Below are 45,176 nucleotides of genomic sequence, written 5' to 3'. Positions count from 1 at the left end.
GGGACATTGGAATCCGCCGGTGCTTGATGAGGTTTTTTCGAATCTAGCATCCGCTGCGCATTCCACAAGCGAGAGCGGGTCCCCGTAGGAATCTTTTCTCCTGGATTCCCCCCCTCACCACAACCTACAATCCGGGACTGAAGACTCATATACACCCTCCCACTCCCCCATCCGCCATCTCACAGAGGCGTCCCCGCATCTCAACTAATCCCCCTGCAGTTGAAAACATCTGGCCGTATGTGTTTCCCCTATTCTGGTATCCCCGGGCTTTTCCGTCCGGCAGCGTTCACAGCGTTTTGGACATCTGGGATAGAAGGAACAGCCCGTAAATCCTGCGGGAACGCCTTCCCCGATATCGGCTACGGCCTTTTCCTGTGTTTCCGGGTCGCCGTCCACGATAGACGCCAGGAGCAGTTCTGTGTACGGGTGGGCCGGAGTGCGGTAAACCTCACCGGCCAGGCCGGATTCGACTATCTCTCCTCTGTATAATACCACCACGCGGCGGCAGATCCTGCGCACAATATTAAGGTCGTGGGTGATAAACAGAATCGTCATCTTTTTTTCTTCATGGAGCCTTAAAATCAGCTTCAGAATCTGGGACTGGACCGTCACGTCCAGGGCCGAAACCGGTTCGTCCGCGATGATTAGTCTGGAATCCATCATAAGCGCCGTTCCGATGCTGATTCGCTGTCTCTGGCCTCCCGACAGCTCTCTGGGTCTCCTGTCGGCAAAGGAGGGATCAAGGCCCACGTCTACCAGCATGTCGGCCACCATCTGCCTGCGTTTATCACGGTCCGTAATTCCACGCAGCTTCAGCGGTTCCTCCAGGATCCAGCCAATTTTCCTGGCAGGGTTCAGGGAGCTGAAAGGATCCTGAAATACCATCTGCGGCCTTAAATTATCTTCCATCTGGACGGTTCCCGTATAATTATCATGGAGGCCGAGTATTGTCTTGCACAACGTGGACTTACCGCAGCCGCTCTCTCCCACGATGCCGAGTATCTCACCGTCATACGCCGCCATATTCACGTCGTGGATCACATGTTTCTTTCCTTTTTTCCGTAAAAATCCTTCTCCCCTGGTGTCGTAATATACGTTCAGGTTCTCAAGGCGGAGGATTTCCTTCTCATCCTCCTCCCATGAATGTCCTTCCGGTATCGATGATACCAGACGCTTTGTATACTCATGTTTTGGGTTTTTCAGAACCTCTTTTGTTATTCCTTCCTCCACAACCTTTCCCTGATAGACGACTACCACGCGGTCGCAGATTTCTTTTACTACATTTAAGTCATGTGAGATAAAGAGGATGGAGGTATGGTTCTCATTGTGTATCTTCTTGAGCAGCCTGAGAATCTGAGCCTGGACAATGACATCCAGGGCGGTCGTCGGCTCATCGGCAATAATGAGATCCGGGGAACAGACCGTGGCCTGTGCCAGCATGACTCTCTGACGCATTCCGCCCGAGAGTTCGTGGGGATATTTGCCGCAGAGATTTTCGGCGTCGGTGAGTCCCACCTCGCCAAGCGCTTCCACCACCTTCCGGTGTATCTCTTTATCCGAAAGGGAGGTATGCAGGCGCAGGCTCTCTCCCACCTGCTTTTCTATCTTCATAACAGGGTTTAAGGAGGTCATCGGTTCCTGAAACACCATGGCCATCCTGCTGCCCTGAAGTTTTCTCTTTTCTTCATCTTTCATGGTAAGCAGATCCGTGCCTTTAAAAAGGATCTGCCCTCCCGTCACTACGGCGTCTTTTGGGAGAAGTCCCATCAGAGCCAGGGCGCTCATGGATTTGCCGGAGCCAGACTCTCCCACCACACCCAGGATTTCCCCTTCCCGGATTTCAAAGCTGATGCCCTTTACCGCCGGTGAGGTGATTCCGCCCTCCGGAAAGCCGATGGCCAGATCTTTTATTTCCACGATTGGTTTCATGGCTGTCCTCCTATTCCTGCAGGGTTCTCAGGCCTTCGCTGACCATGCTGAATCCCAGAATAATTAAAATGATGGTGACGCCCGGAAAAATCGCGTACCAGGGTGCGTTAAAGATATAGGACTGCGCCTCCGACAGCATGCGCCCGAGACTTGGTTCCGGAGGCTGGATGCCGAGGCCGAGATAACTCATGCTGGCCTCCGCCAGCACCGCATTGTTGAATCCAATGGCGGCCGCGGTCAGGATGCTGACACCGGCATTGGGAAGGATATGCAGGAAAATAATACGGAAATTCCCCGCTCCCATAATACGCGCGCTCTTGACAAAGTCCAGCTCACGGCAGCGTATCACCTCGCTCCGCACGATGCGGGCAAAGCTGGGAATGAACAAAATGCCGAGGGCCAGGATGATGTTATATCTTCCGGGACCCATAAGGCTGATGACAATCAGGGCCAGCAGGATACTGGGAAATGAGAGGAGCATATCGTTGACACGCATGACGACGTCGTCAATCCATCCCCCGAAATAGCCTGTGACGGCTCCCACCAGCGTACCGAAAACTCCTCCGATCAGCACGGTGCAGACCGCTACAAAAAAGGTGCTGCCGCTTCCATTCATGACGCGGCTTAAAATGTCCCTTCCGAAATTGTCGGTTCCCATCGGATGTGAAAATGAGGGAGCCAGGTTCACGGAAAGGGAATCCATGGCCGTCGTACCATAGGGCGTCCAGAACTGGCCCGTCACGGCCAGTACCAGAAAGAATAAGGTAATGGCAGTCCCTATAATCAGATTGTAATTTCTTTTCTTCATAATCGTACCTTCCGCCTTCTTCTACGACGTTTTAACGCGCGGATCTAAGAACTGGTATAACGTGTCCACGATAAAGTTAATGATGACAACTACAGCCGTTATGTAAAGCACAATGGCCTGCACAACCGGATAATCCCTGTTTGATATGGAGGTGATCAGCAGTCTTCCGATTCCGGGTACGCTGAATACCTGCTCCACGATAATACTGCCCGCCAGAATTTCCGCAATCACCATTGCGAGAAATGTGATGACCGGAATCAGGGCATTTTTCAGGATATGGCCGTAGAGGACCCCTGTTTTTGTATTTCCCTTGCTGAACGCGGTCCTGACGTAGTCCTTATTCATCTCCGAGAGCACGGAATTGCGGAGGAATTTAACCACCATGGCGATTTTGGGGAGCGCAATGGCCAGGGCCGGGAAAAACAGATATTTGACCGACTCCGTAAAATCTTCCGACGGCAGCGTAAATTTACCCGGCTGGAAGAAATGGAGAATCAGTCCGAATACATAGGTGAGTATCATTCCCAGAAAAAACGGCGGAACCGCCATCATAACCTGGGTGAGCTGGTTGGTCAGGACATCGCTCCACTCTCCCGCATGGCGCGCGCCCGCAATCCCAAGCGGCACGGAAAATACGAGGATGATGATGAGTGAAATAACCGACAGAAGAACGGTCACCGGCAATCGATCCTTTAACAGGGAACTGACGCTGGTTCCTTCATAGCGGTAAGAATCACCGAAATCACCCGTGGCAATGCCGCCAATCCATCTGACATAGCGCTCGGGCAGGGGATCATTTAACCCCATCTCCTCCCGCAGCGCCTCCACTTGGGCCGGGGATGCGTCTTTTCCCAGCCTCGACAGCGCGGCATCTCCCGGAATGATCGAAAAAGCAGCAAACGTCAGAAAGGAGATTAACAACAATGTGATAATGAGAGTTATCAGTTTTTTAATAAAGAATTTCATAATTCCCTCCTGGCATTTACTGCTTTTGTATTTATTCTGTTTTATTTAACATTCTTTTATTCAGCTACCTGATACAGAAGGGACATGTCCTCCGCCGATGTCGGGTAGAAGGTATAGCCGCCGAATTTCTTGTTTACGGCTACCAGGTTTGCCGGATCTTCAATATAGACCGCCGCCGCGTCCTGGGCCAGAATCATCTGGGCTTCTTTGTATTTTGCAATCTTTTCGGCATCATTGACCGCCTCATATGCCTCTTTAAAGGCATGGTCAAATTCTGCGTTGGAATAGTGCATAAAGTTTTTGCCGTCGTCGGAAACGTATCTCTGCAGCATCTTGCCCGGAGCGAGGGTTCCGTCAAAGCCGATTACCGTGGCTTCAAATTCGCCGTTCTTATAAACTTCTTCCAGCCAGGTGCTCCACTCTACCTGCTTGATCGTAGCCTTGATTCCCGCCTGTGACAATTCATCTACAATAATCTGCGCCGTATCCACATGCTGGGAATAGGAACTGGGAACCGTGATTTCCAGTGCAAAACCGTCAGGATATCCGGCCTCGGCAAGCAGTTCTTTGGCCTTTTCCACATCGTAGGTGTAAACGGTCTCGGCCTGCGGCTCATAGTATTTTGTCATGTTCGGGATCATGTTGGAACCGATAATCCGGCTCTTTCCGCCAAACAGGAAATTGTTGATTGCGTTTCTGTCCACCGCATAGCAGAGTGCCTGACGCACTTTTGCATTCGAAAGCGGTTCATACGCACTGTTTAAGTACATTCCATGAACCAGGTTCATGCTGCCTTCCACAAGGTTGTAATCGCTGCCGAGCGACTGGGCCTGGGCTGTGGTCAGATATTTTAATATATCAATGGTGCCGGCCTGAAGCTCCATGAATGCGGTATCCACATCCGGTGTGAACTTAAATTCCACCTTGTCGAGGCTTGGTACTCCCTCTTTCCAGTATCCGTCGTATTTCTTTAGGATCAGGTTCTGTCCCGGCGTATAGGATACAAACTTAAAAGGTCCCGTGCCGATCGGGTTTCCTGCCGGATCCTCATTGGAGGCAGGAATCACTGCAAGTGTAAGTTCTGTTAAAAACTCGGAATCGCCCTCTTTCAGAACCACCTCAATTGTCTTATCATCCTTTATAACCACATCCGAAAGCATAGAAAAAGCGGAGGATTCGCCCTGAATCTCCGCATATCGATCAATGGAATATTTGACATCTTCAACCGTTACCGGTGTTCCGTCATGGAACGTGATACCGTCTCTCAATGTGAAAGTAAATGTCTTTGCATCATCTGAGATAGCATACTCACTGGCAACTGCCGGCACAATACTGCCGTCTGAAGCGGGCTTAACAAGCCCTTCGTACAAATTGAAAACCACGTCTCTAGTTCCTGCGTCCGTCTCTGGGTGGGGGTCAAGACTAGCCAGGTCCTGTGTCATGCCAAACACAACACTTCCGCCTGGTACTGGTGTTCCTTCTGAAAGAGTATTACTGGTTCCGTCTACGGAAGACTCCTGTTGCTTCGTCTCTCCCGCCGAGGTGCCTCCCGCATTCTTATCGCCTCCGCATGCGCTGAGTGCAACAGATACCAGAAGTGCCATTACGCCTGTAAGCAGGTGTTTCTTTTTCATCTCTCTTACCTCTTGAATTCGTAATATTCTCTCATTATTAAATTGTCCCTATCATTGTATCAGGTTTTATAAAAAATGCAACTTTTTTATGGGAATTTTGTGACTTTTTTAGTTGGGGTGCAGGGACGCCTCTATAAGATGGCGGATAGCGGCGGCCGTCCCGGTGGTATTTTTATTTTTTAACCTTCCAACCGACAGCAAAGAGTCCGGCTCACCGTACTCTCGCGCCAAGCGCGGCCGCATAGCGGCATATTACATCTTCGCGCGAGCGTGCATCCTGCCCGGAGAGCTTTTGATATCATAAGGGCGCTTTCCTATGAGATCAAAATGCGCCGCAAAACCCATGTTCTGCGGCGCCAGACGATAGACAAACTATATTCTCCTTGTATCGGCAGTTCTTCCTTCAATGACTGGAATTTATGGCGTATGCCATGAATTCTGCAGAGTGGCGGCTTTGTCGGCACTCCGGCTCTGTCCCTCCGGGGCAAAGCTGTCGAATATGAATACGTCAAAATATTTTCTGTGGTTCTCCAGTTCCTTCTGGCTCTTGATGGTCCAGGCGGCCATTTTGCACTTATAAAACTTTCGCAGCATGGCTACCGGAAATGTCTTTGTGAACCGGCAGTTATAGGCGATAAAATCCGGTTTGCAAAAACCATTCAGCAGACAGTTGGTGAGAATTCCCTCCACATACCAGGGCGTCTTAAGGCCTTCTCTTCTGTGGTTTGTCGCCAGCTGGCCTCTTACCACCTCGGGACGGTGATGTTTAAACCACCACAGAGCGAGCGGGCTGAATGATTCGATGCAGTATGTACCATGGTAATAATCAAGCTGGGAGGCGACTATCTCACACGTCTCCCTGTATTTTCGCTCCACTTTGAGTTCGATGATGAGCGGAACTCTTCCCGCCACCATGCGGAGCACATCCTTAAAGGCCGGAACCGTCTCACCGGACCCAAACAGCGGATACGACTTCAGCTCCTCAAAGGTGCAGTCCTCGACCTTTCTGTCGATTCCGGCCGCCCTCTTTAAATCATAATCGTGAATCACCACGGGAACCTTGTCCTTTGTCAGTTGTACATCCAGTTCAATCCCATAACCGTTCTCAACCGCCTTCTCAAAGGCAGGCATCGTGTTTTCCGGATGGCCGGATGCATTGTCATGATATCCCCTGTGGGCAATATACTGCTTTTCAAACGCTTTCATCCTGTCTTTTCTGCCGACTTCCGGCATCATGCAGCAGTAGAACAGGGAGAGAAACGATACGGTTAATACTCCGGGTATTACTAAAACCAATTCTATCACCTTTCATTCTTTTCTTATGTTTCGTTGAGATGCGGAAAACACCTCGCGGGATACTACCTTCTGAACAGTGCTATCTTTTTTACTATAGCACAAAAGAAAACGTGATTCCAGATGTCCGGCTGCTTTTTCTGAATTTATTTTGGCGGATGGAATGTGCTTCCCGTAAAGGCGGCGTGGGAATCGCTATGAATCGGCCCGCTGCTCCTTGCCAAACTTACAGACTTTTAATTCTGACCTGGATTTCCGTCAGGAATTCTTCCTCAAGAATCGTGTCACGGTTGTCTATCTCATACATCTCAAAGGGGGCGCCCGCCATGGTCAGCCCCTTGCGGGACAAATAGGACAGGATCTCCTGCATACGCTCCGCGTTCTGCATGTAGCCTCCACGGTAAAAACAGGAAAGATACTCTCCGCCCGGCAGGGTAAAGTCGTATTCCTCTGCGTCATCTTCCAGTATAAAAAATACGGAATGGTATACGTTTGAAATTCCTTTCTTTAAATCCTCCAGGGATAAGAATGCGCCGATACTCTGGCCGCCGAAGTCGGATATTTTATCTTCATGTTTTCTGTGCAGCTTTTTGATAATAAAATCCATCTCCTCATCTCTGGTAACGGGTTCACTCAGTTCGACGCAGCGCCGCTCCGGCAGCGTCCGGATCTTCATTTGGCCCGTCTTTACGCTCTGCGCGGCGGTCAGAACGGAAATCCGTTCCTGTATGATCACGGTTCTGTTCTGCAGTTCCCTTATCTGGCTGTTCAGCAGTTCCTGTTCTTTTTTGAGAAGCTCAAGTGTATTGGACACACTTTGGTGATCCAGGTATTCCCTGATTTTTTCCATTGGAAAATTGAGCCTGCGCAGATCGCGTATCACGTTCAGTTTGTAGATATCCTTCAGGCTATAGAGCCTGTAACCGTTGGTATCCCTGCGGGGTTTAAGAATTCCCAGCTTTTCGTAATATCTGAGGGAATCAGGACCGATCCCGTACAGCTTTGAAATTTCATTGATCTTGTAATAGTTTTTCATGGTTTTTGGCATAACCTCCCTTATCCTGTATTGTCTGCCGTTGTCACTTTTTTATGTTGAGGTTTGGAAAAACTGCGATAATTTCATGTTTATTTTGTGTAAATAATTCAATTCTTGCTTGACCTTGGTATTATACCAGGGTTTAAGATGATTTTGAAGAGAGGAGGTCTGTATTGTTATGAAAACACTGCAGAATACAATTCGCAATTTTACCCGAGGCTTTTCCGCCAGGAAAATAACTTTAATCCTAATCGGAGCCGCAATCAGTTCTTTTGGTATTTACAATATCCACCAGCAGACAAATATCACGGAGGGCGGCGTGCTCGGCATGATGCTTCTTGCCAGTCATTGGCTGGACATCTCCCCTGCCATTATAACGCCGGTTCTCGATATCGCGTGCTACATTCTGGCTTTCCGGTATTTAGGAGGGGGATTTATAAAAATATCCGTTATCTCCACCCTCAGTGTGTCGTGCTTCTTTAAACTGTGGGAACTGGCTCCCCCCATGCTGCCCGATCTGTCCGCTTATCCGCTTTTTGCCGCCGTCTGCGGCGGAGTTTTCGTAGGACTTGGCGTCGGCCTCGTTGTGCGGCAGGGCGGTTCCAGCGGTGGGGATGACGCGCTGGCGCTCTCCATCTCACGCGGCACAAAATGGAGGATTTCACGCGCTTATCTTCTTACCGATATCACGGTATTAATTATGTCACTGTCCTACATTTCCGCCGGACGCATCATTTTTTCACTGGTGACCGTGACCGTGTCATCGTTCCTGATTGATTTTGTAAATAATTTAAGGCCGAGGCCCGCAGTCTGACCGGTAGATTCACTTCGGTTCGCGCCATATGGTATTGTCATTTTGCACAATTTATATATCATGATATATGCATACAATTGACGTTTTTTTCTGTAAATACGTTTTTCTTCTTACGAAATCTTTTTGAAAGTGATACAATTTCATTAGTGACAGTTCAGGATTGTGAAAAAAGACTTTAAAAAGAGGACCATGAAAGAGAGGTATTTAAAATGAAAAGAATTAAAGCGGCATGTATCACGCAGACTCTGCATTTTATGCTGAAAGAAGATCTGGGGCATGACTATGCGGTGAAAATGGTTAGGGCCGATGTCGATAAGTATAAGGCCCACCTCGACAAAAGCGGCGTAAAATACAAAATTCTGTCTGAGACGGCAGAGGAAGACGGCTCCGTTCTGATGGAAGTTAAAAAACAGTATAATACTTCTCCGGTCGGCAGTTACCTGGACTGATCCGGTCTTTGGGGCGGCTTTGAAAAAATCAAAGCCGCCCTATCCTTACTACTGCTCTCCCCTATTTTCCCTCTTGTTTCATGCTTTCCTCCGCCGTCCGGCACCCCGACATCTCTTTCTTAATCTTGTCAAACGGAACCGGCCGGTAGTTGGTGCGTTCCACGCAGGCGCAGAAGCTGTGGCCGGACTTGTCCCGGTACATCGGATTGCCGTGGACATGGCCGAAAATATTGGCGTAGGGGCTGTATGAATTGACATACATCGGCTCATGGGACAGCATGAAAAAGCCTTCGAGCACCACCGGCAGGGGATATACCTCTTCAAAGCCGATCTCCATCCACTCCCTGACCGAATAACTCATATCGTGGTTACCCTGAATCAGTATTTTCCTGCCGTTCAGTTTTCCCACAAGGGTTTTCAGTTCCTCTTTTTCCATATTCCAGGCTACGTCACCGAGGTGATAGACGGTATCCGCGCCGCCCACCGTCTCATTCCAGTTGCTAATCAGGGTCTCGTCCATCTCCCGGCCGCTTTTAAAGGGTCTTCCCTCATATCTCATGATGGCTCCCTTATCTCCAAAATGGGTATCTGATACCATGAATATTTCTGCCACTTTTCTCTTCCTCTCTTATTCTGATTCTCCGGCCTGTCTAATTATCCAACTCCCAGCGGACAAAACTGCCCTTTTCATTCTTCTTCACCAGCAGCTTCCTGTCAATTTGTTCTTTCAGCTCCGTCACATGGGAAATGATTCCGACCAGCCTCCGGTCCCCGGCCAGTTCCTTCAGAATCCGGATCGCCTTTGTCCTCGATGCCTCATCCAGGGAACCGAATCCCTCATCCACAAACATCGCATCAATGCTGACCCTGCCCTCCGTATTCTGGATTACATCCGCCATTCCCAGAGCCATGGCGAGAGCCGCCATAAAGGATTCTCCGCCCGACAGTGTCTTTACGTCGCGCGTCCGGTCCGTACTCATGCTGTAGACGTCCAGATCAAGGCCTACCTCGCCTTTCATTCCCAGCGTCTCCATGTCACGGCACTGCAGAAGAAGCTGGTTGTCCGTCATGACGCAGAGCCTCTTGTTGGCAGCATAAATCATCTGTTTAAAATACTGTCTCTGGATGTAAGTCTGAAAATCGATCTTTGCGGCTCCCGTCACTTTTCCGTCCGCCGTCGTATAGAGCGTCTCCATCTGCTGCTTTTCCACCTTCAGTCTGCGGCGCGCCTCCATCAGTTTTTTAAGACTTGCGTATGCTGCCTCATTGCGGGTCCGTCTGGACGATAAAAGGCCTGCCTCCCCGGACGCTTCGTTCTTCTCAGCCGTCAGACGTTCGAGGTCTTCCAGGATGTTTGTCTCCTCCGCCCTCTCCTGTCCCTTTGTGTCCTCCCGGCGCTGCTGGTAAATCGTGCCTGCCCGAAGAAGTTCGTTGTTAAAATGCTCAAGCTCTGCGGCCAGTCTTTCCCTCTCCTCCTCCGGCAGGAAGGCATCCCTGTACTCTTCTTCCGATTGGAATCCGGCTGTCTTAAGGGCTGTTTCCCACCGTTTCCTGCCCGCGTCCACTTTCACTTTCAGATTTCCACGCCGCTCCTGCCCGGAGGACAGGTATGCCTCTTTCTGTGTGAATCTGCTTCTCAAATCCGCGGCATTCTTCTCCGCCTTTTCCGCCGCCTGCTCCAGTTCTGCTTTTCCCGCATTCAGCCGGGCCAGTTCCTGCTCCGCTTCCTCGCGGCTGCTCCACAGAAGTTTTTTCTTCAGTTGTTCCGCTTCCAGATGGATTTGCCTTAGATGGATTTCAGCCTCCTGAAGATCCGGCCGCAGTTCGCGGAGCCTGTTTTCCAGCTTCTCCTTACGGTTTCCCAGTTCGGCCAGACGGCTCCTGTTTTCTTCCAGTGCTCTTACATCCTGCTCAAGCTTCTTTCCGGCCGTTGTAAGCTCCCGCGCCCCTGCAAGGCACGTCTCTGTTTCCAGGCGGACTCTCTCCGCCCTTTCCTCCGGTGCATAAGGTCCCGAACCGGCAGACCGGTCTTCTTCAAACAGCTTTTTTTCCTGCTCTCTTACCTGCTGCTCTTTTTCTTCCATCCGAATCAGGCACTTCTGGCTCTCCTCCGCCGCTCTGCGCAGGGAACGGTCCGCTTCTTCCCTCTTCCGCCTCGATTCTTCCACCTGCCGTTCCGTCACATCCTCCGCCGTCAGCACGGCTTTTTGCGGATGGTGCAGGGAACCGCATACCGGACATGGGGCGCCCTCTAAAAGCTCCGATGCCATGATGCCTGCCTGTACGGAGATAAACAGGCGGTTTCTCCTGCCGTACTCCGCCTCCGCCCCGTCAAATGCACGCTGGGCCGATATTACCAGCTCCTTATTATGGATAGAATCATTTCCAAGTTCTTCCAACTGTAAGAGTCCGGACCGAAGCCGTCTTAATTCTTCAAGGCGCAGTTCCAGCGCCTCCTCCTGCTTGCGTACCTCTACAAGGGAGAGCGGGGCTTTCTCCAGCTCTTTTGCCTCTGTTTCCAGTTCTTTTACCGTGTTCGCATTCTGCGAAAGGTGTTCCTCCGCCTCCTGCAGTTCCCGTAGAAGCCGGCCCGTCTCGTTCCGTGCCTTTCTCTCCTCGTCCAGTTTTTCGTCCAGCAGGCCATAGGACGGCATCGCTTCCTGCAAACGTCCGATGGCCAACTCCAGGGCAGGGCGCTTATCGGCCAGTTCCCGCCTCATCTCCAGACAGAGCTTTTCCGACTGTTCAAGCGGCTCCCTGAGAGCCTGCAGCTCCTGTTGCAGTTTCTCCGTCTTCTCATCGGCCAGGGCCAGCTCCGCTTCATCGGCTTCACAATTCTGCAGAAGCGGCCGGAGCGGCTCTGCGCGGCCGGCATTCTTAAGTTTTACAGCCATGCGGTCGTGTTCCGGCATTCTCTCCTTAAGCGATTGCAGCGTTCTTCCTGCCGCCTCGCATTCATCCAGACGGCGGTTCTGTTCCTTGACAAGTTCAAGCTGCTGTGCGAGGACCGCCGTCTTTTCAATCAGCGCTTCGCTTTTTTCCACCGATATGCGCTCCTGCCGTCTGCTCTCCTGCGTGATTTCATTTAAGAGACCAAGGATATCATCGCCCTTTGTCTCCAGCTTTCCCGATATCTCCCGCCACTGCTGTGCCTGTCCGTTTCCGTCTTCGGGAACCGCTACCTGGGACAGTTCGTGGAGACAGAGGGTTTCGTTATCCTTCAGCCTGATATAAAGTTCATTGTTCCTGTCTTTTAATTTCTGCTGGATTTTCCAGTAAATGCCCGTATTGAATATGCGGGAAAAAATCTCCTTCCTCTCTTTTGAAGAGGCATGGAGCAGCTTCATGTATTCTCCCTGGGCGATCATGGCTATCTGGGCAAACTGGTTCCGGTCCACTCCCACGATCTCCCTGATCTTTTCATTAATGTCGCTGAGTCTGCCCGGATACTCACTCCCGTCAGGCAGATAAAAGGAGGCCTTTGCCGACACCGTCGTAATGGTGCGCTCGCCGTCCTTATTCCTGCGCTTGCTGATTCTTTGATAGGCGGGACTTCTCCTTACACGGTATACTTCCCCCCGGTCGGAAAAGATAAGTTCCACCCAGGTTTCCTCCCCTTCTCCCGCATATTGGCTCCGCATCATCGTGCCGTCGCGGCTGTCGCTGCTTGTTTCACCGTAGAGGGCAAATGAAACCGCGTCGAAAATCGTCGTCTTTCCCGCCCCCGTGTCACCGGTTATCAGAAAAAGGCCGTGACCGACCTTCTCAAAATCGATCTCCGTCACACCGGCATAGGAACTGAACGCAGACATTGTTATTTTTAAGGGTTTCATCGTCTCACTCCTCTCATTCGGCCAAGCGGCAGCCTCATTCTATCTCCTCCAGCACGCCGCGCAGAATCGTTTCCTGCTCCCCGGTCATGGGGCAGTGCCGGATTGCCTCATAAAACCTGCAAAATGCTTCAAAGGGGTCCGGAATTTTTATTTCTTCCCCGTCCTCCATCAGCTTTTTCCTGGTTCTCTCGTTATCAATCCTTATTTCCAGAATCCGGTCATATGCCTCCTGAAGCTGATCCTTCATATCGTATGCTTCCGTCTCGTCGGTCAGGGTAATGCTGACAAAGTCACCCCTTCCCTCCCCGTCGGACGCGGCCAGGACATCCTCTAGGGGCCCCCTGATCCTGCGGACATCGGGACGGCATATCAGGGGCAGGCTCTCCGTCTTCAGCGTGCCCTTCTCCTCCAGCGTGACCATCATGACCGCCTTGTGATGATGCTCCTCGCTGACCGAATATTTGTAAGGAGTGCCGCTGTAGCGGAACCTCTCTTCCCCCACCTTCTGAGGCCCGTGCAGATGTCCCAGGGCCGCATAGTCGAATGCGGACAGTGCGGATACATCGATCTGATCAAGGCCGCCCGACGTCAATATGACGGACTCAGAATCGCACACCGACGGTTCACCGGTCCCCGATACAAAAAACTGGTGCGCCAGAAGCACATTTCTTTCCTCTTCCCTGATCTCCTCGCGCTCCAGCACGGCCCGGAATGCGCTGTCATAGCCCGTCACCTTTCCCTCTTCAAACAAATGGCGCACATAGCCCGGTTTGATAAAGGGAAACAGGTAAAAGTTTACCTTTCCCCACTCGTCCTCCAGCGTAATCTTTTTAAGCCTGTCCTCCGGCGAAGACGGCGGCAGGGCAGAGATATGGATCTGATGACGCCCTAAAAAAGAAGAGGCGTAGGAAAGCCTCTCCGGTGAATCATGATTGCCGGCTATAATCAGAACCGGCATAGACGGCCGGACGGCGGACAGACGGTTTAAAAATGAATCAAATACCGTGTACGCCTCGGCCGAAGGAACCGATTTATCGTAAATATCCCCGCAGATGAGGACGGCATCCGGCTTTTGGTCTGACGCGTATTCAATAATCTGCGCCAGGGCGCTCTCCTGGCTGTCCTTTAAACCGTATCCGTTCATCTGCCTGCCGATATGCAAATCCGATATGTGAAAAAATTTCAAACTTATGCCTCCTTAGCCGTTCAGCCGCTGTTTTCTGTTAACATCAGTCCGGTTTTCTCCGTTTCGTTTTGCCGTCCATCCTCCCGTCCCGATGTTAATTGTTTTCCTCTGTTGTCGTTTCTTCTGTCACCGCTTCCCCTGTCCCACTGCTCAGGGAATCCCCGCTCATACTGCCGGACGTCTCCGGTATCTGTCTGCCGGAGGGCAGAACCTCAAGCTGAATTACGCAGTCCGTCTCATTATCTCCGTAAAAGACCGGGATCCTGTATATTCCCGGCGTATTGAAATCGCACTCACTTAAATCATAGCTGAATTTAGCCGGATTCAGTTTGCCGTCGGGAAAAAACTTGGCGGCATTCAGAGCCGGTACATCTCCGGCCGTCGTCTTGGCATAGAGTGTAATCTCCGAATTCTTGTCATAAAGCGCAGCCTCCGCCCCCGTTCTCGTTTTAAAAATCATAATCAGCATGCCAGCCAGCACGATACCTCCGAACATACTGATCCGGAACCATCTTCTTCCCCCTTTTAAGCTCCCTTTCGTGCCTCCTAACTTCTTTTTCATACCTGTCCCTTCTTCCAAATTCTGTCCTAATTCCTTTGCTTTCAATTAAGCGGCATTTTTATCTTCGCATGAGTGCGCATCCTGCCCGGAGGGCTTTAACTATCACAGGAGCATTTTCCCATGATATTTAAAACAGGCCGCTGTACGTTACTGTGCAGCGGCCCGTCCGGCAGAAAGCTCCTATTCCCCGCTTTCCGATATCAATCGTAAATAATCAACGCCATGAATACGAGATCCGTATTCCCCTTATTCGCCATGCCGTGGCTGTATCCGTTGGGGGTAAAAGTCCGATCTCCGGGTACCACTGTGCGGATCGTACCATTGTCATTGTACTCTCCCTCACCCCTTATAATGTAATAGGTCTCACTGTTGCCAACATGCTCGTGATATCCAAGGGAACATCCGGGTGCAATCGTCACTTCCGAAAACATCTTGCCCTTGCCGTTCATCTCTTCTTCGTTCAGAATATATTTTACCGAGATTTCTCCGTCCCCGCCGTTGGCATTCTTTTTGATTACCGTTTCCATCACTGTCTGCCTCCTCTTATAACTTTCCTTCTTATACTGTTTATTATACTTGTTCTTTCCAATCTTTTCAATCACAAACGCCGTCTTGTTTACTCGTTTGTCAGGTTAAGTTTGTCCAGCACATGGAAAATCAGGCTCAGAATCATTCCGACCACACAGGCCAGGACCATTCCCGTCATCTGGATATTTCCGATGCTTAATTTGATACCCGAAAGACCGGTTACAAAGATGACCGACGTGAGGGCCAGGTTCCTTGAATTGCCGTAATCAACCCTTGAATCCACCAGAATGCGGAGTCCCGACGTACCGATCATACCGTAGAGCAGGAAAGAAATTCCTCCGATAACCGGTCCCGGAATCGTGCTGATTAACATGGATAATTTACCAATAAAGGAACAAACAATGGAAAGCACGGCCGCACCGGCAATAACGCGGACACTGTAGACCCTCGTCACGGCCATGACTCCGATATTCTCTCCGTATGTGGTCGTCGGTACAGAGCCGATAAAACCGGACAGCATCGTGGAAAAATTATCACCGAATAGGGAGCGGTGAAGTCCCGGGTCCTTTAAAAGGTCTCGTCCCACAATCTTGCTGGTCACGACCTGATGGCCGATATGCTCCGACGTGATAACAAGGATGACCGGCAGAATAATCATAATCGCCTCCGGGTTAAATTTCGGGGAGGAGAAATTGGGGATTGCAAAAATGGGAGCATTAACCACCGGGGCAAAATCCACCAGACCGCAGGCAATGGCAGCCACGTATCCCAGAATTACCGCAATCAGGATTGGGATGACGGACAAAAATCCTCTGAACAGGATGGAACCGAATACGGCAACTCCCAGTGTTACGAGGAAAACAATCATCTTTTTCGGGTCTATCACTTCATCCAGAAGTCCCGCGTTGCTTGCCGCCGTTCCGGACAGTTCCAGGCCAATCAGAGCCACAACCGGACCCATGGCCGCAGGAGGCAGCACGATGTCAATCCACTCCGAACCAAATTTGTAAATAATAAATGCAAGAATACAGCCGCAGAATCCGACCGCAACAAAACCGCCCAGCGCATAGGCATAGCCAAATTTTTCAATGACAATGCCGGCAGGAGCCAGGAATGCGAAGCTGGACCCCAGATAAGCGGGCGCTTTTCCCTTTGTCACAAAGATAAAAAGCAGTGTTCCCACACCATTCATGAATAAAACGATAGCCGGATTGATACCGAACAGAAACGGAACCAGCACCGATGCGCCGAACATGGCAAACATATGCTGGATGCTGAGGGGCACCAGCAGGTTAAACGGCACCTTCTCCTCAACCTGAATAATACGATGACTTTCCATTTTTACCTCCCATACTCTTTTGTAAGATTTAGTGCAGGAAAATAGCGCAGGAAGAAACCTGTAGCACGATACTTCGGCCACTGCATCCTCCTGCGCTTATTCTGCAAGTTTCTTCTACATATTATGCCATAGACGGTCATATTCGTAAAGATTTTTTTAGAAATGAACTTCGTATTATTTACGGCCGGTCAGTGACCTGATATACCGGTATCCTTCTTCCGCCGCATTCCTCGGAGGTTCGGGACGGTACTCAAACGCCAGGTACCGCTCATAGCCAATCTCCTCCAGCGCCTGAATCAGCAGGGGATAATCGAATTTTGCTCCATCCGGGCAGCTTCGCTCTTCCCCGGACACATCGACCTGGTAAATGAGATCCCCATATTTCAGGATCTGATGATAAATCTCTTCCTCTTCATACTTCATGTGCATCGTGTCAAGCTGGAGCTTCAGGCTGGGTGAGTTGACGTTTCGGATATAATCGGCCGTCTCTTCAATACTGATGTACGCGTCCGTCTCAAAATGGTCATTTGCCTCCAGAATCACCACAATTCCCTTAGATTCCGCATAGGCAACCAGCTCATCGATACTCTTATGCAGCCGCTCGTAATAATCCTTTTTCGTTGGCGCATCCGAAGTCCATCCTCGGATCGCACCGATAATGACCCTGGCGCCGCCCAGCTTCTTGGCCAGGTCCACATGTTCCTTCATGCGTTTCACCGCCCGCCTGCGGCCCTCTTCCTCACCGCATCCCAGGCTCAGTCCGTCCACGGTATATCCCCTTCCGGTTGCCAGGGCCGAAACCTTTATCCCGTAATGTGACGCGAGTTTCAGTATCTTGGACGGCTCCACCTCGGAAGGGCGGTTCAGGGTCAGTTGAACCGCATCATATCCGATCTGGGCCGCCATCCGTATCGTCTCTTCATAGGAACCCTGCAGCGGAGCCGTCGCACATGGAAATGTGCCGTCCGCTATAATTACACTTGTTTTCATCATACCCTCCGATTCAATCAGCTTTTTGCCTGATTCCGAATGATCCGCCCCGGCGTCCTATTCTTTCAGTCTTAAGATGATTGTACTTCAGCATGGCGTAACATTCCAATACTTCCTGTCTATCGGGGGGATAGAATCCTTCTATCCTGTTATCATTCTTTCATCTTCAGTTCCGAGTACGGTATCGTTACTTCCGGGAATCCTTCCGCATACGGCGCGATTGCATACGGTGAATAATAGAATACCACTCCCTCCGGAGTAATATAAAAGTCCGAATCAAAGCTCACGTCGTCCGCGATCATATGTTCCAGATCTTCCGGGGATTCAAAGGCAAAGTTTGTCTTCTCCGCCAGCTCCCTGAACGCCCTGCTCACAATACTCTGAAGCTCTTCCACCGAATTATCGACAAGATCATTCAGCTTCATCTGCTCTCCCGTCTTACGGTTAAAGACAAAATAGTCTCTGGAAGGCGTACCGTGGGCTCCGCCCGAATATTCATAGCCGTCCGCCTCCACGCAGAGCCGGTTATCATCGAGATAATTGATCGCCACAATCTCGTAAGTAAGCGTCGCCAGATGGAAATCGTCCCTGTAGCTCAGGGATTCATCCAGGTAAGACGCCATCTCGTCACTGTATGACAGCAGGGCGTCGCGGCGCTCCTCCATCGTGCGGTTCATCGCCTTTACCGCGTCGCTGTCACCATCAAATACCAATGTCTCAATATAAATCTCCATCGCCGTCGTCTCGCTGCCGGAGAACGGGATTTCTTTCTTCTCCGCCTCTACGTGGCCCAGTTCACGGATTGGCGACTGGTAGAGCGCCGGTTCCAGAAGTTTTTTCTCTTCTCCCGTGTCGAGGGCCGTCTTACCAATATAAACACCGTAGTCTTTGATCTCCTGACAGTAGATGGAATCCTCCGAGACAAAAAAGTTACCGTCATAATCGTACATGTTGAGCGTTCCTGGTTCCGTATTGATGGATGCGGCTTTTGTAACCTCACCTGTTTCCGCGTTCACCTTATAAAACCGGGTTCCCTCACTGACGGTCTGGTAAACCTTGCTGGTCAGATAATAGAGGTAACCGTCCCTGTACTGAATCAGCTGCGGGTTGTCGGATGATGCAAAAAGAAGCGTCTTATCAAGAGTTTTAGCATCATACCGGTAACATTGGGTATTTCCGCTGCCATCCTGGAACAGTACAAAAAAACCGTCTTTGTCAAACAGAACCGAGGAGGTGTTGGTTACCTCCGGCACTTCCTTCGCCCCGCTTCCATCGGCCCCTGCAATGACCAGACAACTGTCATTCTGCACCGGCATGTATCCATAGTGTTCCACCATAAAGGGCAGCATACCGCTGTAAAGCTCATGGCACCCTTCCGGGATGCGGCCGTACACGGTCTGATCCGAAGCCAGCTCTTCTCCGAGGCTGCCGTCCTCATTCAGTGAAAATGCCTGATTTACGTTATATCCCCGGATATAGAGGACGTCCTCCGATGCATAAATTCCGGAGGCCTGGTTCGCCGGAGCCGCCAGATGTGACTCTTCCCCGGTCACCAGCTCCTTTTTATAGAGGCCGTATACAAAGGCGCCGTCCTCCCCATTTGCCGAACTTACATCATAATACAGATTCCCCCGGTAAACCCAGAAGGAATCGTTCATCTCGCCCTCCTCAAATGTCTTTACCTGAGTCAGCTTGTCCGTCGCCTTGTCAAGGCTCCAGATAGAACCGTCATACTTAAAGAAAAGATGACGGCCGGATTCCACCATCGTCTCCGTGTTTCCCGTGGCCGTCAGGGTATCCTTCCTGATATCCACATCCTGAACCGCCTCGGTCCCCGGCACGGTCTCCGTCTCTGCCGTAGCGGCCGTCACATCGACTTGCGCCTGCCGTTTGCAGCCGGTTACGGCAATCGGCATCAGTGCCGCGAGGGCCGTTACCGCGGCTGCGGCCGTATAGTTTTTAATTTGTCTTTTTATCTTTATTCTTCTCACGTTTATCTCCTTACTGGTTCAATTCCTTCTGATATTCTCCTGCTGCCATCCATTCTCTACCAACATTCATGTTTGAATTTTCTCTTATGTCACTTACAATAAGTGTAACTTTTTTTCATCAGCTTGTCAAAGAATGGGATAAATATTAATAGAACAGTAAGGATTTTAATCCCACCGCGCCGAGTGCGATCCTGCCCGGAGGGTTTTTTCATACCATAGGAGCACTTTCCTATGATATGAAAAAAAACAGCCGGTTTGCAGCCGGGGCGCAAACCCTGACTGCAAATCGGCTGTCTCTCTTTATTCCATCACTTTCGTGATATTTATCTTTACCGTCCTGTCTAATTCCAGAAATCCGTCTCATCTTCAAGCTGAATATTAGCAGCTTTAAATACAGGATTCTTTCCTGCTTTTTTCTGCTGAATATAGTCGTTCATGCAGCGAACGGCCGGTTTAGCGAGAAGGATGATAACCGGAAGGTTGATGATTGCCATCAGGCCCATCAGAACGTCCGCAGTATCCCAGGCAACGCCGAATTCGATCGTTGCGCCGAAGCAAACGATAATGGCAGCCAGAATACGGAAGCCATGGAGCAGGTTCTTGCTCGGTGTCTTATTACAGATGAAGCCAAGGCCCATCTCTGCATAGTAGAAGTTTCCAATCAGTGTCGTAAATGCAAAGAGGCAGAGGGCTACCGTAATGAAAATCGTTCCGAAGCCGCCCAGTGAATTGGCCACTGCAGCCTGTACATAGCTCATACCTGCCATCTCTTTTGTCGGTGCAACACCCGAGCAGAGAAGCATGAATGCGGTAGCGGTACAGATGACGATCGTATCGATATAAACGGAAAGCATCTGAACAAGTCCCTGTTTTACAGGATGGGAAACTCCGGCAGATGCCGCAGCGTTAGGCGCGGAACCAACACCGGCCTCGTTGGAGAATAAACCTCTCTTGATACCCTGCATGATGGCGGAACCGGCAAAGCCTCCGAAAATCGCCCTGAAATCAAAAGCGCCTTTTACGATGCTTGCAATCATTCCCGGAACCATGTTGATATGGGTAATAACAATAAACAGTGAAACTGCGATGTAGAATAATCCCATTACCGGTACGAGCACGCCCGTTACCTTAGATATCTGTTTTCCGCCGCCGAAAATACAGAATAAGAAAGCAAGCGCCAGAACACCGCCCACAATCTTAGGTGTCAGTGAAGGATCATAAAAGCTGTATGCTTTAAATGTATCTGCGATGTTGAATGCGGCTACCATGTTGAAACCGCCCATATAAGTTACGATTAAAACAACGGCAAACAAAATGCCGATCCAGCGTTTTTTCAGAACTGCCTGAATATAGTATGCAGGTCCGCCGTAAGAACTTCCGTCATCTGCCCTTTTCTTGTAAATCTGAGCCAGGGTACTCTCCACAAATGCGGAGGCGCTGCCCAAAAGTGCGGTCAGCCACATCCAGAACATGGCTCCCGGTCCGCCGATACAGAGAGCGGTGGAAATACCCGCGATATTGCCGGTACCGACACGCGATGCGGTGGAAACCATCAGAGCCTGGAAGGATGAGATAGATTTATCATCATCTTTCGGCTCCATTACGACACGGATGGCCTCCTTCAAATAGCGGAACTGGATAAATTTCGTTTTCACGGTAAAATAAATTCCTGCTCCGAGCAGCAGTATAATCAGTATGTAGCTGTAAAGCCAGTTGCTGAGTAAACCAATAATTTTTGCGTACAATATATACACCTTCCCTTTCCTTTTTTCGCCCCATCATTTCCGCTTTCCGTCAAAAACCCATTTCCCCGGAAAAGGTTATTCTGAAGCGTTCCCTACAGAGTGTCCTCGGCAAACATATGCAGCCTCAATTTCTCCGACAAATATTTTAACATATATCTGCCTGCAATGCTATTCCCTTTTTGATCCAGAGCGGGACCGTAGATTCCGATGCCCATCTTCTTTTCAACCACCGAAAGGATTCCCCCTCCGACTCCGCTCTTAGATGGAATTCCGACCTGCACGGCGAACTCCCCCGAACCGTCGTACATTCCACATGTCAGCATAATTGTCTTTACCACTCTCACTACATCTGCATCCAGCAGTCTTTCTCCCGTCTCAGGATGGATTCCGCCTCCGGCCAGGACCATTCCCAGTCCCGCCAGGCTTTCCGCCGTCACACTCAGGGAGCACATTTTCACATAGAGATCCAGGCTCTTTTCCACATCGCTGTCTATAATCCCCTTGCTTTCCAGCAGATAAGCGATGGCCCTGTTTCTCGCACTGTGCGTCATCTCCGAACGGCAGACCTTCTCATCCAGGACAATTCCCGGATCCAGACAGAGCTTTCTGGCAAACTGAAGCATTTCTTCAAAGCTGACCACCGGCATCAAATAGCTGGCCACAGCAATCGCGCCTGAATTAATCATCGGATTATATGGATAATTGCTGGAAAGATCCAGCTTCACCAGGGAATTAAATGCGTCGCCGGAAGGCTCCATGCCCACTTTGGCGAACACCTTATCAAATCCGCAGACTTCCAGCGCCGCCGCCAGGGATATCACCTTTGATATACTCTGGATGGTAAAACGGATATCTGTGTCCCCTGCTTTGAATACTTCCCCTCCGGCAGTATAGATGCAGATTCCCAGATGATTTTTGTCCACATTGCCAAGTTCCGGTATGTAAGATGCCGTTTCTCCGTGGACAATTTCCTTCCTGCCTTCCTCCAATGCCTTTTCAAGCATTTCCTGAACCATTTCCTCTCCTCCTTTCCGCCCGATACCGGCCTGTTGATATAAATAATTATAACTCTTATTAACAAATTTGTATAATGCTAAATGAATATAACATTATAGCAAAAAGGTTGAACAAGGGGAAAAATGAGGACGCTGATGTAAGGATGGCGGACGGGATGGGGATGGTGGGGCTTCAGTCCCGGGGAGGCTGCCGCGTTCGGGGAATACGGGCTGAAAATATTCCTACGGGGACTCGCTTGCGCTTGTGGAATGCACAGCGGATGCTAGCTTCGTGAGAAACCTCAGCAAGCACCGGCGGATTCCAAGGTCCCCTGCGGAATGTTTTCACCCTTCTTCCCCCCTGTTACGTTGTGATGGGACTGAAGCCGGGGACGGATCGGCTGTGTCCGCCATCCTTACGTCGGCTGTGTCTCTCAGTTTTCAGGGGAGGGGATGGAGAGGGAGGATGGCGGCGGCAGAGGTGACTGACGGCAGAGGTGACCGGCTGCAGGGGTGGCCGAGACGGGGTTGACGGGGCAGCTTGAGGTGAAAGGGGATTATGTCTGGGGTTTGGAGTTGGATTCTCTGTCCGGGGTTTGTTTTAGGGGTTTGTCCAGAGAAGTTTGTTTTGTTCGAAGGAGGCTGTGAGTTTGCCTGTGTCTTTTAGCCATGCAAGGTAGGATCGGACGGTGCTGCCTATGAGGACGTATTGTTCGAAGTTCATTGTCAGGCCATAGGCTGAGAACAGGTTTTGGAGGAGGTCTTCGAAGGTGGTTGGGGTTTGGCAGAGGGAGGTAATCTTTTCTGCGGTTTCCCAGACTTTGTCGATGTTGTATTGTGCGAGGGGCACGATGTTTTCTGTGGCTTCTGCGTGGGCCGGGATGAAGATTCTGGCGGTCATGGTTTTGACTGTTTCGAGTGTTTTCAGGTAGGCGTCCACGTCATAGAGGAAGCTTATCTGGTATTTGTCCAGGGTCTGACGGCTGGACAGGCAGTCGGCCAGGTAAACTGCACCGTCCGGGGTCCGGAAGCCGACCATGTCGAAGTAGTGGCCGGGCAGCGGGATGATTTCAAAGCCGTTTGGCAGGGTTTCTTTTGTTAATTCGGCTGCATCGCTCTCCTGGGCCATGAGGAATTTGTGGCGCAGATCTTTTGGCGGAAATCCGCCGTACAGGAATGCCGGTTCTAAAACCGGGTGTTTTGTGAATTCACAGTTGATGTCGGGCGCGTAGATTTTGCAGCCGGTCTGTCCCTGCAGGTATTTATTTCCGCCGATGTGATCGGCGTTGGCATGTGTGTTGTAAATAGCTGTCAGGTGCCAGTTATTTGCTTCCAGAATCTGGCGTACCTTACGTCCCGCATCTTTGTCGCTGCCGCTGTCTATCAGGCAGACATCGTTCTCATTTAATTTGACAATTCCGATTTTAGACGGATTTTCAATATAATAGCTCTGTTCCGTGGCTTGTATTAATTCGTACATTCTGATTTCCTCCATTAACGGCTGGGATAAAATATCGTGTTGTAAATTGTGCAGGCTTGTTCAAATGGATTGTGATAGGAATGAGGGATGTCCGCATAAAAACGGACCGCCTGCTTTTCTTCTATAATAATTTCCTGCCCATTTAAAATAAGCTGCAGTTTCCCGGTTATTACAAAAACGTGCTCTTCCACTCCATCGTCGTGTTTATCGGAATGATGGAAGCAGTCCGGAGCGAATTCGATGAAAAAAGTTTCGACATTGCGGATCGGATCGTAAGCAAACAACGGATAAGCACGCATCTTCCCGTCCTCCTCCGTAACGGCCTCCACACCGTCAACGCCGACAACCGTGTATTCCACCTGCCTTTCTTCCAAAAAAGACGAAAGCGGCGTTTTCAGTCCCGTCGCTATCTTCCAAAGCGTCGTAATCGTGGGAACCGACTGCCCACGCTCAATCTGCCCCAGCATGGGTTTACTGACTTCCGTCAGGAAAGACACCTCATCCAAACTCAGCTTCTTCCTGGTCCGAATTTCCTTCAATTTTTCCCCGATCGTTGAAACTGGTGTAAGCATAAAACCTCCTTTTCAAAAATCATATAACATATTTTAATATACTATAGCATATTTTCAATTACATTTCTACTCTTATGCTTTATTCCGCTTACCGAAACGCCCGGATTATCCCGGCTTACTACGGGAAGATATGGCAGCTTCTTCAGGAGAAGAATTATTAGGAAATCAGAGTTTTTCTCACCGAACTGCTTCTGTCCCGTCTTTTTCTGCCAAAGATTCATAAAACGCATCCAGTTCTCCGCCTTCTATGGATACCTCCCTGATTTCCTTTATGCCTGTATACTTCGTCGCCAAGTTATCAAACATTATCAGGCCATGAACGTGGATTTCAGAGTCAATTACACCGTCACCATGGGGCAGAATTACCGCCTCGTAATAAACCGTTCCATCCTGCTCCTTTTTCACTATTTTCACTTGCTTCACCGTAATTTGGTAATCAAAGTTTACTGCATTGATGTGATAGGTCATAAAGCCATTCATGGAAAGACAATCGTCAATCATTTCCCTTGATGCATCGCCCTGGAACAGAGCAGAAACGGCTTCCCTCAATTTCTGTGTTGAAGGCATGTTCTCAAGCATAAGAATCCGGGAGGAATCTCCACTTTCCCTATCCTCTGCCTCCTGCCGCACGCGCTGATAGGCCGCAGCAACTTCCGTATTGGGCGCTTCAAGCATAAATTTTAGCCGTTTCTCTTCATTTGCAGTCGAAAACGTGGCGGACAGCGTAGCCGCCAGTGCGATAAGCGCCAGACCTGCCGCCGCCAGCCAATGCTGCCATTCCTTTTTGTCCTGGCTGTAGGTCTCGGCGGCGCGTGATAAAAACACCGCCATCACGAAAAAGTAAATGAGCAGTGTGGTAATATGTGATGAAAGAATGGCCGTGATTCTAGCCGCAATGGAGAGCAGTGTCAATATAATGCATAGAATCCTGAATTTTTTCATGAGATTGCTCCTTTCATTTTTATGGAATAAAATATTAAATTCACCTAGAAAAGAACCAAATTAGCAATAATATAAAGCATTATCATGCTTTTGACTCACCTTCCTTTGCATTGGATGCCATGGGTCTTCGCTCCTTTTTTTCGTTACTGGTATTTTACCAGAAATGAAAAAAAGCGAATCCGGGCCTGCCTGTGATTCGTGTAAAAAGTTCATGGATGAATTCCCTGCTCCTTGCAACACTAATAGTCAGAACCCCCACTATTTCTTCACTCTATGATCAGCTGGTTTTGCTGGTCGACTGTCAACGGAATACACTGCATTCCAGCGTAAAATGCTTGCATCTAGCTATCTTTTATTATAAAGCATTTGATGGCGAAACGCCAGCCACCCTAAAACTTAGCGCTGTGCCGGAGGCTTTCGGAATGCCAGCGGGCACGAAATGTACTACGCCATCTTTAGTATCATTGAAACTTTGAAAAGAAGAAAAGTGGCGATACTGGAAAATAATAAACGGTTATTTATAGGCCTTGTTGATCCAGCCGCCAGGCTGAACTGTTACCGCCGGTGTTCTCATTTCTCCCCACCCTATTTCAAACATCCGCTCTTTGTGATATAATTGTCATAAAATGGTTATTGTATATGCACATTCCGAAGTCATTGCAGGAGGGGTTTACTATGAATATGGATATCAACTTAAAGCACCTGGAATATTTCATCACCGTTGCCAGGCTGGGTTCTATCAACAAGGCCGCACAGAGTCTTTTTATCTCCCAGCCCTATCTCGGGAAAATTATCAAAGAGCTGGAGAATTCGGTGGGCACCGTCCTTTTTCAGCGCACAAGAGGCGGCGTATCCCTGACCCCCGATGGGGAGGATTTTATGATACACGCCGAGAATATTATCCATGAGATGGAAAAGGTGGAGATGTTTCATGGCCCCGGAACCGATACCGACAGTTCACTGGTTGTGTCCATGACAAAATATTCCCACATTATGGAGAGCTTTATTGATGTCATCATAAAACACAGGGACAATCCCTCCTATATCCACAGGCTGAGTGAAGGAACCGCCGAGGAAGTGATAGAGGACGTCTATTCCGGCCAGGCCAATATCGGAGTCCTGCATTTTGACGGCAAACGCCACACGGAAGTAGCATCCAGACTTGCCTCTCAGTCTCTGGATTATAACTTTCTCTGCTATGTAAAACCCCATATCCTGATTTCCTGCAACCATCCTCTCCTCCAGGAAGGAAAGCCCGTCAATCTCCACACGCTGGCTCCCTATGGTTTTGCCAGGTATCTCGGACAATGCGAGGATTTTACATACCGGATTTTCTCCCAGGATTCCCAATATAATTTAAATTACGGCTCCCGGATCGCCTATCTCACCAGCCGGGCGTCCCTGCTGCACCTGATTTCCAGCAGTGATTTCTATGGGATCGGAATCCACGATTTTACCACACAGACATCCGCCTATCAGGTGCTGTCCATCCCCATCGACGACTGCAACGACAGAATTGAATTCGGCTATATCCTCCCAAAGGGTGTTCCCGTTAATCCGATGACACAGGAATTTATCGATGGGATTAAAAACCGGCTGAAAAATATAAAAGAAGCGTAAAACCAGTTTCGTATTTATTCGAAAATGCCGGATATAAAAAAGAGTCCGCTCATTCAATCTATCAATGCAGCGAACTCTTTTTCTATATTTCTTTTTTCTATTTTCCTTACTCAATGCGAAAGCAGCAGATATTTTCTTACGCAGTACGAAAACAGTAGTTTCCTGCTTAAAACAGTGAATTCCCGTTTACGCAGCGTACAAACGGCTGCTCCCCATACCCTGTTTCAGACCGCAACAAGCCCCAGCCTGTAGGAATAAATATATCTCTCCTTCACGTTTTTCCCCAGCATCTGGGTCAGCGCTTTTTCGTAGTAGTCAAGCTGTGTTTTGTAACGGCTGACCAGGACTCCCGTATTTTCCACATAATCGGTCTTATAGTCGACCAGAATGAGGCCGTCTTCCTCCTCGAACCAGGCGTCAATGATACCCTGGACCAGCACCAGTTCATCCGAGTCCCAGTCTCCCATTTCCCGGGCCGGGATTCCCATCACGAACTGTTTTTCCCGGTACAGCTTTCCGGCTTTTGCCGCAGCGGCCATCCTTTTTCCAAGCTCCGTCGTGAAAAAGCGGTAGATATCGGGAGGCCATATCATCTCCCTGGCCTCCTTTGTCAGTTTTCCAGCCTCCGTAAATCTGTCCAGCAGACTCCTTACATCCCCCTCCGATGTGACTTTATCAAAGGGAAGGAGTTCCATGGCGCGGTGATATGCCGTACCTCTCGATGTGCCTCCCTCCCGTACCTCCTGCTCTTCCATAAAGACGGGCAGGGTGGGAAGAAACGCCATCTCTTCGTCTTCCTCCTCCATCCCCTCTTTTTTCAGCTCGGAGACAGACATCTTTGTATTCAGTGTGACGTCGGCCTGACAGGGATATTTGAAATGGAACGATGTTTCCAGGCGTCTGCGGTATGCCCTGTCGTAAACGCGGTCGGGATCCTGGTTGAGCAGTTCCTCTTTGGAACCTTTTCTGAAAAGCTGTTCCTCTATCTCGTGCACCAGCTGCTCCCCGGCTTTGACTTCGGTCACTCTGATCCGGCATCCTTCCCGGGAAGCGCTCATCAGGATCCAGTCCAGGCAGGAACCCGCCATCGTCAGAATGGTACAGGGAACCTGGCCGTGATGGAGGGAAATCTGCCTCCATTTTTCCAGCCTGTTTTCCAGGTTTTTATCAGAAGCGGTCATAATCAGCTTTTCCTTGGCCCTGGTCAGCGCCACATAGAGGACACGCAGTTCCTCCCCCAGCGCTTCCAGCTCCATTCTCCGCTTCATGACATTCTTTTTGAGCGTAGGGCCTTTCAGGCGTTTCTCACTGTCCAGATAATCGGTTCCAATCCCGAATTCGGAATCGATCAGGATTTTCCCTCTCGTGTCCTGCCGGTTGAACATTTTCCCCATTCCGGCCACGAAAACAATGGGGAATTCCAGGCCCTTACTCTTGTGGATACTCATGAGACGCACCGTGTTTCCCTGCTCGTTCACCGTGGCGGCCTCCCCGAAATCCGTATTGTATTTTTTCAATTTCTCGATATATTTGATAAAATGGAACACGCCCCGGTAGCTTGTGGCCTCATAGGCGGATGCCTTTTCCACCAGCATATCCAGGTTGGCTCTCCTCGTCTCCCCGGCCGGCATGGCCGATACATAATCATAATAACCCGTCACGTCGAAAATCCGGTAGAGAAGGCTGTGCATCGGCAGATAGACGGCCATTTTCCTGAGTTCCACGAGAAGATCCATCGTTTTCCTTAAAATCCCGCAGATTCTCTCATCGTCAAATGGTTCACCGCCGCCTGAAAGAACCGGAGCGGCAGGTTCCGTCTCCCGTTCCGTCAGGAAATTTTTCACGGCCGGGTAGAGTCCCCTGTCACGCCCCTTCTCCGCATTCTTTTTATAGTCCGCGACAATGTGGGCCAGTTCCCCGTCCGTAATACCGCAGAACGGCGCTTTTAAGACGGCTGCCAGCGGGATATCCTGTATCGGGTTGTCGATAACGGCCAAAAGGTTCAGCACCGTTTCTACCTCAACCGTGTCAAAGTAGCCTGTCCTGGACTCTGCGAACGCCGGGATTCCCTGGGCCGCGAGGATTTCCGTAAAGCTCTCCGCCCAGCCGCTGACGCTCCTCAAAAGAATGACAATATCGCCGTATCTTGCGCGGCGGTAACCGTTTTCATCCTTGTCCCAGATCATCATTCCGTTCTCTTCGTCCGTCAGCTCCCTTATTTTTCCCGCGACCATCCCGGCCTCCAGCTCCCTGGCCGTATAATCCGAGATATCCTCATCCAGGGTTTCCAGTTCGCTTCCGGCCGTATTAATCAGAAGAAGCTCCGTATCCAGTTCTCCCGGTCCCCGTCCGTCGAGGGGTTCAAAGGATGCCCCCGCATGCAGGGCCGTCTCCTCGGTATATTCAATATTTCCGAGCTTTTCCGTCATAATCCTGAAAAAGATGTCGTTAATGCTCCCAAGAACCGTATCCCGGCTCCTGAAGTTCTGGTGCAGTTCGATTTTCTGATGCAGGCTCTCCTCCGCAGAGTAGCTGTGGTATTTTTCCAGAAACAGCTCCGGGCGGGCCAGCCTGAATTTATAAATGCTCTGTTTTACGTCCCCTACCATAAATACGTTCGGTGTGCCGAACCGCTCCCTGGAGACGCAGTGAATCAGGGTTTCCTGCACCAGATTGCTGTCCTGGTACTCATCGACGAGAATTTCATCAAACTGCCGGCTGAGTTCGTCGGCCACCGGACCCGGAATTCGTCCCTTATTTCCCCCGTCTTCGTCCCCGCCTCCCGCGGTGAGGACCTCCAGGGCAAAATGCTCCAGATCGCCGAAGTCCACGATGTTTTTCTCCCTTTTACGGGCGCGGAACCGCTCGCCGAATTCTTCCGCCAGGCGAAGGAGCATCAGAATCGACTCCTTTCCCGCCTCCATATCCTCAAGTATTTTCTCCGGGGATTCAAACAGGTACTGATCCTTCAGCTTTTCCACCGATTTTTTAATTCTCTTCCTGCATTCGGCCACCGCTTCTTTTTTATCCGGATCCACCATCACATTTTTCCCGCGTATGGCCGCCATCCTGGAAAATGTGAATTTCTCCGCCGCCTCACTGAAGTCAAGGAAGGAGCCGGTGGACCGAATCAGTTCCCTGACATGGAGCAGATCCTCGCTGATCATCGGAAGATAAGGCTCCGGCCCGTCTTCCTCCATGCAAAGCTCCGAGGCCTCCATTAACTGCCGCTCCCACTCCTCCGCCTGCATTTTGACATCCCTTAAGAGAAACTGCATCCAGTCCGTGCCGTTCAGCTCCCCGAAACCGGTATTCTCAAGTTCCTTCCGGCAATGCTCAAACCATTCGTCCGGCCACGGGTTACTCTGGGCAAATGTATACACCTGCAGAATATAATCCTCTATCCCTCCGTCTGCCTTCCCCGTGGAGTAGGTGTCCACAAAGCGTTCAAACGATTCCCCGCCGTTTGCATAGCTGTCTTCCATCAGCTCCTGCATGACGTCGGCGCGCATCAGAAGCATCTCACCCTCGTCGCCGACGCGGAATGCGGGGTCGATGTCCAGCCGGTCGAAATGCTCCCTGAGAATGTGGAGGCAGAAGCTGTCGATGGTCGTGATCTGTGCGAACTGCACCGTGACCGCCTGCTGCTGAAGATGTTCATTCTGAGGGTCTTCCCCCAGCTTTTTCTCAATTGCCGCCTGGATACGCTCCCGCATCTCGGCCGCCGCCGCCTTGGTAAACGTCATGACAAGCAGCCGGTCGATATCCGTCGGATTTTCATCCGTAATCATCCTGATTATGCGCTCAACTAAAACCGCCGTTTTACCGCTTCCCGCGGCGGCGGAGACGAGCAGATTTCTGTTCCGGCTCTCAATTACCGCCTTCTGTTCCTTTGTCCAGTTCACCGCCATCTTCTGCTCCCCTCCCTTCTGCTCCGTATTTGTCTATTTCCTGCCACACCTCTTCCGGGCTTACCTTGTCAAGCCTCCGGTATCCATACCCGTCCGTCTTTAGGTCAAAGCCGCAGACGCTGTGGTAGGGGCAATAATCGCAGGCCGTCCTGTTGCCGCTCTTATACGGCGCAATCGAAACGCGGCCGTCCAGAATCTCGCGCCCCATGCTTTTCAGTTTCCGGTTGACAAATGCCCCCAGGGCCTCGAACCGCTTTTCACCGGCCACCGATGACTTTCTGGCAATTTCATCATTTTTCACCGAAACGGGAACCACCGTGGATTCCTCTCCCTTCGGCGACGAGAAATCCAGCCGGTTGTCCAGATGGACGATTGCCTCCGGCCTTCCGTTTACCAGTCCGTTCATGCGCAGCTCGCCGAGTATCGCCTGTTTCGTCTCCTCCTCGCCCATGCCTTTCTGTCTGTCCACCATCGGATCCGCAATATTATAGTAAAAAATCCCGGCCGGAACCACCTTTTTGTCGGGGTGTTTTCTCTGCTCCTTCTCCAGGGCGGCGTCCATATAGACCACGAGCTGAAGCTGAAGCCCATAGTAAGCTTCCATCAGATCAAACTTTGTCTTTCCCGTTTTGTAGTCGATAATTTTCATGTAGAGCAGATCCCCGTCCTCACAGAGATCGACGCGGTCTATCCTTCCCTTTAAATGGATTGCCTCATCCCTGGACACCGGGATTTTCATCGCTCTCAGGTTATCTGCGGGGCTGAAGGTCACCTCAAAACCGGACGGCTCAAAGTCTCCCTTTTTAAGCTGCTCCGTCAATGCCCAGATTGTCCGGTCCGTGATGCGGTGGACCTTGCGCTCCAGATACTGGTTTCTCGCGCTGCTGGACATGATGGTATTGCCATAGTCCCTGGTTACGCTTAAAACGCACTCGCCAACCAGCTTTTTTCTGTCCTCATCCGATATTTCGCGGAAGGAGCGGTTTTCTTCCTTCATCCTCTTAAAATAAAGATCAATGGAGTTATGGAACAGGTTCCCGATGTCCGCGGCAGCCAGCTCATAGACGGGGCGTTCCGTAAGCTCCAGGCCATAGGCCAGGAAATGGGCATAGGCGCAGGATGCGTATTGCTCCATTCTGGTCACGCTGCCGTGGAGGATTGCGCTGTAAATCTCCTTTGCCGCCGTCCTGCCAATCCCGTGATCCTCATACGTATAAAACGACGCCTCGACCAGCTGTTTCATCGCCCCGCCGTGCTCTTCGGACAGCGAGAAAAAGCGGAACAGCTCCATAAAGCGGCCGTCCTCCCTGTTTTTTCCGTAATCTTTTAGTCCCTCTATCACCCGGCGTTTTCCAAGGGGCAGGGACCAGGCGGCCATCTGCCGTTCATCGGCCGACATCACATGCTTGTCGGGAAACATTTTTAAGACCTGGCCAATCAGGCCGGATGGACGCAGGCTTTTTCCGTCGCAGGAGGATAAAGCGTAGGACAGATAGAGACGATCGGACGGTTTTGTCATCACCAGGTACAGGTACAGTCTCTGCAGGAATCCCTCTTCCCTGGCGGTCGGAGCCAGTTCTATCTGATGCTTTTTAAGATTCCCGCGCTCGGCCTCCGTAAGGATTCCGCCGCGTCCCGTTACCGCGGGAATAATTCCGTCATTTACCCCTGCGAAAAAGAGAACCCTGATATGGGAAAGTCTCGTTCTCGTGATATCTCCGACTACAACGCGATCTACAACAGCCGGAATGAGGCCGACTTTTATCTCCTCAAATCCGGCATCCAATATGTCCGAATACTCTTTTTTTCCCACGGTTTCATCGCCCAGAAGCGCCGTGATTCTGTCAAACAGTTCGATGACAAGGCCGTAAATCTGGCTGTATTCCTTCTCCAGGCTCACCTCTCCGGCAGCGCTGAATTCCTTCTCATACCCTTTGAGCTTTTCTTCAATGTGAAGCGCCTCCAGAAAATACACCAGAGCCGCAGTTTTATCCTTTACCGTGGATTTTCTGTCCCCGAACACCTCTTTTAACGGACGGAGGGGCGTCAGTACTTCTTCCCGGAACGCATTCAGCTCGTCCAGATTAATGAGCTCCGCGCCTCTGTAAACAGACTCCCAGGGCGAATCCCACCGCTTATAACTGCGGATTCCAAGAGCCAGCACGTAATTCTCCAGGCGGCTCACCATCTCCTGGTCTTCCGTCACAAGACCCGTTTTTAAATACCGGAACACCGTCTCATAGGAGAAGTTTTTCTCCAGAAGTTCCAGCGCCGCCCGGAGAAGCTCCACCATCGGATTTCCCATGATGTTTTTCTTATAATCAATAAACGCCGGGATCCTGTTTGCCTCAAACTGACGTACCACCTCCCTGGAATAGGTATCCAGGGCTCCCGTGACTACGGCGATGTCACGGTAACGGTAGCCCTCCAGTTTGATGAGCCGCTCGATTTCCCCGGCAATCATTTCCACTTCTTTTAAAGGAGTGTCGGACTGGAATAATACGATTCCCGGATTCTTTGCGGCTTTTCCGGCCGTTTCCTCCGTTTTCCCGTCTTTTTCAGCGGCGTATTTCCGGCCGTGATACCGGAACAGCTCTTTTTCGATGAACTGAAGCTCCGGACTGTTTTTAAACCGCCAGGCGGGATACTCTTTCAAAAGGATATCCTCATCCCGACCCGCTCCGGTCTGTACCGCCAGATCCGTCAGCTTGCAGACCGTATGTTTACTCATATGGAAGAGATGCTGCGGTCCGCTCTCCTTATAAGGATTCTCCTCAGGATCCATTGTGATGGTCACAACGACTCTTTTGCAGTAGGTCAGCAGCAGCTCTAAAAGCCGGTACTGGACCGGGGTAAAACCGGTATAGCCGTCCAGTGTCACCACGCTGTCTTTGATAAGCTCCGACTGGGGCAGAACCCTGCACAAAAGCTCCAGGATTTCTTCCTTTACAATGCATTTCTTGTCTTCCGTATATTCCTTGAACGCCCGGTGCAGAACCGTCATATCATTCAGTTTCTGCCTGAGCATGGCGCTCCAGTTTTCCTTCTCGGCATCCGCCAGCAGCCCGTCCAGGATCTCGGCCGTAATTCCGTACTGGAAGAACTCCGACAGCATGGATTTCAGCTCGCCGATAAAGCCGATCTTTTCCAGGTGGCCGCCGAACAGCTTTAATTCCTTTTTCCTGCCCGCAGCCACCTTACGCAGGACCATGGATTTGCCCATGTCATCCAGGACCGCCAGGTTCTCCACCGCCAGCTCTTCGAATATTCTGTACGCCAGCCTCTCAAAGCTGACGATATCGATGTTCATCACACCGTGGCAGGGATGCAGCGTCACAATGTCTTTCTGGGTCTGCATGGTGAACTGCTCCGGGACGACGGCAAAATAGCGGCCGTCCGGATCAGTTCCGGCCTGCCGGATCAAATCCTCGTACAGGCGGCGTGTCTTACCGGAACCGGAACCGCCGATGATGAATTGTAATGACATTTATGTTCTCCTCTGGTTGTCATGTGCCGGAAACTGTTAGTTACTATTCACAGCCGTTATTCCGCGAGGTGTTTTCACGCGTATTTTGCGTGAAAATCCCGAGTTCTACGGCGCGACGCAACGAAAAGTGCGCGATGCGGACTTTTCATTACAATCAACGGTGCTTTTTACCGTTTCTGTGCATCGCGAAGCGTGTTGCTGTTTACAGAACTGCGGTTTTTGCAGGGCTGTGAATAGTAACAATTGTTATCATTTCTGTAGCTGCGAGGATAATGAATAGTTCCTCTTTTCTTTAGATTTTTTCAACAGTTTTTATAAATGTTTTATCCCCTGCACATATTTTAGTCACATATTTCCTGTATCATTATAAATGAACAAGGCAAGAGCCTTAGACAGACTTTTTCATACTCCGGCCAGCAGGTTTTACCTGCTGGCCCTCCCCCTTTTTAAGACCAGTTAAATTCTTTTTTCAGTTCATGCCCGGTATCCCGGTTAAATCCCTTCCCCTGATTACAATGTATTCTTGCGCTCAAACACTTTTCTTCCGGACGCATCGGCAATTCCGATGGCCTCCCTGTATTTCGCTACCGTTCTCCTCGATATCGAGAATCCGGCCTCCCCCAGTTTTTCCGCTAATATTCTGTCACTGTAGGGCTTCTTTTTGTCTTCGCCCGCGACCAGGATTCTGATCTGTTCCTTCACCGCTTCCGCTCCCGCGCCTGCTCCGCCGTCGTTTCCGGCCGCCTCACGGCTCATGTCTCCGGTCCCGTTTTCCCGGCTCTGCTTTCTCTTTCCATCTACCGGGATACTTCCCCGAGAGAAGAAAAACTGCAGTGGGAAGATTCCCCACTGGCATTGCAGGTATTTTTCCCGGACGGCACGGCTGATGGTGGATTCATTTAATTCCAGCTTTTCCGCCACGCTCCTCTGGGTCAGGGCGGTAAGTTTTCCCCTGCCCTCCTCAAAAAAGGCAAGCTGCGCCTTTAAAATTTCCCGTACCAGCAGATAGAGTGTCCTGTTCCTCTGTTCTACACAGTGGCATACCCACTCCGCCTGTTTTACTTTATTTTTAACGTATCCGGCCGCTTCCTCCGAATTCTCCCCCTTCATCAGGGTCAGATAATAGGGATTGATCGAAAGCTGGGGATATGTCTCATCATTAATGATAATCTCAAAGTGTCCCTCCGTCTTGACAACCAGGACGTCGGGGACAAGGTATTTCTGGTATTTTCCGCTCCCATATCCGCTTCCCGGCCTCGGGTTTAACGCACGGATCCGGTCACTGGCGGAAAGGACCTGGTCAATGCTGCATTTCAACTTTCTGGCAATGACCTCCATTCTGTTTTTCCCCAGTTCCTCCAGATAATCTTCAATGATCCGCCGGGCCAGCTTCTCTTCGTCGCTGTCCCCCTCCAACTGGATTAAGAGGCACTCCCTGAGGTTTCTGGCTCCCGCTCCTTTGGGCTCCAGCCTCCAGAGGACTTTCAGCAGACGTTCTCCTTCTTCTTCCGTAATCTTAAGCTCCCGGCATAAAAGAGGCAGCTCTTCGGTCAGATAACCATTGTCATCCAGATTTAAAATCATATACTCTAAAATGCGGAACTCTTCTTTTGATATTTTCATATAAAGAATCTGTTCCAGCAGGGATTCCTTCAAATCCATCTCCTGCCGTTCAGCCGGTTCAAAACGGCTGGCTTCATCCTGTTCGTCCTGATAATACTGGCGGTTCTGAGCGTCTACGCTCTGAAGTTCCTCCAGTTTCCTGATAAAGTCCTCGGTACTCTCCCCCTTGTCGTCCGACGTCTTCTCAGTGCGGCGCATTGCGTCGAGATCCACCACCGGATTCTCCAGCGCCAAATCTTCCAGATACTCCTTTAATTCCAGCTGCCCCATCTGCAGTATCTCCGTAGATTGGAGCATGTTCTGCGACAATGTCTGTTTTAGCTTCTGTTCCTGTCTGAGTTCCACTGTAACCACCCCTTCTATCCTCTGTCTGCCGTCAGGCCACGCACATCCACTGCGGACTTCTGCGCCGCATGCGCGAAGAAAGCGGCCTCAGGCGGCCGAGCTCATGCGCAGAAGTTCCAATAACGGAACTCTTTATTCCGGCAGTATATCCCTCCATTATCCCCATCTGCCTCTTTTAAATGTTGGATTGCCTGAAAACAGGCTTTTCACATTTTCCATCAGAGGTAATACCAAAATCTTCCTGTCATCTAAGAAAGAGTCCGGCTTGCCGGACTCACGCGCCGAGCGCGGCCGCATAGCGGCATATTACATCTTCGCGCGAGTGCGCATCCTCGCGGAGCGTTTTTAATTCATAGGATGTAATTTCCTATGAATTAAAAACGGCTCTCTCAGCACGGTGCAGAGAGAGCCCATTTTTTGATTGGCGGTGAAAGAAATGCGAAATGCAGTTTCCACCGTTTACTTTAATCGTCTAATTCGTCTTCTCCGACTACTTCATCGTACTCCTGCTCGTCTAACAGTTCATCGAAGGCATCGGCAACGATCTCATACTCATCGTCGTCTTCAATGTTTTCCAGATTCGGCTGTCCGTTCTCATCTTCTGAGTAACGGTAAAGATATACTTCTCCCTCTTCTGATTCGTCATCCGCATCCTCCATCGGAAGGAGAGCGATATATTCCTTATCTCCTGCCGGAAAGATAGTAAGTACGACACACTCCAGCTCTTTTCCGTCATCCAGGGTAAGGGTTACTGTCATCTCCTCCTGGTTGTCCGTCTCTTCCGGAGTCATATTCTTTTTATCTTCCATTTCAACCTCTTTCTTCTGCCCGCTTGGCAGGCAATCATAATAATGGCAATGAAAGCCGTATCAACCGTGCTTTCCATCGTTTTGCAACCGCAGCTTATCCCTGCTAATTGTTTCCAACTCCACTTTATCAGAGGCCGTAAGAAAAATCAAGGAGAATTTCACCTTATTTAGCACCTTATCTGTAATTGCGTTACTGTCCACTCCGTGCCCGGTAACACGCTTCGCGTTGCACAGAAACGGCCAAAACCGCCTTTTCGCGCCGCAACCCTCGGGTTTTCTGTGACTTTCGCTACGCCCCACTCACAAAAAACACTTCGCGGAGTACTGCCTGTGAGCAGTAACGTAATTGCAGACGGCCGGAATGTGCCGGATTTTTATTCCCTGCCATCCTCTTCCGATGAATTCTGCTGTTCTCTGTCTTCCGGATTCCCGTTTCCGGCCGTCGGCTCATTTTCCTCGGCCTCCCCGTTCGAGGCCGCGTCTTCCGAATAAGGGTTCTTGTATTCGGCCATCCGCTCCAGCGTCCCCGTCGGAACGCCCCTCACAAGGTGCATTTCCCCTTCCCGGTTCAATTTGATTACGGTAGACGCCGTCCTGTTAAACAGTATGTAAATGCAGAAGATCGCCTCACTGAACTCCATGACACAGGCCGTTGTCAGTGTGAAAATAAGGGAATATGGAAGCCAGAAGGACATCTGAAGAATCGAAACGCCTCCCGACACAATGCTGAATCCTCTTAAGCAGAGCATCAGGACGGCAATTCCCTTTCCCGCCTTCAGCATCCATGAATACCACAGGTAAAACACGAACGCACTGAATATCGTGAACAGCCCCTGCACAACCGACAGGCCGTAAACAATCGTAATCATAAGGTAATAAAGGCCGTAAAGAACCCTCAAACCGGTAAAAATCTTAACTATTGTAGTCAATTTCAGGTTTTCATTCAAATAGCCCGGAAACTGTCTTTCTATCTCCTGCCTGAAAGCCTCTCTCTCCTGCGCCGTCACCACCCTGGCGGGGGTTTTGCTCCTTGCGCCTTTCATCCTTTGTCCTCCTGTCCGGTTACTGCGCCGCCTCGCCGGCCGCGCAGACAGCGGACGCCATATCCGCTGTTGGTGATGTAATCTGGTACTAATATTCAATTCCTTTTCTCGCAGCCACCCCATTGTCAAATGGGTGCCGGATCTTTCGTATCTCCGATATATAATCCGCACGCTCTGTAAATTCCGGTAAAGGGTCCCTGCCCGTCATCACAACCTCCAGGTTCTCAGGACAGCCATCCAGGAATTCAAGAATCTGCTCCTTCTCAAGCAGCCCGCTCCGGACGGCGGCGCAGACCTCATCCATAACAAAAAGAGTCTGCCCCTCTTTTGCGCACCGAATCGCCGCGTCGGAGGCCTCTTTAAAAAGCTCCCGGTAAAAATCCGCGGCCTCCCGTTTCTGTTCCTCCGTCATCTGCCAGGTAAAACCGAATGTTTTCCTGCATGGAATTACCGTAATGCCCTTTATTTGCCTTAATGCGTCCACTTCGCCCGAATCGTCGTTCTTCAGGAAGCGGACGAGGACTGCGCGTCCTCCGCAGCCTGCCATTCTGACGGCCAGGCCGATGGCGGCCGTTGTCTTGCCTTTTCCGTCGCCGCAGTAGATGTGGGTGTATGACATAATGTTTTTTGCTCCTTTTAGTTGAAAAATGAGGACGGTGGTGTGAGGATGGCGGGCGGGACCGGGAAGGGGATCGATGGGGCTTCGGTCCTGGGTGGGATTGTCGCGTTCGGGGAAGAAGGGTGAAAATTTTCCTACGGGGACTCGCTTCCGCTTGTGGAATGCGAAACGGATGCTAGATTCGAAAAAACCTCATCAAGCACCGTCGGATTCCAAGGTCCCCTGCGGAAAGTTTTCACCCTTCTTCCCCCTTCCACTGTGTCGCACGGACCGAAGCCCCCGGTAAGTTTTCTCCCCACCCGTCATCCTCACGCCGCCTGACTGCCTCTTGCGTCAAGTGGGGATCACACTTGTCGCGGACATACTTATAGGATGCACCAAATGGTCATGGTAATACCCTTCAGTTCCAGCCATAGTCTTCCGGCTTCCCCACGCTCCCCCTTCCAACCGGAACTGAAGACACACACTTCCTCTCATCATCCCGCCGCCCCTCCGTTCCGTCGGCGGCATCGTTCTTATCCTAAATACTCCTCCACAAATCGTGATACTTCGACTTTTTTGTGGTATCTCTCTTTCACCGCGTACACATGCAGGCGCTCTTTGGCCCTGGTCATGGCGACGTAGAAGAGGCGTCTCTCCTCCTCGATATCTTCGTCTAACGCCGCTTTGCTGTGGGGCGTTACTCCCTCGTTGGCGTCGAGAATATAGACGATTTTGAATTCCAGCCCTTTTGAGCCGTGCATCGTGGCCAGTGTGACCGCATCTTCTTCCGATGTTTTTCCGGCCGATGCCTGGCGTTTCAGTTCTTCCGCATAGTCCTCGATATGGCGGAACCATTCCTCATATGTCTTGTATCCTGCGGCGCTCTCTTTGAGCTGATCCGCCGTCTCCAAAAGTTCCTCCGGCTTCATTCTGCGGAAACCGGCATACTCCTCCAGAAAATTGTCGTATCCGATTCCCTGGCGTATGTAGTTTACCGCTGCCAGAGGCGACATGCGGCTCACTGCTTTGAGATCGTATTCCAGATTCTCGATCCGGTCCACCATCCAGTCTTTTTCACCGTACCAGCTTTTCAGCTCTCCAAAATCCACCGTCTGGTTACGCAGGCTGTCGCGGCTGATATACCGGTTGGGACGGTTGATTATCTGAAGAAAATCGGACCTTTCCCGGCTTCCCAGGGCAATTTTTATATAGGTCAGTATATTTCTTGATATCCAGTGCTCATAGAGATTGGGCACGGTGTCTTTTGCCCTGAAGGGAAGATTATATTCCATCAGTTTTTCCATCAGGAGCCTGGGGCCTGAGTTGGTCCTGTAGAGAACTGCGATATCACTGTATTGATACCCGGCAGCCAGGTATTGCTTTATCTCCCCGGCAATCCGGTTGTTTTCTTCAAAGCTGTCCTGCCAGATCTTGGTGATAATATTTTTTCCCCTTGCACCTGCGGTCCTTATGTTCTTTTTGAAACGTTTTTCATTATTCTCAATCAGACGCAGGGAGGGACCTGCAATCTCTGCCGTACATCTGTAGTTCACATCCAGGAGAATGCGCTCCGCATTTTTATAATCTTTCTCGAATCCCAGCATAATCTCCGGTCTGGCGCCGCGGAAACGGTAGATGGACTGATCGTCGTCACCGACGATAAACAGGTTGTTTTCCGGTTTTGCGATGAGACGGATGATTTCATACTGCAGGCGGTTAATATCCTGAAACTCGTCAATCAGGATATAGCGGTACCGCTTCTGCCATGCCGCCAAAATATCTTTCCTTTCCCGGAACAACTGCCAGCACATGACCATCATATCGTCAAAATCAATGAGTCCCGACCGTCTCATCTGTTCCTCATACCCGCTGAAAATCCTCCGGAAGGTTTCATCCGGACAGTTTTTGGAGTAATAATGCCTCAAATCGATCATTTCTCCCTTTATGGAGCTGATCTCACTTAAAACAGAGGTGACAAATTCATTCTCGTCCTCCAGTTCCAGTTCTTCTTTCCCTGCCAGTTCCCTGATGAACTGCATCTGCTGTTCCGTCCGCACAATGTTCTGTGCCGTATAACGGTAAGCCAGCTTCAGTATCTGAAAAAAAATTGCATGGAATGTGCCGAAGGAAACTCCCCGCGCCGCTCCGGTCAGGCGTACATAGCGCTCCTTCATCTCCTCCGCGGCCGCCCTGGTAAACGTGATAACGAGAATATCCGACGGGTTGATTCTGCAGTCCTCCGTCAGATATTTGATCCTGTGTGTAATTACCGTAGTCTTTCCGGAACCTGGCCCCGCCAGTACCATCATCGGCCCGTCTCTGTGGCGTATCGCCTGTTCCTGTGTCCTGCCAAATTCCATTTACTGTTATCCTATCCTGTTTCTTTATCTGTTTCTTTATCTGTTTCTTTATCTGTTTCTTTATTTGATTTTTCTGGTTCTTCATCCAGTTCTTTATCTGCTTTTAATCTGGTTCTTCATCCAGTTCTTTATCTTATTTTAATCTGGTTCTTCATCCAGTTCTCTATCTTATTTTAATCTGGCTCTTCATCCAGTTCTTTGTCTGTCCTTCACCCATGCCTTATAGTTCAAAAGGAGTGCTCAAAATCCCCAGCACTCCTTTTGAAGCTATCTATTGATCACGGCGGTCTGAGCGCAGAGCACACAGGTTACCATTTATGGCAGTGAAAAACACATATCATGTTTTTATCACTTTGATAAGAGTTCAATTCCTTTTCTGATTCTCTTAAGGGATTCATCCTTGCCAAGTACTTCCATAATCTCTGTGGCTCCGGCAGGAGTCATCTGCTTGCCGGACACGGCCGTACGGATGGGCCACATCACGAATCCGGTTTTAACTCCCTTTTCTGCCACATAAGCGGAAAGGACTGCAAAGAGGCCGTCGTTGCTATAGTCTTCCTGTGCCTCCAGTACAGGGAGAAGCTCCTTCAGCACTTCGAGAGAAGTTTCTTTCGTTGTCTTCATCTTCTTGTGGACATACATCTCGGTGTCGTATTCCGGAAGTTCTTCAAAGAAGTCGATTTGAGCTTCAATCTCCGGGAGAATCTCAACTCTTGTCTTAACCATGGAGGCAATCTTTCTGAGATCCAGATCTTTGCTGATTACCTTCTTAATATAAGGCTCCGCTATGCCGTAGAAACGGTCGAAGTCCATTGCCTTGATATATTCCCCATTCATCCATTTTAATTTGACCATGTCAAATACGGCCGGAGATTTGCTGATATTCTTATAATTGAACTCCTTCACCAGCTCGTCCAGGGAGAAAATCTCCTGGTTGTTCTCAGGGGACCAGCCTAAAAGGGCTACAAAGTTGACAACAGCCTCTGAAATAAATCCCTGATCAATCAGATCCTGATAGGAAGAATGGCCGCTTCTCTTACTCAGCTTCTTGTGCTCCTCATTGGTTATGGTTGGACAGTGCACGTATACCGGGACCTCCCAGCCGAATGCCTCATAGAGACGGTTGTATTTCGGTGAAGAAGACAGGTACTCATTGCCGCGGACAACGTGGGTGATCTCCTGAAGGTGGTCGTCGACAACGTTGGCAAAATTGTAGGTCGGATATCCGTCGGATTTGATGAGAACCATATCATCCAGCTCCGAATTGTCTACCGAGATATCTCCGTAGATCTCATCGTGGAAGGTTGTCTTTCCTTCTCTGGGATTGTTCTGGCGGATTACATAAGGTTTGCCGGCCTTTAAATTTGCCTCAATCTCCTCTTTTGACAAATGGAGGCAATGCTTGTCATAGGTCATAATCTCTTCGCCGTTTACAGTCCTTTTAAGGCTGTTCAGACGTTCCTGGTCACAGAAGCAGTAATATGCCTCACCCTTGTCCAGAAGCACCTTCGCATAGTCCGTATAAATTCCGGCTTTCTGGCGTTCGCTCTGCACGTAGGGACCGTACTCTCCTCCGAGATCGGGACCTTCGTCGTGCTGCAGGCCCGTGTCCTTCAGGGTGTTGTAGATAATCTCCGTCGCACCCTCGACAAAACGTTCCTGGTCTGTATCCTCTATACGGAGAAGATAATCTCCATCCTCATGTTTTGCAATTAAATAAGCATATAATGCTGTTCTCAAATTTCCGACGTGCATCTTGCCGGTCGGGCTCGGGGCATATCTTGTTCTGATTTTCGTCATAGTTTCACACTCCTAATCTTTGATAGAGTCCATTATATAACGAAGAGGGAAAATTTACAAGCAGGGGATTTTATTGAAAAATCAGGGGAAGAGCGAAGCGGGGTGGACGGGATGTGAGGGCTTCAGTCCCGGATTAGGGGATCGTGGGCGGGGAATCAGGAAGAAAGAATCTCCTTTGCGAAAGGTGTCGGCCGGGACTGAAGACGCGGTACGTGCCGGCCATCCAGGTCCCGGGCGAGGGATGATTGCCCTTCTTTTCAAAGGGGGAGGGTATTGTCGCAGCCACTATTGTTTTTGGAACTTTAAAGTATTTCGGTTTCTTGTTTTTTCTTTTTCTGAATTTCTGGTCTTCTGTTTTTTCCAGGACTCCGTCGGTTCTGGGCCGCTGCCTGTTTCGCCCCTCTGTTTTTTATGCTACTTTGTCGGTTATGCTCCTCTGTCGCTTCTTCCCTTCTGCTGGTTCTGCTCCTTTGCCGGTGTCACTCCTCTTCTGGTGCCACTCCCCTATGCGTTCTGTCTCTCCGCTTCTCCTGCTTTGATGTATTTCCTCTTCCTCATCTTTCTTTTTTAAATGATCATAAAAGGATAAACCGCTCTTCTGAAGAATTTTTCTCCGCTAAGCCGGTTTATCCTTTTTCGCTACTATATAAAATTGAAATCTGGTTTCTTTTTTACAGCATCCCCAGCAGGCGGCTGGCCAGCTGGAAATAAATCATAAGGCTGCATGCATCCACGATCGTGGTGATCATTGGGGCGGCCATGATAGCCGGGTCCAGGTGGATTACTTTTGCCAGGATCGGCAGGGTGCAGCCGATGGTTTTTGCAATGATTACGGTAAAGAAAATGCTCAGTACAACGGTCAGGCAGATCAGCGTCTTTCCGGGATACTGTATCATCAGTCTGACGAAGTTGACAAGCGCCAGGCTGACGCCGCAGAGCACTCCCACGCGGAGCTCTTTCCATACTACCTGAAGGATATCGGCAGGTTCCACCTCACCGACCGCCATACCACGGATGATCATCGTGCTTGCCTGGCTTCCGGAGTTACCGCCCGTGTCCATCAGCATGGGGACAAAGGTTACCAGCAGCGGAATTGCGGCAAAGGCATTCTCGTATTTTAACAGGATTCCTCCCGTCACCATACTGCTGACCATCAGAATCATCAGCCAGGGGATACGGTTCTTTGCAAGCTGGAATACGCTGGTTTTCAGATACGGCTTCTCACTGGGGAGCATGGCGGCCATCTTCTCGAAGTCCTCCGTTGCCTCCTGTTCCATGACATCCATGACGTCATCGACCGTGATAATACCCACCAGGCGGTTTTCCTTGTCCACAACGGGAAGGCTCAAAAGTCCGTACTCGTTGAACGTGTCCACCACTTCCTCCCGGTCCTCCGTCGTATATGCCTTCATGACATGGACATCCATGATATCTCCCAGAACCGTGTCATACGGGTTCATCAGCAGATCCTTGACCGTTACAACGCCCTCAAGCTGTCTCTTTTCATCCATAACATAGCAGGTATAGATCGTTTCCTTGTCCACACCGTATTTCCGAATATAGGCAAACGCCTCTTCTACGGTCATCTGCTTTTTCAGGCCCACATACTCGGCCGTCATAACACTTCCGGCGCTGTTCTCCGGATAATTTAAAAACTGGTTGATGAGCTTCCTCGTATCGGGGCTTGAATTCTGCAGAACACGTTTGACAATACTGGCGGGAAGTTCCTCCACCATGTCAACCGCATCATCCACATAGAGGTCGTCAATGATACCCCTCAGCTCATAATCGGTAATACTTGTAATAATATGCTGCTGCTTGTCGACCGGCAGGCAGGCAAAAACCTCCGTTGCCAGTTCCTTCGACAGCATTCGGAAGACAACCACCGTCTTCTCCGAATCGAGTTCCTCAATAAAGGAGGCGATATCCACCTCATTCATCTCCACAAGCTGCGATTTCAAATCTCTGTACTTTTTATCGGCAGCCAGCTTCAGGAGCTCTTCAATTTTTTCTTCAATTTTGATCTCTTCATCTAACATGATCTTCCCCTTCCAAAATTTGTAACTGTTCAGTGCCTTCACAGTTACTGAATTTATTCTTTACTCATTTTGGAAACAGAAAAAACAACCTAAGAACGGCAGTGCCCACAACGAAAAAACGAAGTACGCGCTGCCTTCGGTTCAGGGTGGCTGCCATCTGATTCCGTCTTATGACTTCGGCCTTCCATTATGTTCACTCCTTTCATTTTTAACAAAATTTTTACACTTGCCAATGTCCTTTCTCATTATATAGATTCATCGGAAAAATAGCAACGTTTTTTCACGAAAAATCTTTGTAAAATGAGGATTTAACTGAGGAATGAGAACGCCGCCGTTAGGTCGGGGTTCGGGATGGTGAGGGGGAGGTTGTGAGTCTTCAGTCCCGGTTTGCAGGTTGTCGCAGGTGGGGAATCCGGGCAGAAAAAGTTCCTGCGGGAAACGCTTGC

Annotated in this window: 32 protein-coding genes and 2 pseudogenes; 5 read left to right on the top strand and 29 right to left on the bottom strand. The window is 50.2% G+C overall.

The annotated features are described in order from the left end of the window. Positions 1-204 precede the first annotated feature (204 nt). The 6 genes from QZT18_RS14260 to QZT18_RS14235 form a co-directional block, all read right to left on the bottom strand. The gene (locus tag QZT18_RS14260) at positions 205-1,929 is read right to left on the bottom strand and encodes an ABC transporter ATP-binding protein (protein ID WP_294148664.1); all 1,725 of its coding nucleotides are present in this window, start codon (positions 1,927-1,929) and stop codon (positions 205-207) included. 10 nt (positions 1,930-1,939) lie between these two features. Further along, a complete protein-coding gene (locus QZT18_RS14255; RefSeq protein ID WP_294148663.1) occupies positions 1,940-2,737 on the bottom strand; it encodes an ABC transporter permease in 798 nt (265 codons plus the stop codon). Positions 2,738-2,758: 21 nt separating this feature from the next. Beyond that, entirely contained in the window at positions 2,759-3,703 is a 945-nt protein-coding gene (locus tag QZT18_RS14250; RefSeq protein ID WP_294148662.1) for an ABC transporter permease, read from the bottom strand. 56 nt (positions 3,704-3,759) lie between these two features. Continuing rightward, positions 3,760-5,337, bottom strand: a complete 1,578-nt coding sequence (locus QZT18_RS14245) for an ABC transporter substrate-binding protein (RefSeq protein ID WP_294148661.1) — start codon at positions 5,335-5,337, stop codon at positions 3,760-3,762. Between the two features lie 417 nt (positions 5,338-5,754). Next, on the bottom strand, positions 5,755-6,633 hold the full coding sequence (locus QZT18_RS14240) for a glycerophosphodiester phosphodiesterase family protein (RefSeq protein ID WP_366925888.1): 879 nt from the start codon (positions 6,631-6,633) through the stop codon (positions 5,755-5,757). A 223-nt stretch (positions 6,634-6,856) separates the two neighbouring features. Further along, positions 6,857-7,666: a MerR family transcriptional regulator gene (locus QZT18_RS14235; RefSeq protein WP_294148659.1), complete on the bottom strand. Its 810-nt coding sequence runs from the start codon at positions 7,664-7,666 to the stop codon at positions 6,857-6,859. Positions 7,667-7,844: 178 nt separating this feature from the next. Here QZT18_RS14235 and QZT18_RS14230 point away from each other — a divergent pair, with 178 nt between their 5' ends. Next, entirely contained in the window at positions 7,845-8,480 is a 636-nt protein-coding gene (locus QZT18_RS14230) for a YitT family protein (RefSeq protein ID WP_294148658.1), read from the top strand. A gap of 209 nt (positions 8,481-8,689) precedes the next feature. After that, positions 8,690-8,929 (top strand): hypothetical protein, encoded by a 240-nt coding sequence (locus tag QZT18_RS14225; RefSeq protein ID WP_294148657.1) that lies wholly within the window; start codon positions 8,690-8,692, stop codon positions 8,927-8,929. A gap of 61 nt (positions 8,930-8,990) precedes the next feature. Here the strand turns inward: QZT18_RS14225 and QZT18_RS14220 are convergent, their stop codons facing one another. From QZT18_RS14220 to QZT18_RS23575, 8 genes are all read right to left on the bottom strand, one after another. After that, positions 8,991-9,542 carry a metallophosphoesterase gene (locus QZT18_RS14220; protein WP_294148656.1) on the bottom strand — a complete coding sequence of 184 codons (552 nt, stop codon included), beginning with the start codon at positions 9,540-9,542 and terminating at the stop codon, positions 8,991-8,993. Positions 9,543-9,579: 37 nt separating this feature from the next. Further along, positions 9,580-12,762, bottom strand: coding sequence for an SMC family ATPase (locus QZT18_RS14215; protein WP_294148655.1), 3,183 nt, complete (start codon positions 12,760-12,762; stop codon positions 9,580-9,582). Between the two features lie 34 nt (positions 12,763-12,796). Further along, complete coding sequence (locus QZT18_RS14210) at positions 12,797-13,948, bottom strand: exonuclease SbcCD subunit D (protein ID WP_294148654.1); 1,152 nt, start codon at positions 13,946-13,948, stop codon at positions 12,797-12,799. 94 nt (positions 13,949-14,042) lie between these two features. Beyond that, a complete protein-coding gene (locus tag QZT18_RS14205) occupies positions 14,043-14,510 on the bottom strand; it encodes a hypothetical protein (protein ID WP_294148653.1) in 468 nt (155 codons plus the stop codon). A 200-nt stretch (positions 14,511-14,710) separates the two neighbouring features. Next, positions 14,711-15,037 (bottom strand): cupin domain-containing protein, encoded by a 327-nt coding sequence (locus QZT18_RS14200; RefSeq protein ID WP_294148665.1) that lies wholly within the window; start codon positions 15,035-15,037, stop codon positions 14,711-14,713. A gap of 89 nt (positions 15,038-15,126) precedes the next feature. Then, complete coding sequence (uraA, locus tag QZT18_RS14195; protein WP_294148652.1) at positions 15,127-16,377, bottom strand: uracil permease; 1,251 nt, start codon at positions 16,375-16,377, stop codon at positions 15,127-15,129. Positions 16,378-16,551: 174 nt separating this feature from the next. Beyond that, positions 16,552-17,370, bottom strand: coding sequence for a sugar phosphate isomerase/epimerase (locus QZT18_RS14190; RefSeq protein WP_294148651.1), 819 nt, complete (start codon positions 17,368-17,370; stop codon positions 16,552-16,554). A 149-nt stretch (positions 17,371-17,519) separates the two neighbouring features. Further along, positions 17,520-17,762: an RsiV family protein gene (locus QZT18_RS23575; RefSeq protein ID WP_366925889.1), complete on the bottom strand. Its 243-nt coding sequence runs from the start codon at positions 17,760-17,762 to the stop codon at positions 17,520-17,522. A 2-nt stretch (positions 17,763-17,764) separates the two neighbouring features. Here QZT18_RS23575 and QZT18_RS23570 point away from each other — a divergent pair. After that, a pseudogene (locus QZT18_RS23570) lies at positions 17,765-17,815 on the top strand (hypothetical protein); the annotation flags it as partial. A 1,884-nt stretch (positions 17,816-19,699) separates the two neighbouring features. Here QZT18_RS23570 and QZT18_RS14180 read toward each other — a convergent pair. From QZT18_RS14180 to QZT18_RS14160, 5 genes are all read right to left on the bottom strand, one after another. Continuing rightward, positions 19,700-21,112 (bottom strand): alanine/glycine:cation symporter family protein, encoded by a 1,413-nt coding sequence (locus tag QZT18_RS14180; protein WP_366925887.1) that lies wholly within the window; start codon positions 21,110-21,112, stop codon positions 19,700-19,702. 83 nt (positions 21,113-21,195) lie between these two features. Next, the gene (gene glsA, locus QZT18_RS14175; RefSeq protein WP_125140918.1) at positions 21,196-22,119 is read right to left on the bottom strand and encodes a glutaminase A; all 924 of its coding nucleotides are present in this window, start codon (positions 22,117-22,119) and stop codon (positions 21,196-21,198) included. Between the two features lie 580 nt (positions 22,120-22,699). After that, on the bottom strand, positions 22,700-23,578 hold the full coding sequence (locus QZT18_RS14170; RefSeq protein WP_294148648.1) for an MBL fold metallo-hydrolase: 879 nt from the start codon (positions 23,576-23,578) through the stop codon (positions 22,700-22,702). Positions 23,579-23,592: 14 nt separating this feature from the next. Then, a complete protein-coding gene (locus QZT18_RS14165) occupies positions 23,593-24,150 on the bottom strand; it encodes a helix-turn-helix domain-containing protein (protein WP_294148647.1) in 558 nt (185 codons plus the stop codon). A gap of 177 nt (positions 24,151-24,327) precedes the next feature. Next, on the bottom strand, positions 24,328-25,092 hold the full coding sequence (locus tag QZT18_RS14160) for a hypothetical protein (protein WP_294148646.1): 765 nt from the start codon (positions 25,090-25,092) through the stop codon (positions 24,328-24,330). 675 nt (positions 25,093-25,767) lie between these two features. Between QZT18_RS14160 and QZT18_RS14155 the strand changes: the two genes are divergently transcribed. After that, positions 25,768-26,712 carry a LysR family transcriptional regulator gene (locus QZT18_RS14155; protein WP_294148645.1) on the top strand — a complete coding sequence of 315 codons (945 nt, stop codon included), beginning with the start codon at positions 25,768-25,770 and terminating at the stop codon, positions 26,710-26,712. Between the two features lie 224 nt (positions 26,713-26,936). Here QZT18_RS14155 and addA read toward each other — a convergent pair whose 3' ends face one another. The 8 genes from addA to gltX all read right to left on the bottom strand — a co-directional run bounded on the left by addA (position 26,937) and on the right by gltX (position 42,691). Further along, positions 26,937-30,623 carry a helicase-exonuclease AddAB subunit AddA gene (gene addA, locus QZT18_RS14150; protein ID WP_294148644.1) on the bottom strand — a complete coding sequence of 1,229 codons (3,687 nt, stop codon included), beginning with the start codon at positions 30,621-30,623 and terminating at the stop codon, positions 26,937-26,939. Continuing rightward, on the bottom strand, positions 30,583-34,110 hold the full coding sequence (gene addB / locus QZT18_RS14145; protein WP_294148643.1) for a helicase-exonuclease AddAB subunit AddB: 3,528 nt from the start codon (positions 34,108-34,110) through the stop codon (positions 30,583-30,585). Before addB ends, addA begins: the two co-directional genes overlap by 41 nt. Before the next feature lie 510 nt (positions 34,111-34,620). Next, positions 34,621-36,078, bottom strand: coding sequence for an RNA polymerase factor sigma-54 (gene rpoN, locus QZT18_RS14140; RefSeq protein WP_294148642.1), 1,458 nt, complete (start codon positions 36,076-36,078; stop codon positions 34,621-34,623). Positions 36,079-36,542: 464 nt separating this feature from the next. Then, complete coding sequence (locus tag QZT18_RS14135; RefSeq protein ID WP_125140924.1) at positions 36,543-36,887, bottom strand: DUF1292 domain-containing protein; 345 nt, start codon at positions 36,885-36,887, stop codon at positions 36,543-36,545. A gap of 374 nt (positions 36,888-37,261) precedes the next feature. After that, positions 37,262-37,930 (bottom strand): hypothetical protein, encoded by a 669-nt coding sequence (locus QZT18_RS14130; RefSeq protein ID WP_294148641.1) that lies wholly within the window; start codon positions 37,928-37,930, stop codon positions 37,262-37,264. Between the two features lie 88 nt (positions 37,931-38,018). Beyond that, positions 38,019-38,549, bottom strand: coding sequence for a cob(I)yrinic acid a,c-diamide adenosyltransferase (locus QZT18_RS14125; protein WP_294148640.1), 531 nt, complete (start codon positions 38,547-38,549; stop codon positions 38,019-38,021). 515 nt (positions 38,550-39,064) lie between these two features. After that, positions 39,065-40,891 (bottom strand): ATP-dependent helicase, encoded by a 1,827-nt coding sequence (locus QZT18_RS14120; RefSeq protein WP_294148639.1) that lies wholly within the window; start codon positions 40,889-40,891, stop codon positions 39,065-39,067. A gap of 348 nt (positions 40,892-41,239) precedes the next feature. After that, entirely contained in the window at positions 41,240-42,691 is a 1,452-nt protein-coding gene (gltX, locus tag QZT18_RS14115; protein ID WP_294148638.1) for a glutamate--tRNA ligase, read from the bottom strand. A gap of 73 nt (positions 42,692-42,764) precedes the next feature. Here gltX and QZT18_RS14110 point away from each other — a divergent pair, with 73 nt between their 5' ends. Beyond that, a complete protein-coding gene (locus QZT18_RS14110) occupies positions 42,765-43,262 on the top strand; it encodes a hypothetical protein (RefSeq protein ID WP_294148637.1) in 498 nt (165 codons plus the stop codon). A gap of 100 nt (positions 43,263-43,362) precedes the next feature. On the opposite strand, the gene mgtE is transcribed toward QZT18_RS14110, so the two are convergent. Beyond that, the gene (mgtE, locus tag QZT18_RS14105; protein WP_294148636.1) at positions 43,363-44,730 is read right to left on the bottom strand and encodes a magnesium transporter; all 1,368 of its coding nucleotides are present in this window, start codon (positions 44,728-44,730) and stop codon (positions 43,363-43,365) included. Positions 44,731-44,985: 255 nt separating this feature from the next. After that, positions 44,986-45,176, bottom strand: a pseudogene (locus QZT18_RS14100) (hypothetical protein); the annotation flags it as partial.

Origin of the sequence: uncultured Clostridium sp. (assembly GCF_900547735.1) — a bacterium.
Lineage (GTDB): Bacteria > Bacillota > Clostridia > Lachnospirales > Lachnospiraceae > Otoolea.
This window is presented reverse-complemented; position numbering and strand designations above follow the sequence as displayed.

Excerpts from the sequence above, each read along its gene's own strand:
- QZT18_RS14245 (WP_294148661.1), bottom strand. The coding sequence starts at position 5,337 with ATGAAAAAGAAACACCTGCTTACAGGCGTAATGGCACTTCTGGTATCT.
- QZT18_RS14165 (WP_294148647.1), bottom strand. The coding sequence starts at position 24,150 with ATGCTTACACCAGTTTCAACGATCGGGGAAAAATTGAAGGAAATTCGG.
- glsA (WP_125140918.1), bottom strand. The coding sequence starts at position 22,119 with ATGGTTCAGGAAATGCTTGAAAAGGCATTGGAGGAAGGCAGGAAGGAA.
- gltX (WP_294148638.1), bottom strand. The coding sequence starts at position 42,691 with ATGACGAAAATCAGAACAAGATATGCCCCGAGCCCGACCGGCAAGATG.
- uraA (WP_294148652.1), bottom strand. The coding sequence starts at position 16,377 with ATGGAAAGTCATCGTATTATTCAGGTTGAGGAGAAGGTGCCGTTTAAC.
- QZT18_RS14205 (WP_294148653.1), bottom strand. The coding sequence starts at position 14,510 with ATGAAAAAGAAGTTAGGAGGCACGAAAGGGAGCTTAAAAGGGGGAAGA.
- addA (WP_294148644.1), bottom strand. The coding sequence starts at position 30,623 with ATGGCGGTGAACTGGACAAAGGAACAGAAGGCGGTAATTGAGAGCCGG.
- QZT18_RS14130 (WP_294148641.1), bottom strand. The coding sequence starts at position 37,930 with ATGAAAGGCGCAAGGAGCAAAACCCCCGCCAGGGTGGTGACGGCGCAG.
- QZT18_RS14235 (WP_294148659.1), bottom strand. The coding sequence starts at position 7,666 with ATGAAAAACTATTACAAGATCAATGAAATTTCAAAGCTGTACGGGATC.
- QZT18_RS14125 (WP_294148640.1), bottom strand. The coding sequence starts at position 38,549 with ATGTCATACACCCACATCTACTGCGGCGACGGAAAAGGCAAGACAACG.
- QZT18_RS14255 (WP_294148663.1), bottom strand. The coding sequence starts at position 2,737 with ATGAAGAAAAGAAATTACAATCTGATTATAGGGACTGCCATTACCTTA.
- mgtE (WP_294148636.1), bottom strand. The coding sequence starts at position 44,730 with ATGTTAGATGAAGAGATCAAAATTGAAGAAAAAATTGAAGAGCTCCTG.
- addB (WP_294148643.1), bottom strand. The coding sequence starts at position 34,110 with ATGTCATTACAATTCATCATCGGCGGTTCCGGTTCCGGTAAGACACGC.
- QZT18_RS14160 (WP_294148646.1), bottom strand. The coding sequence starts at position 25,092 with ATGAAAAAATTCAGGATTCTATGCATTATATTGACACTGCTCTCCATT.
- QZT18_RS14230 (WP_294148658.1), top strand. The coding sequence starts at position 7,845 with ATGAAAACACTGCAGAATACAATTCGCAATTTTACCCGAGGCTTTTCC.
- QZT18_RS14170 (WP_294148648.1), bottom strand. The coding sequence starts at position 23,578 with ATGTACGAATTAATACAAGCCACGGAACAGAGCTATTATATTGAAAAT.
- QZT18_RS14260 (WP_294148664.1), bottom strand. The coding sequence starts at position 1,929 with ATGAAACCAATCGTGGAAATAAAAGATCTGGCCATCGGCTTTCCGGAG.
- QZT18_RS14250 (WP_294148662.1), bottom strand. The coding sequence starts at position 3,703 with ATGAAATTCTTTATTAAAAAACTGATAACTCTCATTATCACATTGTTG.
- QZT18_RS14155 (WP_294148645.1), top strand. The coding sequence starts at position 25,768 with ATGAATATGGATATCAACTTAAAGCACCTGGAATATTTCATCACCGTT.
- QZT18_RS14190 (WP_294148651.1), bottom strand. The coding sequence starts at position 17,370 with ATGATGAAAACAAGTGTAATTATAGCGGACGGCACATTTCCATGTGCG.
- QZT18_RS14135 (WP_125140924.1), bottom strand. The coding sequence starts at position 36,887 with ATGGAAGATAAAAAGAATATGACTCCGGAAGAGACGGACAACCAGGAG.
- QZT18_RS14215 (WP_294148655.1), bottom strand. The coding sequence starts at position 12,762 with ATGAAACCCTTAAAAATAACAATGTCTGCGTTCAGTTCCTATGCCGGT.
- QZT18_RS14200 (WP_294148665.1), bottom strand. The coding sequence starts at position 15,037 with ATGGAAACGGTAATCAAAAAGAATGCCAACGGCGGGGACGGAGAAATC.
- QZT18_RS14120 (WP_294148639.1), bottom strand. The coding sequence starts at position 40,891 with ATGGAATTTGGCAGGACACAGGAACAGGCGATACGCCACAGAGACGGG.
- QZT18_RS14225 (WP_294148657.1), top strand. The coding sequence starts at position 8,690 with ATGAAAAGAATTAAAGCGGCATGTATCACGCAGACTCTGCATTTTATG.